This is a genomic window from Dolichospermum sp. UHCC 0406 (genome assembly GCF_009712025.1).
Classification (GTDB): Bacteria; Cyanobacteriota; Cyanobacteriia; order Cyanobacteriales; family Nostocaceae; genus Dolichospermum; species Dolichospermum lemmermannii.
In genome coordinates this window covers 1-42,986 of record NZ_VILA01000033.1, presented here as the reverse complement: position 1 = coordinate 42,986, position 42,986 = coordinate 1, and the positions used below count along the sequence as shown (strand labels likewise).

Here is a 42,986-nt window from a genome sequence, read left to right as displayed (position 1 = left end):
TCTGATGATATCGGCAATGGCTAAGACAATATCTGATAACTGTTCTGTAGAAGCAGACTGAATGTTATAGAAATTGGTAACGTTTACGTGGGATTGTCCAAATGTTACTTGTAATCCACCATCACCCAACAACCGCTTTACTAAAGTTGCTTTGACCTCTGGACTCACATCAGAAGCAAGCTGTTCTAAGAGAGTAGATTTTTCCTGATCTTTTAATTTATGAGTTAAATTTTTAATCACATCGGTAATTATTGCACCGTCAAGTTTATTACATTCATTGAGAATTTGTTTCAAACTATCTTGACTCACCCTACTACTCTCTATTTTTCTTTATTCTTGACTTGTATGAACTTCATGATGTAAGAATATCCTAGCTTTTTCTTGCAAGAACAACCTATCAATATCGCTATTCAGTCAATGTTTACAATCTAAATGTAGCAATAATTGACGGTTTAATACGCTACACTCACCAAGAATCTATCACTAAAACTTATAGTATTTATTCAATGATACCCATACTTAATTTACAACAAGTTTTAGCGGATATTGAAGTTTTATTTGTTACTAATTATATTTAGTGATTTAACTCTGTTTAAACACAAACTTTCTGATCCGAAGAACGTAATGACAATGCCAGTGCTTGCATGATATCTGCCCTATCTTCTCTGTCTAAAAAGGGAATCATTTTCGCTATTTCACGACCTTTGAGGTATTTCACCATTTCCTGGGGGTCAACTTCGCTTTTTATCCCCAGTCTGGTCAGTGCTTCTTTCCGAATGTCATCATCTAAGCAATCTAGGATACTGAAATAAAACTCAGTCATGATGTCTTGCTGTTGTCCAGACATTAACCGTGAAATCACGGCAGCGTTGACACCTGATTTCTGTGCTATGTGTGACGCTCTTGCACCCCGTGCGATCGCTCTCTTTAGGGCAATAACTAAAATTTCTGTACGAGTCATTGATTTATTTAAAAAAAGGTGTAATATTTACTATTATCAAGATTGTGAGGCTTTGCCAACAGTACCACAGCAGTATAAGACTCAATTGAATGTCTAACTCAGAGAATTGCTTATAGATATAAGTCAATTCTAATCAAATTATTGTCATTTAGCAACAGGGGGAACTCAAATTCTAACAAAACATAAAAAAAAGCCTTAACCATAAACAGTGGCTAAGGCAAACGTTAAAAAAATAAAATTTCTTAACCTAATTATGAACCATAAACAGGGATTTTTCAACTGTCTCCAGTCCGAACTAGGAAATTGTTGGACTTTAGCATCAATAAAGCCGGATTTACTAGGCTTTTTTATCAGTGTTTTTCTCCAGTCCACCGCATTGAAAGTATTTCCTACACCGATTTCCAAACATTTAGGGTTTGACTGTAGTGATAGCTTACGTGGCGTAGCCATATTCACAAAGATTTTTCTAGCACAATTATTTAGTTTGGGTGAGGTGCAGTCATGACAATTACACCAAAGCCCATTCAGGATTATAAAGACAGCAGCATCACCGCAACGGGTCAAAATCAGGTACTCACCAACACTGAAACCAACGTTTATAAAACTCTTGAGACATTTGATATCAGGAATTTTCTAGACAATCTGACACCAACCAAGAAAAAGAATAGATATATCTGTCCAGTGTGTGAGGGACATAATCTCACCATTGAACCCAATACAGGCGAATATCAATGCTGGAATGGGTGTGAATGTAGAGATATTCGGGAAGCAATTAAACCCTGGTCACAGGTACTAGAGGAACGGAATCAAGGGAACTACAGCCCATATTCCAAAGTTACCCCTATCCGACGTAAAACCAAGAAACCACAACCAACTCCAATTCCTGACAATATCAGCATCGGCACTCTGCCGGGTTCAGTATCTCCACCTTCTAGAGAACGGAGTGGTGAATACTTCACACAAAAACATATTTACTCAGATGCTCAATATGTACTGAGATACGAACTAGAGAATGGTAAAAAACCCGAAAGCAAAGATGGTAAGTTAAAACCAAAACCCTATCACCTAACCAATGAAGGTGAATGGAAGTGCGGTAAAGGTGATTTGCCTTGGCTACCATACCGATTTAACGAGATTGAGCAATATGGTCAAGGTCAATGGGTGCTACTGGTTGAAGGAGAACCTTGTACAGATGTTGCACGAGTCATATATCAGCTATTGTCCTTTACTTTTCAGGGTGCAGCCTGGGGAGATAAAGTCCTAACTCAGAACCTGCATCTGCTGAAAAATACTGGTATAGCTGGTGTAGTGATGTGGCCAGATCATGATGACACCGGATACAGCAAGGCTAAAAAATGCAGTGAAGCTGCGGCTAAAATCGGATTGCCATTTGTTGAGATTAACCCTCTGAAAATATGGGAGGAATGCCCACAGGAAGGGGATATAGCTGATTTTGCCCGTACAGTAGCAATGACAGGTGATGAACTTATCAGTATATTGCAAAACCAAATTAAGGAAGCATCACAGAAACAAGCAGAAGCAATAGAAGAAGAATTTGATGATATTCCTCCTGGTGGAAAGAGAAAAAAAGTAACATTTTCTCAATTGGCATTAGAGGCACTCTACATGGATATACCTTGGATTTGCTCTGGTGACAAGCTTTATAAATGGGTAGGCAATCATTATCAGCTAGTACCAGAAGCTGTGGAGAGAAGACGGATAGCTGAATTTTGTAACAGCTATGTAGTGTGGGAACGTCAGGAAAATAACACCCTGATTGCCACTTATCCTTATGCAAAACCCTCCAAAATTGATGAGGCACTAAAGTGGGCAAAATCATTACTTTCAGTGTCGTTAGATAGTCTCAACCCATCGGGTTTAAATTGCTTGAATGGTATTCTGCAAATCACTTGGGATGGAGATAAACCATCATGGCAGTTATTACCCCATGATCCCAACTACTATTACACATATGCACCATTAGTAGAGTACAACCCCAATGCAGACCCAAAAGATTGTGATCGCCTACTCAGTGCCTTGGATGCGCCTCAAAGGGATATATTTTTAAAAATCATAGCAGCAAGCTTAGATTTACCAAATGTTCGTAAATACAAAGGTCGTCTAATCCGTGCATTGTTACTACGTGGTACAGGTAGTAATGGTAAAGATGCTCTTCGAGAAGCGATCGCCACAATCTATGGTAAGCAAGGCGTAACATCAGCCACTCTTACTGACTTTGCCCAATACGATGCGGGACGTAAATTTCCACTGCGTAAATTAATCCACTCGCGTATAAACTGGGCATCAGAAAACACAAATAGCACGAAGCTAGATAAAATCCAAAGCCTTAAAGCATTTATCACCGGTAATCTACTTGATTCTGAAGGCAAAGGCAAAGATGATGAGCAGTTCACACCCAATGCTATCTGCCTATTCAATATCAACGATACACCCAATATGCAAGGGTCACTTGAGGCCATTCTTTCTAGATATGGCGTTTTGGATTTTAAGAAAACCTATAAAACTAATGCAGATCCGAGCAAAGGTGAATTAGAAGCAGATCCACGTTTTGCTTATGACCCGTTATTTTTGCGGCTGATGGTATGCCCTGCCTTGTTGAATCGCCTACTCGATGCCCTTAAAGATTTGATGATTAACGGCATAGATTACAGTTGCACCCAACAAGCACTAGAAGATATCCAAGCCGAAAACTCTCACCTATTCCAGTTTATCCAGGATACAGGGTTGAATTACGACCCCAATGGCTATTTATCAGCTTCAGATATTTGGACCAGGTTAGAGCAGTGGTATTTAGATAACGGAACTCTTACCTATGAAGAGGGTAGCAACGGAAAACAAAAAGCTGTTTGGGCAGATCAAGTGAAGATGAGCGATCGCAATATTAAGGGGATTAACCAAGTAATAGCACGGTTTAAACAGCTATTCCCCAAAGCAAAATTAGCAACTGTCCCTCATCCATCTGGTAAACGTAATATCCAAGTGTTACAAGGTGTAAGCTTTAATTTGATTCTCAATAAGGAAAACTGCATAGCAATAAGCGAAAATCCCACACCAGATCCACACCAATTACCACACCAACAAACCGTTGTAAATCAAGACTTCCACACCACCCATACCAGTTTTAATAATTTGGTGGAAATAAAAAATCAAGAACATCAGGAAAATCATTTAACTTCTTCTCAACAATGTGAAACAGAATTTAGCAGAGAAGAAAAGATAGACAAAGTGGTGTGGGATGTGTGCGAGCCTTGTACAGCAAGCATTTTTGATGTGCAAAATGGTGTGGCAAGTGGTGTGGAAGACGACCTTATTGCTATGCAAAATCCCTTATTGAGAATGGAGACAGAAAATATAACCACTGCTGATTTCAATAACGTTGGTGAAGTTCCGATTCCAAAACTCCAATCAGAAAGCACAGCAGCAGAAATAATTATCCGAAATTCCCGAAATTCACAACAAGACAGCAGCATCAACAGCGATTCAGGGAGTGACTGACAATGGCTAATACTCAATTAACTACCCCCTGGGATTACCGTCAATCCTGGAATGATGGTTCATATTCCTACGATGGCCATACTATTCTTTGGGAACACCGCACTATTTCCGTCACGGACTACATCAAACAAAGATATCTCAGTCCCCTCTGGTATCTAAACCAACTTATTAAACATTGGGAATTGTTGGGAGCAATAGCATTATTCCTAAGCGATGGTACAGCAGCTTCCACAACAGAACTAAGTCAAGCCCTCAACACTGAAATATCAGTTATCAATCAAGCAGTGGAATTAGGCTTTTCAATGGGGTGGTTTGATGTCGGTAACAAAGTTAATTTGATTTTCTTAGAGGAAAAATGCGACAACTCGATTTATGCTCCGGCGTTGGTGCAGGTTTTGGGATTGCCGGACTCCGCGCAGGTTGGCAACTCATGGGAGTCTGCGACAACGAAGACTACTGTACGGACATTCTTTCTAAAAGATTCCCTGGTGTCCCCAACTACGGAGACGTGCGAGGTTTACCAGTTCAAGACATCAGAGGAATTGACGTTATTACAGCTTCAGCACCCTGTCAGCCCTTCTCAATCAACGGTAAACGACTTGGAGCAACCGACGAACGAGACTGTTTCCCCGCAGTGCTGGAAAGTATTGCCAGAATCCAGCCCAAATTCTTTTGTATCGAAAACGTTACCGGATTACTCACCTGTCCCAATTACCCAGGACAACCAACAGGGTCATATTTTAGGGGCGTGGTCACAACCATTGACAGCAGCGGGTATGATGCGGAATGGGTTTGTGTATGTTCAGGACACTTTGCAGCCCCTTTTCTTAGACAACGATTACTTTTGGTTGGAATCTCCCGGTGCATTAAGCTCAACTGGGAACGGACGACCCCCTGGACAAACCAAGCTAGAAACACAATTGAAAAAGCTGGGACTGTTGCACAAAGGCGAAGTGCTAAACCCGGTTATCCTCAGCGAGTGGTACGATATCCCGCCGAGTTGGCTAGACCCCTCGGAGTCCCGTCCGGCAACGGCACTATTAGAAAACAAAGACAGGCAGCAGGAAATCTTCTTGATCCCAGAGTTGCCGCCATCGGAGTTAATAGAGTTCAATACCTTGCAACTATCGCCGGGGTCAATAACTACTGAGAAATTCTTAGAGAAAAACTTAGATACGGAGGAAGCAGGTAAGGAAACTCTAACTACTGAGAAATTCTTAGAGGAAAACTTAGATACGGAGGAAGCAGGTAAGGAAACTCTAACTACTGAGAAATTCTTAGAGGAAAACTTAGATACGGAGGAAGCAGGTAAGGAAACTCTAACTACTGAGAAATTCTTAGAGGAAAACTTAGATACGGAGGAAGCAGGTAAGGAAACTCTAACTACTGAGAGATTCTTAGAGGAAAACTTAAATACTGAAATAACCCATGCCTGTGGTTGTTTGTACCAGTATCTTGAAAATAAGAAATTAAAGAATGGTTCAATAGTTAGTTACCCTCGTGTAGAAGGTGAACGCGATAAGCACAATTATCTACATTGGCGTTGGGGATACAATTGGAAGGAGAAAATTGATGGTCAATGGAAAAACCGCTCTTTGGGAGTTGCCACAAAAATAGTTACCGCAGTTGCAAATATGATCCACAACGGTAACAGTGTACAAAATATCAGGGAGTTTATAACACTCAGTAAAAACTCTAAGAAAACTCATAAATAATAAATTTTCTCTAAGAATTTTCTTGAGTAATTCTACAACAAGAACCTAGTAAATTTAGTAACTATGATTTCTTAATTTTGTGATGCGTATTAAATAATATAAAATGATTAAAGCAAATAATTTTTAGATGTGGGATTAATTATCCTCAACTAAACTACTAAGAAATTCTTAGAGAAAAACTTAAATACTGAGAAAATCCCTGTCTATTGTTGTTGCCCATAAAAAAACTTCCAAGCAAATACCTGGAAGTTCTGAATCTTAAACATTTACTGTTTGCTTTACTGGCATCTGTCGTTCTGGCATTGGTTGAAGTGCTGCATTAATAGGTACATACTTACAATAACAAATCACAATCATATCAAATCCCATACCGGAAATATCAGGAGTATAGGTTTCAACACTGGTTACTTCCCAATCACTTAAACGATGATGGGTTTTGGCTTCTGGGTATTCGGCATCAACAAACTGCTCAACTTTAATAAATTCCGGGGGACGATAACCAACTTCGGGTAGTGGTGTATCTGAACAATCATAGTGTTCACCTAGAGTTTTGGTTAAAGAACCCGTGTGAGCATATTTTCTGTCTTGCCAACCTGGTTGACGTTTATCAGCACGAAACACAATCCATCTACGCATCATCACAACATTCCTCATGTGATTTATTTTGCTCCTGGGGTTTTGGTATATTCTCTTTTATTCAACTTTCTTGTTAGGATTATTTTTGATTGTTTCAGCGATCGCCTCCCATATATCTTTGATTTCATCTTTACTATTGAGATTAAATTGATAGACAGTGTTCGCGTGGACTTGAGAATTTCCCATTGTTACAGAGCAACCATTATCGTCTTTGATAGGAAATAATTTTTTTACCAACTTAGCTTTTTCATCTATCGTCAAATGTTCAGTAGCAATTTCCAAAAATGCTAACTTTTCTTCACCACTTAACTTATCGTAATGATCTCTGTCCATTGGGATTCCCTGGTAATAACTCATATAATTATCCTATATTTTATTGAAAATATCAATAAATTTAAAAGTAGTTATGTAAAGGAGTGGATTTAATTGATAGAGATTATTTATGGTCGTGCTACACCATAACAAATAGAGCAAATTCTACAGGAATTAAAGTTTTATAGAAGTTTTGGGATGACTAACTTAATTACTTTACAAACAATATTTATTAAAGATGATGTTTCTATCAGGTTAAATAAGTTAGACAATCACTTAAAACAAATTCAGTGTTTATTACTGGATTCTAATAATAATGATGTTGTCAAAAGTTTAATTACAGAAACTATGTATTTTATTGAATGGATAGCCCCAGATATAGAATTTGACTATGCCTTTGAATTGGCTAATTTAGGACGGTTTCTGACCCGTTGGTTATTTAGATGGGAGCAAATCTGGAACGACACAGAAGCCAGAAATCAGGTTAATCAAGAACTTGGCAGTTGGAATGACTTTGTTTTGCAAATGTCACAATTATTTGCTGCATAACCACATTATGTCTAGTGTTATGAAATTTTCGCCATTTAATAAATCCCATTTTGCAACACGCTCTAGCAAGGGTTTCAAGAAGTGAATTTAAAGGTGGTGAAAACTTCGTGACAGTAACTACATTTCATTAACGCACTATACAATGATTCTTCAATATGTATCTCAGTAATATTTGCATATTTTCTTTGAGGGAATTTTCATTATTCAAGGTCGTGTGGCTGTGTGAGTCAGCAAGCTTGGCAATTCTCCCATCTATAGATTCAAAAAACTCTGATTCCATATCTGAAACAATTATGTTCCGACTTTTAAGCCGCCGTTCTCTTGTCTCCTTCGAGCAAGTAACATGAATAGTTAGATTAGGTATAACTAACAGCTTCAATATGTCCTCGAAAGGAAAATTAATGCCATGCGATTCTAGTATCTCCCCTTGATAACTAGCGAAGCTAAAGTAATATCTATCGACGACAATAATTTTATCTGTATGTAATTCGGGTTTTATGAGTGCTTCATATTTATATGTTAACAAACCAGCAAGAACCATGGTTTGGGAAACAGGAGTCTTTACAGAAGAATTCAAATCAATATAAGGACTAGTCAACACTAGCTTATTTAGATAGCCATCAATATAAGAATCTGGAAATTCTTCGCAATATATTACTTCATATCCTAACGCGATTAGTTCCTTTGTGACTAACGTAGATAGAGTAGTCTTCCCTGAAGCATCCGCTCCTTCAAACGAGACAATAAAAGCCATTACGATTTATTGTAGTCTAAGTACCCTAGCACTTGGGTGAGCAAGATATCATCAATTTCCTTGATGTTCGGTAATTTTTCAGGAGCTATCCACATAAAATCCTGATGTTCTGCCGATAATGATACGGTGTAACAATGAACTGATGTAATGAAATTCATTTGTCTTGCCAGTCCTCTCTTTGTGGTATAATCGAAACTGTTTACAAAGTCTCCTATGTGAGTTACCTCTAAGCCAGTTTCTTCTCTTACTTCACGAACAAGAGCCTCGGCTAACGTCTCTCCTTTTTCAACACCTCCGCTCGGTAATTCATACAGCCCGCCTATAAATTCATCTTTATCTCGCTGGAGAAGCAATAGCTCATTATTACTGTTTAGTATAAACGCGCCAACAACTAGCTGATTTACACGATCATTCTTTGCCTTTTCTAATAATTCAATGCTATCGATCTTCATGTGATTTCCCCTATATTGTTAGCAACTTTGCGGAGGGCATTCATATAAGCTCTAGCGTACTTCATTCTGTCTTCCCCGTAAAACGTCGGTAGCTTGAACAAATGGTTATGGAACGCCTTAGCATTTCTATAATTAGTAGAGTTTAGAAATTGTATTTGTTCTAACTGCGTTTCCGAATATGGATACGCGATTAACCCGGGCTGAGTAAATATTTTATGCTCTGTTAGTGGACAAGTGCTTCCTGGTATATCTGCGTCAATTGCTCCTTCTTTTATTAGTGCATTAACAAACTTTTCTTTGGTGACACCACCAAAATAGGATGGGTCGTAAAGAACAGGGAATGCGTACCAAGCAGGCTTGGAATTTCGGGGAATACTGGGCAATCTGAGTCCCTCTATTTTTCTGACCTCGTTGCTCATATATTCAGCAGTCTCTCTACGATGACGCAGTTGGGTATCGAAGTTGGATAACTGGTTAAATAGTACGGCACCGCCTAACACATGCATCCTCATATTAAACCCCGTTCCCGTGCGCCTGAAGTCTAATAATTCTTCTGTGGTGACATCTTCCCTTGCCCTAATATTAAAATGACCAAGTAACACGGCCTGCTCAAAAAAGAACTTATGTTTCGTTGCATAAAGCCCACCCTCACCACTCGTTAATATCTTCTTCCCTTGAAAGCTCCACGCTGCACCATCAGAAAAGCTTCCCAGAACTTTGTTGTCAAAGCTAGCCCCATGAGCATGACTAACATCTTCAAGCACTAAGATGTCATGTTCACTAGCAATCTCTATAATGTCAGAAATTTCGCATGGTATTCCCCACATATGCGTCATAACTACAGCTTTTGCATCATAATCTATCTCTTTTAATCGATTAGCAAAAGCGTGTGGGCAGAGATTTCCATTCTCCAAGCTATCGACTAGAATCGGAATGGCTCCAATTCTGAGCAAAGGCGTACCCGTTGCAAAAAATGTATATGCAGGGACAAGAACTTTATCGCCAGGTCTTATGCCTGATGCTATATACATCGAATAAAGTGCGTTTGTACCGCTATTCACCGTTAGTGCATACTTCAAGCTCCACATTTTTTTTAGAGCGTTCTCAATTGCTTCATAAATTCCTTCATTTCCATATAAGGAAATGGTTTTATCCAATTGTGCTAGTACAGCATCTTGAGTATCGCTATCTATACGTGGATGCTTAAAAAGTCTATATTGCTTTTCAATTTCAGGTTTTCCACCATTTATTGCCAACACACTCATGCTTCAGTCCTCAAATTTTTATTAACGAATTGCGTTTACTGGATTCATAACAAGCCTGGATTATTTTCAAGTGATTATTCAGATGATATTCGGGAGCGCTGAACTTGTGAACAGTTTTTTCATCTATCACATCTATAAAGTAGTTAAGCTGCCTAACCATTGCGCTCCTCCAACCTTCTGTTCTTTCTATTTCCTCTAATACGGTGTATTTGCTATCAACCCATTTCACTGATGATTTTCCAAGAATTACCGACCCCCGCTCACCAAGAAATTCAATAAATTCTCCTTTTTCCGAAGAAACACAACTCACAAATAAACTACCTGAGATTTCATTCCCTATTGTAAACTCCACTGTAGCCGTATCTTCTGTGTCATAGTCAGCATTATTTCTTTTTGAGGTTTTACAATATACGGAATCCAAAGGGTCGATATACCACATAATCAAGTCAATAAGGTGGTATCCCATATCCAATAGTACACCGCCTCCCGCCGATTCCATACTACCTCTCCAGCCGACATTCGGTCGCTGACCAGAAATTTTATAAGATGCTGTAATATGATGTATGCGTCCAATTGCACCAATCATCGCTCGTCCTGCCGAAAAAATGGGATCGAAACGGCGCTGTGATGTTGTCATTAGCTTAATATTGGAACCATTGATAGTTTGATGGATTTGCTTTCCCTCATCGAGCGTTCGAGCAAATGGTTTTTCTTTTAGGATGTGAATTCCCATTTGTGCAGATATCTCAATAACTTGCACATATTGTTCATGAGGCAGCGCAGCAATGATTAGATCAGGCCGATTAGTTGATTTAATTAAGTCATGAAAACAAGTATAGCACTCAACATCTTTGTGAATTTTAGCAAAGTTATTTAGGGTACTTACGTCTGTATCGCAAGCCGCTATCAACTCAACCATATTGGACGCAAGCACCGCGGGAAGATGTTGTTCAATATTTTGCTTGCCCAAACCTACAAGCGCGATTTTTTTAACTACCATTTGCAATATCATCCCCAGATGGATCTATGATGTAGATATTTGGAAGGGTTCGATAACGACTTTTATAATCCAACCCATACCCAACAACAAACTCTTCTGACATTTCAAAACCAATGTGGTCTAACTTGTAATCACATAATGCCTTTGCTGGCTTGTGAAGTAGTGAGATAGAAATGGAATACTTGGACGAATACAAATTTGGATTCCACCTTTAATCATTTCGGACTCTTTATCAGAAATTTCTTCAATTAGTGTTTCTTCCTTGTTTTCTTTCATTGGGTTATACTCAACGATTACCAATCACCATATAAGAGAGTAAATAATTATTATTATTATTATTATTATTTATTCAGCCTTGCCGGTGATTTCATTACATTTTAAACATATTATTATTTATAATCTATAGCTAAAAATGATAATCTTAATTCCTAGTATTGATAGGATAATTGCATGGTTATGCAAAATACATGATGAGAATTAATAGAAAAATAAATGTCTCTTCCATACTTATTATGCTAAACTATTAATTAAATATCAAAAAAACGGTTGAAAAATAATAGCAAAAGCCTAAAATCAACTAAAAATCTCTAAAATACTAATAAATAATACCTGTATTTATTATATGGCAAGGGCTTAATGGTTTTTGTAAACTAGATTTAGCATACTATGTACGGAAGATCCAAATAGAGGTCTAACCGGGATAAAGGTAAAATGGGACACGATGTAAATAAATATTGCAGAAACCAATTTAGTGATTTACTAACCTGCCCAAAAATGGTAGAAAGACATTCAATTTTTTGCACACTAAAATGGTTCTACCGCTTCCTTTATGATTTTCCCGGAAAAATATGGCGTAAATCCTTATCATGATTAGGTTTGAGGCTTTAATATTCCTCAAAAATAGCGATCGCTTATTAATTTAGATCAAACCCATGTACAACAACGTTTTTAGACACCTAAAAGGGATGTTTGATCATGAGGGGAACGGTAGAACCACTAAAATTAACTCTTTACGCGATTCAATCTCTCAAACTTGCCCATAAATAACCCTTGTTGGGGATGTTTTTATTTGAATAATCAAGTTCAGATGGAAGCTGAAACAACGGTAAATCAAGAGTTTTGAAAATCAAGGTTACAAAACTTTACATCATATCCCAAATTGCTAGTATCCCGGCTGTACCCCTTTCACAGGTGGAATATTAGTTCACAATATCATGCTCCACAACTTAAGCCTTTGTAATCTACGTTCCAAATCCGAGCTAGTCCCTTAGCAGTTAGTTCCGCTCTAAATAAATCTTTGGCTTGACAAGCATCAGCAATCATTTTGATATAATCACGCCCAATCTCACTCTCACTTCTTTGTTTTTGAATATTTACTAATTGACGATTAGTTTCGGCATTTGTTTTATCGGGTGAGCTAAAGGAATGAATGAAACCAAAAACTCCTTCAATTTGATTACCGCCTATATCATTAATGTTATTAGTAGGAATGGTACGCATAATTCCAAAAACGCAAGTACCGAAGCAGGTTGGAGGGTTTAGCGATCCTGCATTAGAGTTGACATTTGCATAATTATTTGAGCCTGTTTGTAGTAGTGTGGTGGGAGTAACTGTGACTGATCCAGGGTTTTGTACGGCAGGAGAGGTAACAGAAGCTTGCTCTGTTGTAGACGTTGTAGACTGCGTTGTATCTCCTCCTCCTGATAATGCTTTATCTATAGTTATCGAGAAATACAAAAAGCTTGTTAGTACAGCAAATAAAATTCGATTTATTGATCTGTTTTTATTATTGATGAGTGTTGACATAATTGTTTCTAGTGATTTCAATTTATAAAAAGAAGTGGAGATCGCTATCTATAGAAAAAATGCGATAGCGAAGCTCCGTAGGAATTGCCAGTTTCCAAAGTAAGAGTTATCCAACTAATCAAGAAAACACTTATGGATCATCTGCCGCAGAAGCAACTTCTGTTTACTAATTCCACATTTGACCATTTTTGACAAAATCGCTACTATCACGATTGAATTGGTTAATAGTCTCAACAAGCGCATCAGGCGTTAACTCTGTAGTCACTGCACGAACCCGAAAATCTTCACCTGTAAAATTCTGCCATAAGCGAGTTGCATAGTCTAAACAGTTACAGCCACCCTGAATACCCATGATCGGGACATAACTGCTGCAACCTGCATTATTGTATCCACCTCGCTTAATCCAATCAGCGCGACTAGGACTAATTTTCAGTTTCCGAACTGCCTGACCTCTAGGACTGAGAGATTCGCCTCTTAAATACTTATCTGTTAAAGAAAAATCACTACTGTTATTAATAGCTAAAGAAGGCTTTGAATTCCAGAAACCATAGGTTGTATCAGCTTTCCAGCCTCCTTTATCAAAAACAGCTTGTTCTCTTTGAAAAACACCATTACGAAAAGTTTTAACAAGTGTATAATCTTGCCTGATAATAGCAATCCACGCATGACCTACATCATTTAAAGCTGGGATCTGATTTTCTCGCTTCCTGGCAACAATATATAGTTCGTATTGAGATAAGGAAACTCTTTGTTCAGTCCAGTTATCCGCAGGAGGAGGTGGTGGAGTCGCTGCACCATTCCTAAACCGTTGATTGGGATTGTTGCGATCGCATTGCCATACATGGATTTTACCGCCATTGTCACGGGTGGGGCTGTCTACACAGAGATTTGTGCCTGTACGTTGAATCTGAGAGAGGCCATTACCCAACGAGATGATGTTGAAATTCTGGTCAGGATCATTAGCGTCGCAAGACCAAGTATTAAGTACACCGCCATTTGTCAGATAATGTGAATTTACACACTTGCCAGTAGAACCATGTCGAAGGAGAGTACCACCACGATTACCAGGGATACGATCAAATTGTTGATCGCGGTCATTAGAATTGAAATCCCAAAGCGACATAACAGGATTTCCATCTACTCTACGAAAATTGTTGTTGGTATTGAGAGCCTTATTGCTACCATCAACGACAAAGTTTTCGGCTAAAGCGGCAGCACCACCAATAAAGGTAGTAACTATTGTAGTGCCTGCTAATAATGCAATAAGGTTAAACTTGTTCATGATTTCTTTCTTACTTTTGTTTAATCAACTCTTACTGAAAAAGCTCAAACTACCCCAAGCATAAGCAAATCCAACAATGGTTATAATTGTGAAATCTGCGAATGCGTTACAATAGTTTTATTGAATATAAAAATAACTTTTTTACACAAAAAATACACTGTATATCTAGACAAAAAAGATTATCAATTCGGTATATAAGAATTGCATAAATATGAAAATGAGCCTACATACATGAGAATTTATTAATTGCTTCTCTACAGCAATACCTTCTCCTTCACAAAATATATTATGATTCTACTGCTCCCTTTATAATTTCGTAGACAAAATATGCCTAAAATCCTTACTCAGATTAGATTTGAGGTTTTAGTATTCTCAAAAATAGGCATCGCCTATTAATTTAGATTAAATCCATGTACAGCAATAGTTATAGACACCTCAAAAGGATGAACACAAGGGAGAGCGGTAGAACCTCAATAGGGTTTGAGAATTTTAGCTAAGATATTGTATGGGTGAGTTATAATTACGATTTATCTGTCCGAAAATTATTATTTTCTATTGATAGCGATCGCCCACTTATTTGCTAAAATTAAAATAGCTGTAATTGCAGTCTTATCGGGCATCAAAAAGGCTGGTAGCGCAATAAAAATGAAACCCCATTCTCTTGCAATGAGTCGCCCTGTTTATTGACTTGAATAAGGGGAATACCATAATCTAAACGTAAGTCCCAACCAGAACCTATTTGCCAACGTCCACCTAGTCCTAAGCTGGCGATTGTAGCTGGACTAGGATCTGGGTTTTGATTATTCCAAGCCCTACCTATTTCAAAAAATGGTGCTAATTCCAATATATTGGGGTTTTTAGTCAGGGGAATACGCAATTCCAACGAACTGATAATACCATTATCTGCAACTAGTTGATTTTGAGCGTAGCCTCTGACTGTATTCACTCCACCAATACTAAATCTTTCTAGGGGTAGTAAGGAATCTGGGGTGATTTGACCATCAATTCTTGCTACTAATACTGTTCTTGGTGACAAACGCTGCACCCATTGAAACTGTCCCAGCCAAGAAAAGAATCGTCCATCAGTTCCCGTATTGTTAATAGTTGCATCAAAGGCATCTATGCCAAAACTAAACTGGGAACGGGCAGCTAAAATTCTTTTCAGTCCTCTGTCTACCCAATCTTGAGAAAATCGAATCACTGCAACTTTAGATTCACCATTTTCTGGACCAATAGAGAAGGAAAAGGGAATATCGTTGAGTAAGAAACTTTGGCTACGACGTACATCCAAGGCTACACCCAAAGCCAACTCACTTTCCGGTGCTTTGAATACTGGTTGACGAACGCTAAAAGAAACGGTTTGGGTTTCACTTCTAATCCCTAAATCTCGAAATTTATCTTGGATAATATGACTGTTACTGTTGTTATAACGCAAACTCAAAGTGCCATCACGGGCATTTATAGGAATAGTATAGTTGAGGTCGTAGTTATCAAGTCCTTCCGTGAAACCGTATTGACCACTGAAGCGATCGCCAAAACCTAATAAATTATTATGGACAACAAGTAAATTGGTTTCCAGAGAACCGATGCTGGGAGATTGGTTATTAGCTGTTGAAACTACCGTATGAAAAGCTGGTGCTTCCTTGATTTTTACATCTAAAATATTGCTACCTGGACGACTACCAGCAATCAACTCAGCTTCAATTTTCTCTATTAAAGGATCTAGTTGTAAAAGTTGTAGTGCTTTTTTTAGTCGCCGTTGATTTAATGGTGTTTCAGTTGCCAGTTCTAATCGGCTACGCACATATACTTCCTGGAGACGATTTAACCCACTAATTTTAATCGGCTTTGGCTTTTCCAATTCTCCTTCCACTACTTGTATTTTTACAATCTGATGACTAATATCTTCCGAATCTTGTACACGCAAAAATGCTCCAGAGGTGATGTATTCTTCCTTAATGTAAAGTTGAGTAATTTTAGAGCGCAGTTGAAATAAATTCTCAAGAGTAGGTTTATTGCTATTGACAATGGGAAAAATTAAACAATTGTCTTTGTCTGTGGTAACAGGGGTTTTTTGAGTATCTAAAACCTCTCTAACGATGTCAATAATCTTGTCTGCTAAAGCAGTACTTCCACAGACTGCCAATCTTTTTATAGGTAAAGGTTCTTGAGTTGAGGGAACAATCTCAGAGGGTTGAGTAACAGGAGGTATTGATAGATTAGGTTGGGTTGTTGATGGTGAAGATTCTAACTGGCGAGAAGGAGGGGAATCAGATTGATTAGGAAGGGTTTGTTGAATAGTATCTTGAGTATTACTAGGAAGATTCACACCTCCAGGAGGTACGGATTGAGCCAGTACACTCAGAGTAAAAGTGGCTAGGATAGCAAGGCTAGAACCTGGAATTATTACCCATCTCATTAAACACACTGAAAAAACCTCCTATTGAATATGCTTTGAATACTAAACAGCTTCACCCTATGATTAAGAACATTCACGATGTAAAACTAATTCCCCACTAGGCAACTGATACACCCCTGTTGGCTCAACAATTGGGTCTCCTCTTTTCCAGCCACGAGTAGTATTAGAGATGGGACTACTGGGTATATTACGTACCTCACCCGTGGGGAAAGGAGAAACAGAAGCATCACCAGGACGGGTTGGTAAACCTCCAGATCCTGTAATGTTGAAAGTGCCTTGTTTCTTACTTTTACGGACTATACAGCTATTGGCAATTATATTTTCAGTGTTAATGAGATTGTCTGGTAATTTAGTAAGACTGTTCTGGATAAAGCTGACATCTGGTAGGGTAATCAACCCATTTACAGCACCACTAGCGTTGATATCTACGCGGTTGTTACCATCTAATGTTGCTGGGTCAATATCATTTGGTGAGAGACCATAACTAGAGCCAAAGAAAGCAGGAGTATTCAAGGTAATATTGCCTCCTTTACCATCACGCGCAAAGGCAAGGATGTCACTATCATCAAATGCAAGAATTGACCCAACGGTTAGACTTATATCACCACCTCCACCAACACCACTAAAAACATTGGTGGTCATATCACTATTCCCCCAAAAACGAATATCTCCAGCCGTGATATTAATTGCTCCACCAGATGATTGAAGGGCTGATGTTTTAATCTGACTATCTTTAGCTAATAACTCTCCCATAACATAAGTGTTAATATTGCCTGAATTACCTTGTCCCTGACTACGGGCAGATATTTGGGCATTTTGAGCTGTGAATTGAGATGTATTTATATTGATATTTCCGGCTGTACCAATTCCTGTAGTTTCAGTTAATAAGTTACTCTGCTGCAATAAGAAGGAATTACCAGCCATTATATCTATATTGCCTCCTGTTCCTTGAGCAGAATTAGAAGCCGAAACCGTTACTCCATCAGCGATGGTTAAATTTTGGGTAGCAAATTTGATATTTCCGGCATTACCTAAACCACTGCTTTCAACTTTAAGCGTACCTTGACCTAAAAGAGCGATCGCTTCAGGAGCGGTCAGAACAATACTACCGCCAGTTCCTTGAGCAGAAGTAGAAGCCGAAATTTCTGCACCTTGAGAAAAATTAATTTTTAAATTCTGTCCACCATTGGGCGATTGTAAATTAATTGTTCCTGCGGGGATAACTCCTTGGGTTTCGGCAATAATCGCTACTCTACCATCAAGATTCATTTCAGGAGTGTAAATGCTTATATTTCCCCCTTCCTGTGAGTTAGTAGCTGTAGAGGTAGCTGTAGCCGTAATTTCTGCACCTTGAGAAACGTTTAAATGCCCTGTAGAGAGAATAATATTACCGGGTTTACCAGAACTACTGGTTGCTACAGACAAGCGACTATTATCTCCAATAAGGTTAGTGTTGTTGGTGACATTTAAGCTAATAGTTCCTGCATTTCCTTCTCCTAGAGTAAAAGCAGATATCTCTCCGCCATTGATAACTATTAATTCTTTAGTATTAATCAATAAATCTCCAGCATTTCCTGTGGCTTTAGGACTAAAGACAGCGCCAAATTCTTGTTGAAAAATAGATGTTGTTGGGTAATTAACATCTGATACTGTTGCTGTTCTAGCAGTTACAGTAGCTCCTCCTTCAATAGTTAATTGAGGAGTATTAATCTCCACTTTACCTGCATTCCCAGTACCAAATGCTTGACTATAGAATCCACTCGAAAAATCATTACTAGAAGTACCACTTAATTCTATTAATTCAGAAGCGTTAATAATTAAGTTTCCCCCATGACCTGAATTAAAAGTAGAAGAGGAGACAATAGCACCGTTGCGAACAAACAAGCGTTTCGTATCAATAGTTATATTTCCTGCGTCTCCATCAATCAGTGAATTGTTACCAAAGCGATTATTGATGTCAGCAGTATCAGCCAATAAACCAATTGGAGGTAGATTTTCACCTTCAATACCAATTAGCTCAACTGACTCAGAAGCCTTGATAATTATATCTCCACCACGACCAGAACCTGTGGTTATTGTTCCTAAACCTGATGCACCATCACGAACAGTTAATCGCTCTGTGTTAATTGTTAGAGTTCCTGCATTTTCTGAACTTGCAGTAGAAGTGGACATTCCTGTAGGAACTAAAACATCTTGTCCATTCCCAAAAAAACCACCTGGTATAATTCCAAAACCACTCAAGTCTATAAAATTAGCTGTAACATTCAGATTACCCCCAGTTCCTCCTTTCTCTGAACCCGTTAAAATTAGAGTACCATTTTTCAAAGAAACCGAATTAGCTGTAATGGCTATATTGCCTCCTACACCTGATTGATAGGCATCACTACGAATAGTAAAAAGGCCATCTACAGAGAAATTACCATTGGTATTAAACGTAATGTTCCCGCCTCCCTTATCACCAGAAGAAGTGATTTGACCAACGGAAATATCACTATTCGCAGCTAGAGTAATATCACCTCCCCTATTGATGGAAAAAGACTTTAACTCTCCAGCTATGGTGTTGATTTTGCCACCACTATTAAGAGTAATATCTCCACCTCTTGATTCCAGTTCACCTGTGAAAATATTACCATTTGCTATCAAGGTAATTGCTGATCCATTGTTACCAGAGGCTGTACTAATCCGACTCTGACTAAGATTAATTGTCCCTCCACTCTCAACTCTAGTCTCTCCCCCTCTGATATTCATGCCACCAAGAATATCACCATCTGCTTTAAGGGTAATTTTCCCCCCATTGTTATTATCAAGTTGAGAATTTATTTGACTAGCAATTGCACTAATTTTGCCACCACTATTAAGAGTAACATCACCTCCTAATGTGTTAATTGAACCATTAAGAGTAATATCACTTTTTCCTGAGAAAATAACAGGACCACCTAGAGTTAAAATATTCCCTGTGGTAATACTTCCGGCCGATTGTTGCCCAGAAGTTGTAAAAGTAGGTGGTGGTGGTGTAATCGTTGGAAAGGTTTCTCCCGTAGGAGTAACAGCTTTGTGTACAGCAACTGCAACGTTATCTAATCCCCAACTTTCATCTTCAATACCTGTAAAACCACCTAGAATAGACAAAAAATGAAGCCCTAAAGAACTATCTGAATGAGGAAATGTAAAGTTTAATTTATAAACAGAATCTATTGAACGTTCTCCAAATGGTGAAAACTTATATCCAAGTGAATTATTCTCAATTGCTCCTGTACGGGGTAGATTATTTACATTGTTCGTACTCAATGGATTATAATTATCGGGATAAGACTGAGATTCGACAAGTGAGGTATAAGGAGGATCAAGATTAATAAATGTTGTAATTAATAATGGTATACCTCCATCTACACTTAATCCCCAAATATCAGGTCCATCACTTAGCTTATTTCCATCCCAACTTTTGAGAATGAATAAGTCAAAAAATACTGTTGCTAATTGATGGTCTGGTAAATTGTTAATACTTAAATCTACTAAGCTAGTACCACTAAATTGTCCTAAAAATTTGCGCTCACCAACAGGTGTTATATCTATTGATGTATTTGACCATTCTTCCCCAACATTGCCTTGAAAATCATTATTATAAACAGGTGTAGAAGAAATGATAATTGGAAAGGGAATTTGAACAGGAGATGAAGAGGCAGTAGATGGAGTAGGGGGATTTTCTAAATGCTCTACTCCAGCTCGTAGAATTAAAGAAGGACTACTCCTTAATATAGAAATATCTGAATCAGTATTTGGAGTTAAACTTGTATCTGCACCGCTAATAATTATATTACCTGTAGCAATGCTTCCCATTGATTCAATTTTTAAAGAAGTACCAATATAATCTCCAATAATTACATCTTCTTGGGAACTAATAATCGGATCATACAGACTAACAAAATTACCTGGTTTTCCTAATAAATTTAAAATCGAAAACCGTCCACCACTAGCAAAATGTGCATCTCCAGAGATTATGCCATCACTAACTAAACTAAGATTACCGCCACTTTGAAAAGGTGTGTGAGGATGATTTAGTGCCAATATATCTATACCCTGATTGCCTTGTATATGTAAATTTCCTCCCGCTTCTGCATTAAAGGGATTAGTTATACTATCTCTAACTCGCACTGTATCAAAGGCAAGTAGGTTTAAATCTCCACTTGTGTATAGTCTAGAGGAGTTCAATGTGAGATTGTTAGCAGCAACTAAGGTTGCTGTTTTTCCTTGGATAGATGGGAGTTCTTTTTCACCAGCAATTACAATATCTCCCATTTCTACTTTATAGCTGGAGTCTCTTAATCTGACTTCTCCAGTATCAGTAACAATCACCCCAAAATTATCTGTGCTACCTGTACTTTTGAGCAAATTAGATAAAGAATTACTATTCACTTCCCTGCTAGGAATAGTGGCAATAATTACATGACCTTCTGGTGCTAAAATTTGTCCTGTATTGACTAAAGTCCCCGCCACTAAACTTAAATTCTGTCCATTTCCTACCGCTAATTGACCTGCATTAATAATTCCTGCTGGTTGAGATGTCAGGTATTGTAATCCTAAAGGAACGCTTACTTTTAATAGAGGTGGAGATTCTGGATTTGTAGCACTAAAATTAAAGTCATTGAAAACCACACTATTTGCTGTGGTTGCTGTAAAAGAACCTGCAATGTCCAGGTGGGAATTTTTTCCAAATACAATGCCGTTGGGATTAAGTAAGTATAGATTAGCTGAACCATCTACCCCCAATATGCCAAAAATATTGGAAGCATTTCCTCCTGTTACCCGCGTTAAAATATTATTAATTCCTGTGGGGTTAGCAAAATAAACGCGCTGTAAATCCCCCACATTAAAATCTGAGAAACTGTGAAAGAGGTTAATATTTCGTGTTGCGCCTCCTTCAATTAACTCCCCCAAAGCTCCTTTAACTTGCACATTCTCTCTAACAACAGAACTTTCAGCCCCTAAAGTTCTATCTGGTTTAAGCTGTGCCAAAACTGGTTTACTACAGAAAGAACTAACTAGACATCCAATGAGAATCAATGAACCCTGAATGATTGGACTGGCTTGATTAAATCTTTTTAGCAATGGATATACCTCTCTATTCATCTAACTAAAGTAAGTAAGTAGGTGGGTGGACAAAAATCAAAATATATTTCACTTTGTGAAATGGCTAAAACTCAACCACAATAACACATCAAGATTAATTTACATATCGTTACACATTTTGGTTATTTCACGTCCACCTACTTAGCAATAGTATTGTTACATTTTTTCATCAGTTTTAGTCGCTTGCCATAATGTTTTTTATTTCTTAATTTCTTTGAATAGACTTAACAACCATTCGTGTTCCTCCAGAGGGTGTAAAAGCAACACCATGTCGTATTGGTTGAACCGGACGTTGAGTAGCCAGTTCCAAATGCACTCTCTTTAAGATTGTTGCCAGTACCAGTTTAATTTCAAATAACGCAAAAGCATACCCAATACAGCGACGATTTCCGCCGCCAAAAGGAAAATACTCATAGGGAGAAAATTGATGTTCCAAAAACCGTTCTGGTTTAAACTGCATAGGTTCAGGATAAATATCAGAACGATGATGAGTTAAATATATACAAGGTGCGAGTAACGTCCCTGGTTCAAAGTGATAGCCCATCACCTTGAGAGGAGTTTTTAAAGCGCGAACAAAGGTAAATAATCCTACAGGAGAAATACGTAGCGATTCAGAAACTACGGCACTGAGATAAGGCAATTTAGCGATAACACTTGGTTCTGTATCGAGACTGATATATTCTAGTTCCTCCATCAATTTTGAGTAAACTTCTGGTTGAGCATGAATCCAGTAAAACGCCCAAGCAATTGCAGAAGCAGTGGTTTCTCTGGCAAATATTAAAGTTATTAACTCATCGCGTATTTCACTTTCACTCATTGGATTACCTTCTTCATCATGTGCTGAAAACATCAAACTTAAGATGTCTTCTGAAGAGGAATTTAAATTAGTTTTTCTCTGACAAATTTCATCTGTTAAAAGTTGATTAAGAAGCTTTTTTTGATGCAAAAAATTTCCCCAAGGACTCCAATTGCCTAAATCATGTTGGGGAAATTGAAACCACAATAAAGTAAATTTCCAAGAAGAATTAGTAATTTTAAGTAATGAACTTAATACGCTCATGATTAAATCACATCGTTCCCCTCTCTCTAAACCAAATACAATACTCATGATGGCTTGCCGTGAGATTTCTTGTACAGATAAATACATAGAGAAACGTTGACCAATTATCCATTGATGAATCACTTGCTCAGTAATGTCACAAATAACTTTTCCATATTTTTGCATTCTCGCTCCATGAAAGGAAGGCATTAATAACTTTCGTTGTTGTTGATGTCTCATTCCATCTAACAACATAACAGAGTTATTACCTAAAAACGGTTGTGCAATCCAGTTATTTCTTCCCGTATCGAATAAATCATGTTCAGCTTTAAAGATTGTCTGAATTGCTTGTGGATCACTCAAAGATACTACAGGAGGAAACCCAAGTATACGCATTGTAAAAATGTCACCATAATCTTTAACTGCTTTTTCTAAATACTCCACAGGCTGAAAAATTGTCTGAAAAGTCTGAATAGATTTAGGAGTGTTAGGTCCATCTGGCAGGTTGTTAATGTATTTATTTGCAGTTTCAGTAAGTTCCACGATATAGATTACTCCTTGAATTAAACCGGACTGATTCATGACAATAGTTTATTGTCATGAATATGCATTGGCAGTTTTTCTCTATACCAAACAATAAGCCTTAATTAATACCTTGTATATGTATTTTTTTACAAATTTAACTTCAAATTTAAACATAACAACTTGCATTTTTATGCAAGTCGTCTTTTATACTAAAATAAATAGTAGAATAGTAACTACGTAATTATCTTAAAAGCTGAAATCTAGTGAGACAAGTATTCTAGTGAAAGATTTTTTCAAATCATTCAATATCTTAGCCACTTAGAGTATAGTCAAGTAAATTACTTAGTGAAAGGTATAGATTAAATGGCTATGCAGTCTCAACGTCGAAAATCCAAAATCCTTCGCTTTCTTGGGACGCTATTCCTTAGTACCCTAACAATAAGCCTATTCTTAGGTCATATTCCATTAGGAAACCTCGTCACGGCTCAAACACCTAATGCCAATGTCAGTCAATTAGTAGAGGAGGGCTTTAGATACTATCAGAGTGGAGATTATACTGCTGCTATTGAGAAGTGGCAACCAGCTTTAGAGTTTTACAAACAGAGTAATAACCAACCCAATCAAGCTATTGTGCAGGAAAACCTAGCGATCGCCTACCAGCAGCTTGGACAAGGGGAACAGGCTATTGGTTACTGGCAACAAGTAATTTCCTACTACCATCAGCAGGAAGACAGGCAAAGAGTTGGACAGTTGCTGACTGAACAAGCTCAAACCTACAACAGTATGGGACAACCTAAACAAGCGATCGCTCTTTTATGTAACGATAGTCTATTTGATGAAAAATTAGATAGTCATCCTGTTGATAAAAAATTAGATAGTCCATCTGATGAGAAATTAGATTGTAAGCCAGAAAGTGCTGTGAGCATTGCACGTACTTACAAAAATAAAAAATTAGAAGTAGCAGCTTTAGGGAGTTTAGGGTTGGCTTATCGCCTTCATGGTAAATACGAATTGGCAGATACTCGTAATAGTAAAGATAACGCAATTAAAGGTAAAAAAGGTAAATATGACGCAATTAAAGTTTTAGAAGAAGCAAAGAATATCAATGAAGAAATCAGTGACTCAGTTTATAAATCTTCTATTTTTAATAATTTAGGTAATGCCTATTTTGGACGTTCTCAGATGTACGAGACTTTCGCTATGTCTGCTAAACAACGAAATGCTACTGATAAATATGAAAAGTTTAATGACCAAGCTGACAACGATAGCAATCAAGCTATTAAGTATTTTGATGATAGCTTTAATCTTGCTCAAAATTACAATAGTAAAATGCAAGCACGTCTTAATTTAATTCGAGTTTTTGACCAAAAATTAAAAGGTGACAAAAATAATCAATCTATTGACCAAAAATCCGAAAATGAATTTAAAAAAAATAAATACTTGAAAGAAGCTATAAATTTAATTGGTAAACTTCCTGATTCTCGACAAAAAGTTTATGCAGTCATTGACTTAGCTATTTTTCAGCCATATATTTTATCTGATGATGAAACTTCATATAAAACTAAATGTCCACAACAACAAGTGGAATCAGAAGTTGATAAGTTACTTAATACAGCCATATCAATTGCAGAAAAAATTAAAGATAGTCGTTCTAAATCTTTTGCACTTGGGGAACTGGGTCATATTTATGCTTGCCGTAAGAATTATGTTAAAGCCTTAGAGAAAACCAACGAAGCGCGATTAGCTGCTGAACAAGACCTACTTGCCAAGGATAGTCTTTATCTGTGGGAGTGGCAAGCTGGACAGATTCTTAATAAATTAGGTAGAAAACCTGAAGCAATAGATGCCTATGACCGAGCTTATCAAATTCTTAAAGATATCCGTAAAGACATTTTAATTGCAGATAGGAATTTACAATTTGATTTTCGTGATTTTGTTCAACCTCTGTATCGTCAATTAGCCAAATTAAAACTAGAAGATAATGATGATCCAAAAAATTCTACAGCCTTTGCTCTTCAGATTATTGATGATTTAAGAATAGCAGAATTAGAAAATTATTTTGGCAAGGATTGTGAGTTAATAAAATTCAAAGAAAAAGAAATTGATGAATTAGTTCAAGAAGACACAGCTATATTTAGTTCTATTTCCTTGAAAGAAAGTACAGCCATTATAGTCAATTTACCAAATCCAGAACATAGATTTAACTCTAATGCTGATAAGAGAATCAATAAACTTCACTGGATTAAAGACAATAAAAAATTTACAAAAAAAATCGAAAAATTACGCGAGACTCTTGAAGATAGAACTAGCCATGAGTATAAACCTTTTGAAACTCCATCTAGTGAATTATATCAAGAAATTTTTGGAGATTTTATTTCAGATTTAGATAATAATAAGATCCAAACTCTCGTTTTTAATTTTGATGGTTTATTACGCAGTATCCCTATGGGCGCACTTCTTTATGATAAAAAAAATAGTCTATTTTTAATTCAAAAGTATGCAATTGCTGTTACTCCTAGTCTCAGCTTAACCGTTCCTGAAAAATTAAATTCTAAAAAAGATTTGAGAGTCCTGGCATTGGGATTAAGTGAGAAAGCTGAATTAGATAGTGGAGAAAAATTCCAGAGTCTAGACGAATCGGTTAAAGATGAAATAAAAGAAGTTACAGATAAATTTCCCAACAGCAAGCTGCTTTTAAATAAGGATTTTAGACCTGAAAGCCTGTCAAGCGAACTTAACAAAAGTTTTTACCCAATTATTCATATTGCAACTCATGGGCAGTTTGGTATTCTTTCAGAAGATACCTTTTTAGTAACAGGCAAAAAAAATACAGAAAAAACTAATGGTAAAATCACCATTACTCAGCTAGAAAAAGATGTTCGGAAATTCACCACTGATACTCAAAAATTCGAGTTGCTTGTTCTCTCGGCTTGTCAAACTGCGGTAGGAGATGACCGTACTACGCTAGGTTTAGGAGGAATTGCACTGCAATCTGGTGCTAGAAGCGCCCTAGCTTCTCTTTGGTATATTCCGGGAAACTCTTTCACAACAAAATTAGTAACAGCATTCTATGAGAATTGGAAGGACAAGGGAATGAGCAAAGCCAAGGCATTGCAAGAGGCACAGAAAGCTCTAATTAAACCAGAATGCATTGACGATGGATGTCACCCTGCTTACTGGTCTCCTTTCATTCTCATTGGTAACTGGCTTTAGAATAATTATTTCCTGTGGTAAGCATTTGAACAGAATTAATTACATATTATTTATTTGCCAATCCTTTGCCAATCAAGGATTTTAAACCAAATTTTTCTGTAATTAATTTCGTCTCATTACTTAATGGATCTTATCATTGTTGGCTGACTGCAATTTGCTTTAAGTCACTAATCCTTTCCTCAATCAATTTACGCTTCTCAGATTTAAATTCTTCTGGTTTTTCTGGTTTTTCTTGTTCATGTTCAACCAAAATGTTTAATACATTTTCTATGTCTTCTGGCTGTTCTTCCTCTTTAATCAACTTTTGTAATATATCCGCACCTAATTTTCCCAACTTAGATTTTTCAGTCAGCTTTAAAGCTTCGCTTAATGCATCTTGCAAAAAACCTGCATCAGCATATATAGCTGCTCTTTTAGCTGGATTATTTCCTGCATTATCAAGAGCTTTCTGCAAACTAACAGGAATATTTTCAACTTCAAAATATGCTGTATCTTCCAAATCTGCTGATCTAGAATTAGGATCACACATCATTACTACCTGGAAAAGATATTTTCCACCTACCTCAAGTTCTGGTACTTTATCTGAAAATGGAGATAGTGTCATAATTCCCTGTGTACTGGATAGCAGAATATCATCACCGAATTGTTTCTTTTGCTTATTAGGAAGTTGTTTATAAATCCTAATTTTAGTTTTAACAGGTTTAGAATCGGGGACAAACCAAGCAAAAGTTGGACGTGTAGAGACTATAGGCTCAAAATAATTCCGAGACCCCAAAACTCTTAGGGATATTTCTCCATCTTCCCCACATCCTCTGACAGCAGCCCCTTTAGAACCAGTGTCTTTAGTAGGTTGGCGTTCGGATTGTTTGGCCTGTTGATTTGTCTTTGAAGGAGTGTTTTTAATAGGTTGGGGCTGAGGTTGTGGGGTTGACCAGGCCAACTCCAGAGAGGTCATACTTAATACTAAAGTCAGAATAAAGATTGTTAGTTTTTTGTTACTAACTTTGTTTAATAGACATATAATTTTAGTCATCATCTTCAATTACTCTTAGTTTATTTGTTGCTAAAGTTGTCAAACAAAATTCAAGAAATATTTATAAGCATCATCTGATTAGAAATATGATTTTAATAATTTCCTTAAAGTAATTATTTACATTTTTTATCATAGCTTTTGTAGTGATAACTATACTTTGATGAAAATTCCTGTTTTTATCTCGTAGTTCCCACGTCAACTCGCAAAGAGTTCCTTGGGGAGGAATAAACTTACGTTCAAACTTACCTCCTAGTTTCTTTTCTAGTTGTGAAAATAGCTTAGTTCCATCATTCTTCTTACAAGATGAATTAATACCTTGTCCATTATCTTGAATGCTAAGAATGTACTTACCGTTCTCTTGTTTGCCAATAGCAGAAATACGAGTTGCACCATGGGCGTGTTTTCCAACATTACACAAAGCTTCCTCAAGAAAGAGACACAGATTTTGCTTTTCTTCAAGACTTATGTATTCAGGATCAATAGGATCAAAGTCACGGGTTTTTATTTTTATACTTTGAAAACAATCGAAGTTTCGTTTAAGAGTTGCAGTGAAAACTCTAAGGAAAAGATCGTGAATGGGAAAAGTTAAATCTATTTTTTCACCATTACCTAACCTAAGACTTTTTAGATTAGATTCTTTTTCCAAATAATCTGAAATTTCCCTAAGATCAAAGTTTATTTTTGAAATTATATCTTTGAGTTCATTTGCAGGTATTTCTATATTTTCGTTAAACTTTCTCAATATTTTAGCTATATCTTGCAGTGGTCCATTATGAATGATATAAAAAGTATCTTTAATGGCTTTTTCACGTTCATTAATTTTGGTTGCTAAATTACGATTATTATTAGCGTAAACAAGATAAACTGCATAATTTAGACCTAAAACTAACCAAACTGGAATGACGGGTATCCACCAACCTCCATTCCAAAGCAACAAATAACCAAGAACAGAAACTGTTATACCAGCAATACTAATACTAAATATACTCTTTAAAGGAGATTGATAAAAATGAATTAGCAGAATAATTGCCAACAACCCCCAACTCGATATCCATAAATATTCAAATAACCTAGACCAAGAATTAAAGAGTGGTCGTCCATCAATAACTGCACTAATAATTTGGCTAACAGCATGGGCATGAAATTCTACTCCATAAATTTGTCCAGCAAACCTCGGTTTAACAATAGCTTCAGTATTAACAAAATCTTTTCGACCATCAGCATTCATACCAATAATAACTATGCGATCACGTATCATTTCCGGCTCTATTTTACCATTGTTAATATCTGTTAGGGAAACTGTATCAAAATGTTCTAGACCTGGACTTCTATGAAAATTGACCATTACTTGAAACCCATAATTGTCAGGTACCAGAGAATATCCCCCAAACTCATCTAAAATTCGACGTAGTTTAGTTGAACCCAATTGTATTCCAGGTTCATTTTCATTAGAAGTAATATTTTTAGATTTTAAATACAATTTAGCAAGCTCAAAAGAGAAAGAATAAACCATATCATCAGAATCAGGCCTTTTCATTCTTATTGGGATACGCCTTACTTTGCCATCAGGATCAGGAAAATAATCTGAAAAACCAAAATTTTCAGGCGTTACCTCTGGTAAAGAAACTGAAGGGGTTAATACTTTTTCAATAACAATTAAATTTTTCATTTGTTTAAATACAGACATCAATTTATCATGTCCAGGTTCAACTGGTACGTCCCTATAAATGTCCAAACCAATAACTTGAGGATGGTATGTCTGCAATTTAATTAATAAATTGGCAATCTCTTGATCGGTCATGGTATCCTTCCCGACATTCTTTATGTCCTGATCATCAATCCCAACTATAACAATTCTTTCATCTTTCTTATCTGTAGGAAGCATTCGTATAAAATTGTCAAATGCCTTGAGTTCAATAATTTGAAATGTTCCAATTAAGCGAAAAAAGCAAACTACTACTATAACGAAAATTCCTAGTGGTGAATTTTCTATAATAGACTTTAAAAAATGTAGGAGAAATACGTTTTTATTCTGCTGCATATAATTACTAGTCAATAAATCCTTCTTCCTTGGCTCTTTTATAAGTTTGGATTTTAATCTCCTTATCATCTTCAGGATAAACACTCAGAATATCTCTTATTTTATTCCAATAATATTTAATAGTACGGAGAGATTTATATTGTCTTTTAGCTATTGCTGTATCTTTTAAATCTTCAATAAAAGCTAATTGTATAACTTCAAACCATTCAGGTTTAAGTTCCAATTCTGAAATACCTACGTCTCTCGTGTGTGTTGCTCCTGCTAATGCCAAATTAACTTTTTTTGAGAAATCACTTAAAGATGTTTTATTCGCTACTGTAAAACCTCCCTGATACTTTTCAAATTCATGTCTAACCTGTACCAATGCCTTGCCATGAGAAGTTAGTACAACAATATGAAGTTCTGGATCGTAATCTTTTTGCATTACAGTACGCAGAATTTGAATACCTGTTTCTAATTTTGCACTAACTCCAGGGCGTTCTGGAATGGCAAGATCCAAAACTAATAGATTTGGTTGGAAGCTGTTGATCTGATTTAGAACATCTTGTGCAGTTTGAGCAGTTATTATTTCCGCATTCGGGTGTTGCTTCCTTATCTCCTCAACTGTTCCAGCTAGAATATGTTCATGGTCATCAACTACAAGAACTTTCAGTTTTAAATCCTCTGATAAATTTTGGCTCACTGTCAATACCTCACTTGGAAATATGTAATTGTTGTATTATATACAAAATGTCCTCCCGTTGAAAAGGTAAGAAATATATCTCAAACCCTTTTTACACGGATGCTGATTTATCTTGACAAATTCGGTAATCGTACAGAATCAGTGACTCTCACCAATATAAAACTAAAGAGTATAGGAATGGAATGACCTTCGTTGCAAAGTTAATTGCATAATTGTGCAAAAGGAAAATGGGGGGAGTAAAACCAAGGAAAAGTGTTCGCGGTTTATTTACGAGAATAATCAAGATTGAGAGGCTGACTTTTTCTCTGTGAGGCTATCGTACAAGTCCACCCAGTTTTGTCGAAGACAATCAAGGCATGATTGCAAGTAATCAATTTCGCTTCTTCCAGCTACTTGCAGTGCAAGAGTTTTTACCTATTTTATCTCTTTTCCTTGCCCCTGACTTTCCCAGTTAAGTCGTGAAATGACCAAATAATAAGGGTTTTGGAGTACAAACTAATTCTCAATAACCGATTTGTTCGTTTTGAATGTTTATACAAAGATACTCCTGAATCTGCACAATTTTTATGTTTGACGTTTCAATAAAGAATTTAGCAATGATGATGAAGCTCGAAAACTTGTTTTTTGTAAGCGACTAATAACATCAGGTAAATCAATTAAATTTTGAGATGCTGCTTGCTCTAAAACTCCCAGCAAACCAGTCACTTTTAAACCGCGATTGCTGGCAATTTTTCTTCCTAGTCCATCATCAATAATAATTAAATTGGCATTTTCTTTTTTCGCTAAAAGAATAGCTGCTGTTTCTCCTGGATCTAAAACTTCTAAATCTGGACTCCCAGAAATATCAATATTTTTAATAATTAACCAACGAGGAGGATCATTAATCCAATTCTGAACTAAATTTGGTGATTTTTTATGCGACAATTCTTCCTGAACTATCTGCGGAATTAGCACTTGATGATAAAGTTGAGCAAGTATGTCAATTTCACCAATTAACACTAGATAACAAATTGGAGAAGTATCAGATATAACTAACATTTTTCTACAAAATACCTGATTCTTGTAATTGTTGATGTGTTTGGTGATCTTGCTCTAAATCCATTTCATTATAAGCTAGATAAATGCCTTGAGATTGCAAAAAAGTATCTACCTCTAAACGGGTTTTCATACCTAATAATTCTCTTAATTTACCTACACTAATTAAACCTTGACGATAAGCCTCAACTGCAATCATTTCCATGATTCTAGTATCTAAATCACCCCATTGTTCTGTCAGATAATGAGCTATAGCATCGGGTAAAACAATAGAAATTTGCATATTTTTTCTTTGTCAGAAAATTTCCACCGCTTATATTTTAGCATATTTTTTAACTGCCCTGGTGGTGAACTGCTTCTCTTGGTGTCCATCTGTGCCTGCCGCAAATATCTGTCGGTTACACAAGCATATTTTCAATTAGTCCGCAACAAAATTTCATTTAGTCTGCGACATTTTCACTTTGTCCGCGAACCGACACGGAGTTTGAGAAATTCTTAAAGGAAACTTCAGACTATAATTGATATCACCACCGATATCGCCATGAATAACAAGACCCCACCCAGTGAAATGATTCGCGTGCCAACTGTACTCATTCCTATAGTACGGCAACTAGCCAAAATCCACCGCGACGGTCACACAACGGCGTTATTGCAAGGGTTACAGGAATTGATAGCACAGTTCGATAGCAGTGTAAAACTAGAAGTAACTAACGAATTACAGCAGGTGGAGGAGAAACTGGGAGAACTGGAAACGCACCTTTGCCAACAAGATCAACAGGTGGCCACTAAATTGGAAGTCCTTGGTAAACAGTTAGAGAAAATTGAAAAAGCAATCGCTTCTGGCAAATACGGTGGTGGTAATTCTAGACCCCGGCGGTCGGGGTATCCCTACCAGTATCAACAACAAGCAGTAGAAATCAAAGAATTTGCTCCTGAGAACTTAGCGCAACGGTTGGGGGTAACACAGCAAAGTTTGATTACAGAACGCGAAAGCAAAAGTGAGCAAGAATTTATTAGTTGGTCCAGGAATCGAGATCCCAGTAGTTTAGGGTGGAAATTTCAGATTAGTGATGGGCTGTATTATCCAGTGAGGCAGCGTTAATCAACCCCATCACCCATCCCCTCCAATATCACTTTTCCCTCAAACACAGATAATTAACCTTATCTGTGTTTGGGGGATTTATTAGGCCAAAACCGCTGCCGATATCAGGGATGTGAGGATTTCCTAGTTTCAATGCTTAAATAAAAGAATAAACCCCACCGCAAGGCAGGGTTTTGTACGCATTTTTTTTGTTATATCTTTATGTTAACTCGATATCAGCAAGAGGTGGCAACCTCGAAGATGGCTGATGTTGCCAATACTGCCCAACTCGTGGCTCTGTGGTTGGCAACTAAACGCAGTAAGGAGTCGCACCGGGCTTATGAGACGGATGTGCGCTATTTTATTGGTTTTCTGTTACAGTCATCACTGGAGTCGGTAAGGCTAAATGATCTTGATCTGCGAACTGTAACTATTAATGATGTCCAGGCGTTTGCCGATTTTTTGGAGACTCATCCGGCGGCGAAAACAGGTAAGCCTTTGTCTCCTGCTAGTCGGGCGAGGAGAATTGCTGCTATCAAAAGTCTGCTAAGTTATGGGTGCAAAATTAAGTATCTCCAGTTTAATGCGGCGGCGGATACTTTGTTACCGAAACCAAAAGATACCTTAGCAGAACGCATACTGTCGGAAACGGAGGTGATGACGATGGTGGCGTTAACGAGTAATGTGCGTGATAAGTGTTTGATTCAGTTTCTCTATTATACTGGGGCAAGAGTGGGGGAGGTGGGGCTGTTGCGTTGGGCTGATATCCGCCCCAATCGGGATGACCAGGGACAGGTGAGTTTGTTTGGCAAGGGGGATAAGTCGCGGACGGTTTTAATTCCCAAGAAGTTATATTCGGCTTTGTTGGCTTTGCGTGCTGCTGATGACACGGGCAAGTCTGCGGTGTTTAAAAGTCGGAAGGGTGGTGAACCGTTGCAGCCCCGGCATATCTGGGAAATTGTGGGGGAGGCAGGGCAGAAGGCGGGGATTCAGGGGAAGGTAAGTCCACACTGGTTAAGGCATTCCCATGCATCTCATAGTTTAGATAGGGGTGCGCCGGTGCAGTTGGTACAGCAAACTTTGGGGCATACTTCGTTGCAGACAACTAGCAGATATGCACACGCTAAACCGAGCGATAGTAGTGGTCTTTACTTGCCGGGGTAAGTCTTTGCAACTTTTATTTAAAATATCCCCCAGGAAAATTCTGCACCGTGTCCTTAATAACGCTTTTCTTCAGTCTGATTACTGGTATTGAGCCGAGATGTTTGTGATTTCGGAAATTAAGTCTGAAAACTATTAATATAGTTATGTTTGATAGTAATGTTACGTATCTGCACGTAATATTACTATAGGGAAAGAACAATCAAGTGTTTACCCCTATTTCCTGGTTCTGTATGTATAGACGCGATAGTAATTAAATACCTATGAAAACACTTAAAGAACTTTGTATACCACGCTCAAGCATCTTTGATCGCTCTACACGAGATACTGTATCACGCCTGATGGACTTGATTGAAGACAAAATCAATGCAGATGATTTTTTTGCTGAAAACTATTTGACTGATGGGATGAAACGGCTTCTCAGAGAAGCTTTTCGTCGGTTTGATAGCAGTTCTACTCAGGGGGTCTTTGTCCTGACTCAAGCAATGGGCGGTGGTAAAACTCACAATATGATCTCTTTGGGATTATTAGCAAAAAATCCAGAATTGCGATCGCAGGTTATGGGCAACCTTTATGAAGCTCATAAATTAGGACCAGTTCGGGTAGTTGCCTTTAACGGACGGGAAAGTGATGAACCTTTGGGAATTTGGGGGGCGATCGCCCAACAGTTAGGTAAAAAAGAACAGTTTCATCAATATTATTCTCCTCTAGCTGCACCAGGAGAAACTGCTTGGGTTAATCTCCTTAAAGGAGATCCTTTACTCATTCTATTGGATGAATTACCACCATATTTGGATAATGCTAAATCTAAACAAATTGGTAATTCAGACTTAGCACAGGTAACATCAACAGCATTAGCTAACCTTTTAAGTGCTGTTGCTAGAGAAGATTTAGCCAATGTCTGTGTAGTAATTTCTGATTTAAAAGCTACCTATGAAGGTGGTTCTGAACAAATTAATAAAACACTAGAAAATCTCAAAGGTGAAGTAGGCCGGGCAGCAATGACATTAGAACCTGTTGCCCTGAATACTGATGAACTTTACCATATTCTCCGCAAACGGTTATTTGAGAAATTACCAGATGAGAGTGAAATTTTAGAAGTTGCCCGCGCTTACGCCAAAGCAGTTAACGATGCCAAACAAATGGATATTACTAATGCTTCTCCAGAGAAATTTACTACCCAACTCAAAGAATCTTATCCTTTTCACTTTGCTATCCGCGACCTTTATGCCCGGTTTCGAGAAAATCCTGGTTTCCAGCAAACTCGCGGTTTAATTCGACTGATGCGAGTAGTAACTCTTGTAATTTATGAACCTTATGTCAGCGGTAGCTTAAATCCAGAGCTACAAAAACTCTATGATGATTTAGATTATAAAAATCGGATTCTGTTTCTTTCTGGACTGCGTGGCACTCTGGAAACTTTACTAGAAACAGCAGCAGAATTAAAAGCTATTACCTCTATTCTTGATGAAATGAAGGGGCAAAAAGTACCAGATAATGATCCGCAAAGAATGGCAGCTAAGGATATGGAGGATAATATAAAACTACGTCTTCTTAGTGCTACCCGTGAAGTATTTACTACACTTTATTATCCCACTAAAGATAGTTTGATGTCTGCTGATTTTCAAATGAATTTCACTGACAACAATTACAATGGTGAAATCCAGATTCGGAACACTCTGAAAGAAAAGCAAAAATTTACTGAAGATATATCTAGTGATTCCTTTCGGAAAAAGTGCGAACAAAGACTATTTACTGCCAAATCAATCATTTGGTCTGAAGTCAAAAAACGGGCTGCAACTAACACAGCTTGGCCATGGCATAGAGTAGATGCTCTTGATCTTCTCAAGGATGATTTAATCCATAAAGACCAATGGCGTGAAGATGGCGGTTATGTAGAAAAACCTCCTTTCCCCAAACCCCAAACTGATATCCGTATTAAAGAAAAGCAGCGCAACAATGATACAGGGGAAGTTACCTTAGAACTAACAGCAGTGCATGGGGATATCATTCATTATGATATTGGCTCACCTGTCACGACTACTTCGCAAACTGTCTCTGACCCCAAAAATTTCTGTACTAATGAACTAGAAATTAATTTTCTGTGTGTTGACTCCAAAGGTGAACATGAAACCGGAGATGCTCTAACTTGGACTAACCGCATTACTATTAAATCTCGCAGCTTCCAAAGCGGCAATGATAAAATGGTGGAACTAAAAGCTGCCCCAGATGCCCCAATCCGTTACACTACAGATGGTTCTGACCCCAAACTTGGCGGCGGTATCTACAATGATCCATTTATTGTTCCTGAAGGTACTGTTTGTATTTTGGCAGTTGCAGAAAAACAGGGTATTAGCTCCCAAAATCATCGCCTGGATATCCAATGGGATAAAATAGATGATTTTCAGGTTGATCCAGCTAAACCAGCTATTTGGCAACGGGAACATCACCCGACTACGACTAAAGACGCTTACGAGTTGATAGGACTGTTGAAAAAATATCAAGTTGGGGTGTCAGGTCCCCGTATTACCGTTACTGGAAGCCATTGGGTAGAAATATCAGTGGAAAGCAATCTAGTTTTTGATGTAGATAAATTAGAATCTGCTGTGAATTATTTACGCTCTCTACTGACTGATGGTGAAGTTGAAATTCAAGCCCAGTCGTTGAGTTTTTCCACCGGACAGCAGCTTTTAGACTGGGTAGCAGAAGTAAAAACTCAAATATATCCCCATGAGGTACAACAACAATAGTGGCAATTAAACTTAAATCTGAAGGTTTTGGCTTTGTTCCCACTGAATCGGAACATCATTTTTTAGTGACTATTCCTCCTAAAAAACAAGAAAATATTCTCATTTCAGAACATTTGACTTGGAATGAAAGCGAAGCCCAACAAGAGTTAAGTTTTGCCTTGGGAAATGAAGATAATAAAATACGGGTAATTTTACCCCGTGTAAAGTGGGAAGGAATTGCTGATACTGTCAAAGCTGAATTTAACCAACGTCTCAAGCAAGATGGGCTAAAAACTGGGCAATGGAAGACAGGCAGAATTCCCCTTTCTCGCTTGTTTGGTAAGGAATTAGTGTTATTGGCTTGGGCAATTGAAGATGCTGAACCAGCTTTAATTCCCATTGCCATTAAAAATTGGTTAGGACTGACCGCTGAGGAGCGTTGGTGGTTGTTTACGATGACTAATGCTGCTACAGGTCACGCCATTTCTGGACGGAATAAAGGTTGGCGTAAGGCTGTGCGTTATGCTTTGACGGAAAACCCTGTTTCTGATTATCGTCCCCAAAAAATAGAATTACCACTATTTGATCTACGATAGAATCCCGTCCCTTTTACCCTATTTGGGGTAAAACCTTAATTTTCATAGGCTGTAACTTTCAAAATTCGTCGCTTTATCCAATAGTGATAGAAGAGAGTTATACTTTTAAATTCTATAACTAATTAAAATAATGCCATCTTTTATTGAAACTCAATTTCCCGTCTCAAAAGTATCCAAAGAAAGCTATAAGGAACGTAAAGCCAACTATTCACAAACTCTAACAGGGTTAGGTAAATGGTGGGGACGAAAACCTTTGATTTTAGTCAGGGCTATTATTTTAGGATTATTGTTACCAACATCAGATAATCCTAAAAAAGACCGGGAAATTTTTCTCCAAATTCTCACAATGGATGAGGATGGACTTTGGCAACGTAAAACTAAGTCTATCTCTATGAAAGATATTTATAGTCGGTTGCAACCAAGTGAAAGAATAAAATGGTTTGCTGATGATTCTACTGAGGAAAAGCCTAAATATAAAAAAGGAATTACTCAATTACAAAAGCAAGAATTACAACAGATTATATTTAACACTTTCTCCTATGATGAAAAATTAGAATATTGCGATCGCCCGGAACAAATATCTGGACCATCTGCCGAAGCATGGCAAGAAATTAATGCCCATCTGCAAACGACGGCTGAGAATTTAACCCAATTAATTCAACAGTTAGGAGAACGTCAATTTGGGCATACTCCCCGCGTTGGTGATGCTTTTTGTGGGGGTGGAAGCATACCTTTTGAAGCAGCTAGAATTGGTTGTGAGGTTTATGCTTCAGACTTAAATCCTGTAGCGGCATTGCTTACCTGGGCGGCTTTAAATATTGTTGGTGGTGGTGAAGAAGTTGCTAAACAAGTGCGGGAAGCACAACAACAAGTTTATGATGCGGTAGATGAACAAATAACCGCTTGGGAAATTGAACATAATGAGCAAGGTTGGAGAGCCGATGCTTATCTTTATTGCAATGAAACTAAATGTCCTGAATGTGGTTGGTCAGTTCCTTTAGCACCTAGTTGGGTAATAGGAGAAAAAACACTCACTGTTGCCATACTTCAGCCAGATGATGAAAATCAACGCTTTGAAATTATTATCAAATCTGGTGTTTCTGCGAGTGAAATGAAAGCTGCAAAAGAAGCAGGAACAGTACAAAAATCAAGTCTGATTTGTCCCCATTGTCACCAATCTACACCCATGATTATGATTAGGGGTGATAGGCGTTCTAATGGTGGCACAGAATATGGTTTAAGGTTATGGGAAAATGATGATCTTGTTCCTCGTCCTGATGATGTATTTCAAGAACGTCTCTATTGTATTCGTTGGGAAAGAAGTTACGTTAATGAAAATGCAGTAATTTTAATGTATCTCTGCATTCCTGATGTTTTTGATTATAATTTTATTCATAAAGTCGTTTTGGATTTATTCATTAATTCGCATCAATTAGATAAAATAGCAACGAATCGTATATATCTTGCTCCCAATAAATATGATTTAAATAGAGAATTAAAGATACTAGAATTATTAACAGAACGCTTCCACGATTGGCAAGAAAAGGGTTACATTCCCAATCGTAAAATTGAACCAGGTGACAAAACTGACGAACCTATTCGCACGCGAGGGTGGACGCACTGGCATCATTTATTTAATCCGAGACAGTTGTTAACATTAGGTTTGTTTTGGGATTTTATTGATAAATATTATGTAGAATATAATAATTCTTACTTTAAAATTTTGTCTATTCTAGGAGCTGGAAGATGCTGCGATTATAATGCAAAATTATCAAGGTGGCATTCTAACGGTGCTAATGAGAAAAGTGAGCAAGTATTTAGTAATCAAGCATTAAATACCTTGTTTAATTATGGATTGAGAACTGTACTTAGTTTGGAAACTGCATTTGAAATACAGATACCTAATATTAAAACTGAAGTTAAACATATTACACAAACAAGTGATGCTAGATTTATTAATAATAATTGTGATTTATGGATTACAGATCCACCTTATGCAGATGCAGTGAATTATCACGAATTAACTGAATTTTTCTTAGCCTGGTACGAAAAACATATAACTAAATCATTTCCTAATTGGTATACCGACAGCAAGCGAGCATTAGCTATTGTAGGACGAGATGAAAACTTCCGTAAAAGCATGGCAGAATGCTACCGTAACCTATCAAATAATATGCCAGATAATGGCATTCAAGTTGTTATGTTTACCCATCAAGATGCAGGAGTTTGGGCAGATTTAGCCCTGATACTTTGGGCATCTGGTTTAAGAGTAACAGCCGCTTGGTGTATTGGTACTGAAACAGATTCAGCCTTAAAAGAAGGTAACTATGTACAGGGAACAGTCATCTTAATTTTAAGAAAACAAACCTCAGAAGATACCGCATTTTTAGATGAACTTTATCCCGAAGTCGAAACAGAAGTTAAAGCCCAGCTAGATTCAATGTTGGCATTAGAAGATAACGAAGATCCTAACTTTAGTGATACAGATTATCAACTAGCTGCTTACGCTGCGGCATTACGAGTTATGACTCAATACAAAACTATCGAAGATTTTGATATTGCTTACGAACTTTCTAAACCCCGGAAAAAAGGCGAAACTTCAGAAATAGAAAAACTGATTGCTAATGCTGTGAAAATTGCTTGTGATTATCTTGTACCCACAGGTTTTGATTCCTTTATCTGGAAAAGTTTTACTCCTGAAGAAAGATTTTATCTCAAAGGATTAGACATAGAAACTCACGGCGAATATCGTTCTGGGGCATATCAAGAATTAGCCAGAGGTTTTGGTATCAAAGAATATAAATCAATGCTAGATAGCGGTAAAGCCAACGAAACTCGCTTGAAAACCGCCAGTGAATTTGCAGCTAAACAACTGGGTGATATTGGCTTTGGTGCATCCCTAGTTAGAAACACCTTATTTGCTATTCGGGAAATAGTACGCATAGGAGAAGCACAACAAGGTAAAACTTGGTTAAAAACCGAAATTAAAGATTATTGGACTCAACGTAAAAATATTATCGAAATCCTGAAATTTTTATCAGCAATGGGACAAAGAACATCCCATTGGAAAACCGATGCTGATGCTGCTAAGTTGTTAGAAGGGGCAGTCGAAAACGATAGTATTTAATTTTCTATAAACTTAATTTTACAGCTTTTTTAAGTTGACATAAAAAATGGCGATTCAGAGGTTTTCTTCCCGGCGAACAAAATTAGATCAATCTTTCCTGAATCAAAGATTACAGGGAGCGAAATCTTATGACCGCATAGCTGGATACTTCAGTTCTTCTATGTTGGAAGTAGCAGGAGAAGCCATAGAAAGCATGACAGGACTAATTCGCATTATCTGTAATTCCGACTTAGATGTACGTGATGTAGAAACTGCTAAAGCCGCTAACTTCGCTATCCGTCGTGAGTGGTGTGCATCCCAACCAGAAAAATTCGATTACCATAGTAAACCCCGCTTTGCCCGTCTTTACGAGTTTCTGCGTTCTGGTAAAATGCAAGTTAAAGTTCTTCCCTTAGAAAAATTTGGTTTAGTACATGGTAAAGCCGGAGTAATTACTCTTGTCAATGGCAACCAAACCTCATTTATTGGCAGCACTAACGAAACCTATCGCGCTTGGAAACTGAATTATGAACTACTTTGGGAAGATGATTCCCCAGAAGCTATCCAATGGGTACAAGAAGAATTTGATAGCCTTTGGCATAGTCCCTTTGCTTGCAATCTCTGTGATTTTGTTGTTGAAGATATTGGCCGTCTCGTTAAGCGCAAAGTAATTCCCAGCGTTGATATTTGGCGAAAACAACCTGAAGCCGCCGCCGCAATTATTGAAACACCTGTTTACCGTCAAGAATACGGCCTTTGGGAACATCAAAAATACTTTGTAAATTTAACTTTTAACGCCCACCGTACTGCTCACGGTGCAAGATTTGTCTTAGCAGATATGGTGGGATTGGGTAAAACCATGCAGTTGGCCATGTCAGCAATGTTAATGGCGCTCTATGGAGACAAACCTGTACTAATTTTAGTCCCCAAACCCCTATTATGGCAGTGGCAGGAAGAAATGAAAAACCTGTTAGATATGCCCTCAGCAATTTGGGATGGCAAGCGTTGGATAGATGAAAATGGCATTGAGTATCCCATAGTCGGTGCTGCTGGTATTAAAAAATGTCCTCGTCAAATCGGACTTGTTTCCCAAGGGTTAATTACCAGTAAATCTGAATCTGTAGCATATCTTAAACAACTAACTTATGAGTGCGTGATAGTAGATGAGGCACACCGCGCCCGCCGTAAAAATCTTGGACAAGATAAAGAACAGGGAAAACCAGAACCTAATAATTTAATGGCTTTTCTGTGTCAAATTTCTGCCCAAACCAAAAGCCTATTATTAGCAACTGCTACCCCAGTTCAACTTTATCCTGTGGAAGCATGGGATTTACTCAATATACTTGCCCCTACAGACAATGAATCAGTCTTGGGGAATCCGTGGAGTCATTGGCGCAATGCCCAAGAAGCGATATCTGTTGTCACAGGTGAAAATAAATTACCTGAAGATGAACAAGATTTATGGAGTTGGATTCGTAATCCCTTACCACCATCTTCCGAAAACCGAGATTTTGAAATGATTCGTCGTTCTTTAAAATTACCTGATAGCAAAGCAGTAGCTCCCGGAGATGGGTGGTCACAACTGAGAAAACCGGATCAACGACGAGTAAAAGATTTAGCCAGGATTTTCGCTCAACAGCATAATCCTTTTATCCGTCACATTGTCAGAAGAACAAGGGAATTTTTAGAAAGCACTATTGATCCAGAAACAGGTGAACCTTATTTACAGCCAGTGAAAGTAGAATTATTTGGTGAAAGCGACAAGGATGCTATTAGATTACCCCCTTATTTAAAAGAGGCTTATGAATTTGCAGAGGAATTTTGTCAGCTACTTAGTTTAAGAATGAAAGGGGCTGGATTTCTGAAAACATTATTACTGAGGCGTGTTGGTAGTACCATCCATGCAGGTATGAATACTGCCAGAAATATGCTTCAAGATTGGGATGATGTTGAAAATGAAGATGAAGATGATGAAATTACCGAAGTCGAAAAACTAAAGTCTTTGACATCTAATGAAAGAGAATTACTTCAAGCATTTGTTAATGCTTTAGAAGCTAATCAAGAAAGAGATCCTAAATATCAAGTTATTGTCAAAATACTTTTACAGGAAGGTTGGTTAGAACAAGGTTGTATTATATTCTCTCAATATTTTGATTCAATATATTGGTTGGCTAGTCAACTTTCTCAGGAAATTCTGCCAAAACAACCTATTGGGATTTATGCAGGTGGGCAAAAATCAGGAATCTTTTTAGGTGGTGTATTTAGCAAACAAAATCGAGAAGAGTTAAAACAAATGGTGCGTCGCGGAGAGATGCAATTATTATTAGGAACTGATGCTGCTAGTGAAGGTTTAAATCTCCAACGGTTGGGAACTTTAATTAATCTTGACTTACCCTGGAATCCTACAAGATTAGAACAGCGCAAGGGCAGGATTCAGCGTATTGGACAACTAAGAGATACAGTTTATGTATATAATATGCGTTACAAAGGGTCTGTAGAGGATAGGGTTCACGAATTACTTTCTAGTCGGTTGTCAGCAATTCATCAGATGTTTGGGCAAATTCCTGATGTTTTGGAAGACATCTGGATAGAAATTGCTATGGGAGAAATTGAAAAAGTAAAACAAACTATTGATGCTATCCCTAAACAACATCCTTTTGAAATTAAGTATCATAAACTGGAAAAAATTCCCTGGGAGTCTTGTACTGAAGTTTTAGACGGTAGTGATAGGAGAAAGCAACTTTTACAAGGTTGGTAAGCATCTAATTCATGGAGCTTGGTATGAGGATTTAAAACCCTAACATATCAAACAGCGACAGTTGACCCTCAGAAACATTACCCTTACCACCTCGATGATAGCTAAGATGACATTTTGGACATAAAGCTACTAAATTTTCGGGTCTATTGTCTGATGGATCACGATTCCAGTGATGAACTTGTAGATCGTATGC

General features: G+C 37.5%; 32 protein-coding genes. 12 read left to right on the top strand and 20 right to left on the bottom strand.

Annotated features, from left to right (window positions below; translation table 11 throughout):
• Nucleotides 1–309, bottom strand: a 309-nt coding sequence (locus tag FJR09_RS23840) for a hypothetical protein (RefSeq protein ID WP_168654213.1), incomplete at its 3' end; no start/stop codon positions are given.
• A 283-nt stretch (nucleotides 310–592) separates the two neighbouring features.
• Nucleotides 593–961, bottom strand: a complete 369-nt coding sequence (locus FJR09_RS23835; RefSeq protein WP_168652777.1) for a hypothetical protein — start codon at nucleotides 959–961, stop codon at nucleotides 593–595.
• A gap of 253 nt (nucleotides 962–1,214) precedes the next feature.
• On the opposite strand from FJR09_RS23835, the gene FJR09_RS23830 reads away from it, so the two are divergent.
• The 4 genes from FJR09_RS23830 to FJR09_RS26315 all read left to right on the top strand — a co-directional run bounded on the left by FJR09_RS23830 (nucleotide 1,215) and on the right by FJR09_RS26315 (nucleotide 6,192).
• A complete protein-coding gene (locus tag FJR09_RS23830; protein WP_168652778.1) occupies nucleotides 1,215–1,466 on the top strand; it encodes a hypothetical protein in 252 nt (83 codons plus the stop codon).
• Nucleotides 1,463–4,477 (top strand): DUF5906 domain-containing protein, encoded by a 3,015-nt coding sequence (locus FJR09_RS23825; protein WP_168652779.1) that lies wholly within the window; start codon nucleotides 1,463–1,465, stop codon nucleotides 4,475–4,477. Before FJR09_RS23830 ends, FJR09_RS23825 begins: the two co-directional genes overlap by 4 nt.
• 355 nt (nucleotides 4,478–4,832) lie before the next feature.
• A complete protein-coding gene (locus FJR09_RS26320) occupies nucleotides 4,833–5,627 on the top strand; it encodes a DNA (cytosine-5-)-methyltransferase (protein WP_168654212.1) in 795 nt (264 codons plus the stop codon).
• Complete coding sequence (locus FJR09_RS26315) at nucleotides 5,596–6,192, top strand: hypothetical protein (protein WP_371725676.1); 597 nt, start codon at nucleotides 5,596–5,598, stop codon at nucleotides 6,190–6,192. Before FJR09_RS26320 ends, FJR09_RS26315 begins: the two co-directional genes overlap by 32 nt.
• A gap of 258 nt (nucleotides 6,193–6,450) precedes the next feature.
• Here the strand turns inward: FJR09_RS26315 and FJR09_RS23810 are convergent, their stop codons facing one another.
• Both FJR09_RS23810 and FJR09_RS23805 read right to left on the bottom strand, forming a co-directional pair.
• Complete coding sequence (locus FJR09_RS23810; protein ID WP_246863118.1) at nucleotides 6,451–6,831, bottom strand: hypothetical protein; 381 nt, start codon at nucleotides 6,829–6,831, stop codon at nucleotides 6,451–6,453.
• A 54-nt stretch (nucleotides 6,832–6,885) separates the two neighbouring features.
• The gene (locus FJR09_RS23805) at nucleotides 6,886–7,185 is read right to left on the bottom strand and encodes a hypothetical protein (RefSeq protein ID WP_254433204.1); all 300 of its coding nucleotides are present in this window, start codon (nucleotides 7,183–7,185) and stop codon (nucleotides 6,886–6,888) included.
• 153 nt (nucleotides 7,186–7,338) lie between these two features.
• On the opposite strand from FJR09_RS23805, the gene FJR09_RS23800 reads away from it, so the two are divergent.
• Entirely contained in the window at nucleotides 7,339–7,689 is a 351-nt protein-coding gene (locus FJR09_RS23800; protein ID WP_168652576.1) for a hypothetical protein, read from the top strand.
• A 127-nt stretch (nucleotides 7,690–7,816) separates the two neighbouring features.
• Here the strand turns inward: FJR09_RS23800 and FJR09_RS23795 are convergent, their stop codons facing one another.
• From FJR09_RS23795 to FJR09_RS23755, 10 genes are all read right to left on the bottom strand, one after another.
• Complete coding sequence (locus FJR09_RS23795) at nucleotides 7,817–8,443, bottom strand: deoxynucleoside kinase (protein ID WP_168652575.1); 627 nt, start codon at nucleotides 8,441–8,443, stop codon at nucleotides 7,817–7,819.
• Nucleotides 8,443–8,895, bottom strand: a complete 453-nt coding sequence (locus FJR09_RS23790; RefSeq protein ID WP_168652574.1) for an NUDIX domain-containing protein — start codon at nucleotides 8,893–8,895, stop codon at nucleotides 8,443–8,445. Before FJR09_RS23790 ends, FJR09_RS23795 begins: the two co-directional genes overlap by 1 nt.
• Nucleotides 8,892–10,160 (bottom strand): aminotransferase class I/II-fold pyridoxal phosphate-dependent enzyme, encoded by a 1,269-nt coding sequence (locus tag FJR09_RS23785; protein ID WP_168652573.1) that lies wholly within the window; start codon nucleotides 10,158–10,160, stop codon nucleotides 8,892–8,894. The genes FJR09_RS23790 and FJR09_RS23785 overlap by 4 nt, the downstream gene beginning before the upstream one ends.
• A gap of 10 nt (nucleotides 10,161–10,170) precedes the next feature.
• Entirely contained in the window at nucleotides 10,171–11,160 is a 990-nt protein-coding gene (locus FJR09_RS23780; RefSeq protein ID WP_168652572.1) for a Gfo/Idh/MocA family protein, read from the bottom strand.
• Nucleotides 11,161–11,280: 120 nt separating this feature from the next.
• Nucleotides 11,281–11,436: a hypothetical protein gene (locus tag FJR09_RS24860; RefSeq protein WP_217361140.1), complete on the bottom strand. Its 156-nt coding sequence runs from the start codon at nucleotides 11,434–11,436 to the stop codon at nucleotides 11,281–11,283.
• A gap of 936 nt (nucleotides 11,437–12,372) precedes the next feature.
• Nucleotides 12,373–12,966 (bottom strand): hypothetical protein, encoded by a 594-nt coding sequence (locus tag FJR09_RS23775; protein WP_168652571.1) that lies wholly within the window; start codon nucleotides 12,964–12,966, stop codon nucleotides 12,373–12,375.
• Between the two features lie 166 nt (nucleotides 12,967–13,132).
• Complete coding sequence (locus tag FJR09_RS23770) at nucleotides 13,133–14,248, bottom strand: RICIN domain-containing protein (protein WP_168652570.1); 1,116 nt, start codon at nucleotides 14,246–14,248, stop codon at nucleotides 13,133–13,135.
• 619 nt (nucleotides 14,249–14,867) lie between these two features.
• Nucleotides 14,868–16,667 (bottom strand): ShlB/FhaC/HecB family hemolysin secretion/activation protein, encoded by a 1,800-nt coding sequence (locus tag FJR09_RS23765; protein WP_168652569.1) that lies wholly within the window; start codon nucleotides 16,665–16,667, stop codon nucleotides 14,868–14,870.
• Nucleotides 16,668–16,730: 63 nt separating this feature from the next.
• Complete coding sequence (locus FJR09_RS23760; protein ID WP_217361139.1) at nucleotides 16,731–21,794, bottom strand: filamentous hemagglutinin N-terminal domain-containing protein; 5,064 nt, start codon at nucleotides 21,792–21,794, stop codon at nucleotides 16,731–16,733.
• 205 nt (nucleotides 21,795–21,999) lie between these two features.
• Nucleotides 22,000–23,415, bottom strand: a complete 1,416-nt coding sequence (locus FJR09_RS23755) for a cytochrome P450 (protein WP_168652567.1) — start codon at nucleotides 23,413–23,415, stop codon at nucleotides 22,000–22,002.
• Between the two features lie 306 nt (nucleotides 23,416–23,721).
• On the opposite strand from FJR09_RS23755, the gene FJR09_RS23750 reads away from it, so the two are divergent.
• Nucleotides 23,722–26,571: a CHAT domain-containing protein gene (locus FJR09_RS23750; protein ID WP_168652566.1), complete on the top strand. Its 2,850-nt coding sequence runs from the start codon at nucleotides 23,722–23,724 to the stop codon at nucleotides 26,569–26,571.
• A 133-nt stretch (nucleotides 26,572–26,704) separates the two neighbouring features.
• Here the strand turns inward: FJR09_RS23750 and FJR09_RS23745 are convergent, their stop codons facing one another.
• The 5 genes from FJR09_RS23745 to FJR09_RS23725 all read right to left on the bottom strand — a co-directional run bounded on the left by FJR09_RS23745 (nucleotide 26,705) and on the right by FJR09_RS23725 (nucleotide 31,645).
• On the bottom strand, nucleotides 26,705–27,607 hold the full coding sequence (locus tag FJR09_RS23745; RefSeq protein WP_168652565.1) for a DUF928 domain-containing protein: 903 nt from the start codon (nucleotides 27,605–27,607) through the stop codon (nucleotides 26,705–26,707).
• Nucleotides 27,608–27,674: 67 nt separating this feature from the next.
• Nucleotides 27,675–29,645 (bottom strand): CHASE2 domain-containing protein, encoded by a 1,971-nt coding sequence (locus FJR09_RS23740; RefSeq protein ID WP_168652564.1) that lies wholly within the window; start codon nucleotides 29,643–29,645, stop codon nucleotides 27,675–27,677.
• Between the two features lie 7 nt (nucleotides 29,646–29,652).
• Complete coding sequence (locus tag FJR09_RS23735; RefSeq protein WP_168652563.1) at nucleotides 29,653–30,327, bottom strand: response regulator; 675 nt, start codon at nucleotides 30,325–30,327, stop codon at nucleotides 29,653–29,655.
• Between the two features lie 564 nt (nucleotides 30,328–30,891).
• Nucleotides 30,892–31,365 (bottom strand): DUF3368 domain-containing protein, encoded by a 474-nt coding sequence (locus tag FJR09_RS23730; protein WP_053541444.1) that lies wholly within the window; start codon nucleotides 31,363–31,365, stop codon nucleotides 30,892–30,894.
• Between the two features lie 4 nt (nucleotides 31,366–31,369).
• On the bottom strand, nucleotides 31,370–31,645 hold the full coding sequence (locus FJR09_RS23725; RefSeq protein WP_053541445.1) for a UPF0175 family protein: 276 nt from the start codon (nucleotides 31,643–31,645) through the stop codon (nucleotides 31,370–31,372).
• Nucleotides 31,646–31,903: 258 nt separating this feature from the next.
• Here FJR09_RS23725 and FJR09_RS23720 point away from each other — a divergent pair, with 258 nt between their 5' ends.
• From FJR09_RS23720 to FJR09_RS23695, 6 genes are all read left to right on the top strand, one after another.
• Nucleotides 31,904–32,464, top strand: coding sequence for a hypothetical protein (locus FJR09_RS23720; RefSeq protein WP_168652562.1), 561 nt, complete (start codon nucleotides 31,904–31,906; stop codon nucleotides 32,462–32,464).
• A gap of 240 nt (nucleotides 32,465–32,704) precedes the next feature.
• Nucleotides 32,705–33,607, top strand: a complete 903-nt coding sequence (locus FJR09_RS23715) for a tyrosine-type recombinase/integrase (protein WP_168654211.1) — start codon at nucleotides 32,705–32,707, stop codon at nucleotides 33,605–33,607.
• Nucleotides 33,608–33,867: 260 nt separating this feature from the next.
• The gene (locus FJR09_RS23710; RefSeq protein WP_168652560.1) at nucleotides 33,868–36,354 is read left to right on the top strand and encodes a DUF499 domain-containing protein; all 2,487 of its coding nucleotides are present in this window, start codon (nucleotides 33,868–33,870) and stop codon (nucleotides 36,352–36,354) included.
• On the top strand, nucleotides 36,354–36,929 hold the full coding sequence (locus tag FJR09_RS23705) for a DUF3780 domain-containing protein (RefSeq protein WP_168652559.1): 576 nt from the start codon (nucleotides 36,354–36,356) through the stop codon (nucleotides 36,927–36,929). Before FJR09_RS23710 ends, FJR09_RS23705 begins: the two co-directional genes overlap by 1 nt.
• 130 nt (nucleotides 36,930–37,059) lie before the next feature.
• The gene (locus FJR09_RS23700; RefSeq protein ID WP_168652558.1) at nucleotides 37,060–40,056 is read left to right on the top strand and encodes an anti-phage-associated DUF1156 domain-containing protein; all 2,997 of its coding nucleotides are present in this window, start codon (nucleotides 37,060–37,062) and stop codon (nucleotides 40,054–40,056) included.
• Nucleotides 40,057–40,102: 46 nt separating this feature from the next.
• The gene (locus FJR09_RS23695) at nucleotides 40,103–42,793 is read left to right on the top strand and encodes a phospholipase D-like domain-containing anti-phage protein (protein ID WP_168652557.1); all 2,691 of its coding nucleotides are present in this window, start codon (nucleotides 40,103–40,105) and stop codon (nucleotides 42,791–42,793) included.
• A 31-nt stretch (nucleotides 42,794–42,824) separates the two neighbouring features.
• On the opposite strand, the gene FJR09_RS23690 is transcribed toward FJR09_RS23695, so the two are convergent.
• Nucleotides 42,825–42,986, bottom strand: a 162-nt coding sequence (locus tag FJR09_RS23690) for an HNH endonuclease signature motif containing protein (RefSeq protein ID WP_168654210.1), incomplete at its 5' end; no start/stop codon positions are given.

Bases quoted from the DNA above. Each gene is read 5' to 3' on its own strand.
- FJR09_RS23830 (WP_168652778.1), top strand. From the start codon at position 1,215: ATGAACCATAAACAGGGATTTTTCAACTGTCTCCAGTCCGAACTAGGA.
- FJR09_RS23755 (WP_168652567.1), bottom strand. From the start codon at position 23,415: ATGAATCAGTCCGGTTTAATTCAAGGAGTAATCTATATCGTGGAACTT.
- FJR09_RS23730 (WP_053541444.1), bottom strand. From the start codon at position 31,365: ATGTTAGTTATATCTGATACTTCTCCAATTTGTTATCTAGTGTTAATT.
- FJR09_RS23710 (WP_168652560.1), top strand. From the start codon at position 33,868: ATGAAAACACTTAAAGAACTTTGTATACCACGCTCAAGCATCTTTGAT.
- FJR09_RS23740 (WP_168652564.1), bottom strand. From the start codon at position 29,645: ATGCAGCAGAATAAAAACGTATTTCTCCTACATTTTTTAAAGTCTATT.
- FJR09_RS26320 (WP_168654212.1), top strand. From the start codon at position 4,833: ATGCGACAACTCGATTTATGCTCCGGCGTTGGTGCAGGTTTTGGGATT.
- FJR09_RS23695 (WP_168652557.1), top strand. From the start codon at position 40,103: ATGGCGATTCAGAGGTTTTCTTCCCGGCGAACAAAATTAGATCAATCT.
- FJR09_RS23770 (WP_168652570.1), bottom strand. From the start codon at position 14,248: ATGAACAAGTTTAACCTTATTGCATTATTAGCAGGCACTACAATAGTT.
- FJR09_RS24860 (WP_217361140.1), bottom strand. From the start codon at position 11,436: ATGAAAGAAAACAAGGAAGAAACACTAATTGAAGAAATTTCTGATAAA.
- FJR09_RS23775 (WP_168652571.1), bottom strand. From the start codon at position 12,966: ATGTCAACACTCATCAATAATAAAAACAGATCAATAAATCGAATTTTA.
- FJR09_RS23810 (WP_246863118.1), bottom strand. From the start codon at position 6,831: ATGATGCGTAGATGGATTGTGTTTCGTGCTGATAAACGTCAACCAGGT.
- FJR09_RS23765 (WP_168652569.1), bottom strand. From the start codon at position 16,667: ATGAGATGGGTAATAATTCCAGGTTCTAGCCTTGCTATCCTAGCCACT.
- FJR09_RS23750 (WP_168652566.1), top strand. From the start codon at position 23,722: ATGGCTATGCAGTCTCAACGTCGAAAATCCAAAATCCTTCGCTTTCTT.
- FJR09_RS23825 (WP_168652779.1), top strand. From the start codon at position 1,463: ATGACAATTACACCAAAGCCCATTCAGGATTATAAAGACAGCAGCATC.
- FJR09_RS23800 (WP_168652576.1), top strand. From the start codon at position 7,339: ATGACTAACTTAATTACTTTACAAACAATATTTATTAAAGATGATGTT.
- FJR09_RS23715 (WP_168654211.1), top strand. From the start codon at position 32,705: ATGGCTGATGTTGCCAATACTGCCCAACTCGTGGCTCTGTGGTTGGCA.
- FJR09_RS23795 (WP_168652575.1), bottom strand. From the start codon at position 8,443: ATGGCTTTTATTGTCTCGTTTGAAGGAGCGGATGCTTCAGGGAAGACT.
- FJR09_RS23745 (WP_168652565.1), bottom strand. From the start codon at position 27,607: ATGATGACTAAAATTATATGTCTATTAAACAAAGTTAGTAACAAAAAA.
- FJR09_RS23725 (WP_053541445.1), bottom strand. From the start codon at position 31,645: ATGCAAATTTCTATTGTTTTACCCGATGCTATAGCTCATTATCTGACA.
- FJR09_RS23760 (WP_217361139.1), bottom strand. From the start codon at position 21,794: ATGAATAGAGAGGTATATCCATTGCTAAAAAGATTTAATCAAGCCAGT.
- FJR09_RS23700 (WP_168652558.1), top strand. From the start codon at position 37,060: ATGCCATCTTTTATTGAAACTCAATTTCCCGTCTCAAAAGTATCCAAA.
- FJR09_RS23805 (WP_254433204.1), bottom strand. From the start codon at position 7,185: ATGAGTTATTACCAGGGAATCCCAATGGACAGAGATCATTACGATAAG.
- FJR09_RS23720 (WP_168652562.1), top strand. From the start codon at position 31,904: ATGAATAACAAGACCCCACCCAGTGAAATGATTCGCGTGCCAACTGTA.
- FJR09_RS23835 (WP_168652777.1), bottom strand. From the start codon at position 961: ATGACTCGTACAGAAATTTTAGTTATTGCCCTAAAGAGAGCGATCGCA.
- FJR09_RS23790 (WP_168652574.1), bottom strand. From the start codon at position 8,895: ATGAAGATCGATAGCATTGAATTATTAGAAAAGGCAAAGAATGATCGT.
- FJR09_RS23785 (WP_168652573.1), bottom strand. From the start codon at position 10,160: ATGAGTGTGTTGGCAATAAATGGTGGAAAACCTGAAATTGAAAAGCAA.
- FJR09_RS23780 (WP_168652572.1), bottom strand. From the start codon at position 11,160: ATGGTAGTTAAAAAAATCGCGCTTGTAGGTTTGGGCAAGCAAAATATT.